The organism is Shewanella sp. 5_MG-2023, assembly GCF_030547465.1.
Taxonomy (GTDB): Bacteria; Pseudomonadota; Gammaproteobacteria; order Enterobacterales; family Shewanellaceae; genus Shewanella.
Genome location: NZ_JAUORC010000036.1, coordinates 1 through 45,433, shown reverse-complemented (window position 1 = coordinate 45,433; position 45,433 = coordinate 1). Strand labels below are relative to the sequence as shown.

Annotated in this window: 37 protein-coding genes and 1 riboswitch; of the genes, 21 read left to right on the top strand and 16 right to left on the bottom strand. The window is 41.6% G+C overall.

The window, feature by feature from the left end; genetic code table 11:
* Positions 1-564: 564 nt before the first annotated feature.
* From Q4557_RS17950 to tesB, 3 genes are all read right to left on the bottom strand, one after another.
* Positions 565-1,797, bottom strand: coding sequence for an MFS transporter (locus tag Q4557_RS17950; RefSeq protein WP_241901100.1), 1,233 nt, complete (start codon positions 1,795-1,797; stop codon positions 565-567).
* A gap of 161 nt (positions 1,798-1,958) precedes the next feature.
* Positions 1,959-2,354 (bottom strand): YbaY family lipoprotein, encoded by a 396-nt coding sequence (locus tag Q4557_RS17945; RefSeq protein ID WP_076540422.1) that lies wholly within the window; start codon positions 2,352-2,354, stop codon positions 1,959-1,961.
* Positions 2,355-2,357: 3 nt separating this feature from the next.
* Complete coding sequence (tesB, locus tag Q4557_RS17940) at positions 2,358-3,221, bottom strand: acyl-CoA thioesterase II (RefSeq protein WP_102477013.1); 864 nt, start codon at positions 3,219-3,221, stop codon at positions 2,358-2,360.
* 234 nt (positions 3,222-3,455) lie between these two features.
* Here tesB and Q4557_RS17935 point away from each other — a divergent pair, with 234 nt between their 5' ends.
* Entirely contained in the window at positions 3,456-4,337 is an 882-nt protein-coding gene (locus tag Q4557_RS17935; protein ID WP_102439476.1) for a 1,4-dihydroxy-2-naphthoate polyprenyltransferase, read from the top strand.
* A gap of 93 nt (positions 4,338-4,430) precedes the next feature.
* Here the strand turns inward: Q4557_RS17935 and gndA are convergent, their stop codons facing one another.
* Positions 4,431-5,960, bottom strand: a complete 1,530-nt coding sequence (gene gndA, locus Q4557_RS17930) for an NADP-dependent phosphogluconate dehydrogenase (RefSeq protein ID WP_303414432.1) — start codon at positions 5,958-5,960, stop codon at positions 4,431-4,433.
* A 527-nt stretch (positions 5,961-6,487) separates the two neighbouring features.
* Here gndA and Q4557_RS17925 point away from each other — a divergent pair.
* Entirely contained in the window at positions 6,488-7,486 is a 999-nt protein-coding gene (locus Q4557_RS17925; RefSeq protein WP_303414430.1) for a LysR family transcriptional regulator, read from the top strand.
* Positions 7,487-7,701: 215 nt separating this feature from the next.
* Here the strand turns inward: Q4557_RS17925 and Q4557_RS17920 are convergent, their stop codons facing one another.
* Positions 7,702-8,178 (bottom strand): hypothetical protein, encoded by a 477-nt coding sequence (locus Q4557_RS17920; RefSeq protein ID WP_102477010.1) that lies wholly within the window; start codon positions 8,176-8,178, stop codon positions 7,702-7,704.
* Between the two features lie 283 nt (positions 8,179-8,461).
* Entirely contained in the window at positions 8,462-10,381 is a 1,920-nt protein-coding gene (locus tag Q4557_RS17915) for a propionyl-CoA synthetase (protein ID WP_102436308.1), read from the bottom strand.
* A gap of 428 nt (positions 10,382-10,809) precedes the next feature.
* Between Q4557_RS17915 and Q4557_RS17910 the strand changes: the two genes are divergently transcribed.
* The 9 genes from Q4557_RS17910 (at position 10,810) to Q4557_RS17870 (ending at position 20,763) form a co-directional block, all read left to right on the top strand.
* Positions 10,810-11,208: a MerR family DNA-binding transcriptional regulator gene (locus Q4557_RS17910; protein WP_102436306.1), complete on the top strand. Its 399-nt coding sequence runs from the start codon at positions 10,810-10,812 to the stop codon at positions 11,206-11,208.
* A 127-nt stretch (positions 11,209-11,335) separates the two neighbouring features.
* Positions 11,336-12,505 carry an isovaleryl-CoA dehydrogenase gene (locus Q4557_RS17905; RefSeq protein ID WP_102477009.1) on the top strand — a complete coding sequence of 390 codons (1,170 nt, stop codon included), beginning with the start codon at positions 11,336-11,338 and terminating at the stop codon, positions 12,503-12,505.
* A 199-nt stretch (positions 12,506-12,704) separates the two neighbouring features.
* Positions 12,705-14,312, top strand: coding sequence for a carboxyl transferase domain-containing protein (locus tag Q4557_RS17900; protein WP_102436302.1), 1,608 nt, complete (start codon positions 12,705-12,707; stop codon positions 14,310-14,312).
* Between the two features lie 39 nt (positions 14,313-14,351).
* Positions 14,352-15,188, top strand: coding sequence for an enoyl-CoA hydratase-related protein (locus Q4557_RS17895; RefSeq protein ID WP_102436300.1), 837 nt, complete (start codon positions 14,352-14,354; stop codon positions 15,186-15,188).
* Positions 15,188-17,233, top strand: coding sequence for an acetyl/propionyl/methylcrotonyl-CoA carboxylase subunit alpha (locus Q4557_RS17890; RefSeq protein WP_303414418.1), 2,046 nt, complete (start codon positions 15,188-15,190; stop codon positions 17,231-17,233). Before Q4557_RS17895 ends, Q4557_RS17890 begins: the two co-directional genes overlap by 1 nt.
* Positions 17,234-18,136, top strand: a complete 903-nt coding sequence (locus Q4557_RS17885) for a hydroxymethylglutaryl-CoA lyase (protein ID WP_303414415.1) — start codon at positions 17,234-17,236, stop codon at positions 18,134-18,136.
* 81 nt (positions 18,137-18,217) lie between these two features.
* Positions 18,218-18,934 (top strand): CoA transferase subunit A, encoded by a 717-nt coding sequence (locus Q4557_RS17880; RefSeq protein ID WP_102436294.1) that lies wholly within the window; start codon positions 18,218-18,220, stop codon positions 18,932-18,934.
* 11 nt (positions 18,935-18,945) lie between these two features.
* Complete coding sequence (locus Q4557_RS17875) at positions 18,946-19,602, top strand: 3-oxoacid CoA-transferase subunit B (RefSeq protein ID WP_102436292.1); 657 nt, start codon at positions 18,946-18,948, stop codon at positions 19,600-19,602.
* Positions 19,603-20,256: 654 nt separating this feature from the next.
* A complete protein-coding gene (locus Q4557_RS17870; protein WP_133126596.1) occupies positions 20,257-20,763 on the top strand; it encodes a hypothetical protein in 507 nt (168 codons plus the stop codon).
* Between the two features lie 450 nt (positions 20,764-21,213).
* On the opposite strand, the gene Q4557_RS17865 is transcribed toward Q4557_RS17870, so the two are convergent.
* The 5 genes from Q4557_RS17865 to Q4557_RS17845 all read right to left on the bottom strand — a co-directional run bounded on the left by Q4557_RS17865 (position 21,214) and on the right by Q4557_RS17845 (position 25,360).
* Positions 21,214-21,765 carry a hypothetical protein gene (locus tag Q4557_RS17865; protein WP_102440646.1) on the bottom strand — a complete coding sequence of 184 codons (552 nt, stop codon included), beginning with the start codon at positions 21,763-21,765 and terminating at the stop codon, positions 21,214-21,216.
* 466 nt (positions 21,766-22,231) lie between these two features.
* A complete protein-coding gene (locus tag Q4557_RS17860; RefSeq protein WP_303414409.1) occupies positions 22,232-22,738 on the bottom strand; it encodes a hypothetical protein in 507 nt (168 codons plus the stop codon).
* Between the two features lie 642 nt (positions 22,739-23,380).
* Entirely contained in the window at positions 23,381-23,725 is a 345-nt protein-coding gene (locus Q4557_RS17855; protein WP_102477004.1) for an FKBP-type peptidyl-prolyl cis-trans isomerase, read from the bottom strand.
* Between the two features lie 565 nt (positions 23,726-24,290).
* On the bottom strand, positions 24,291-24,692 hold the full coding sequence (locus Q4557_RS17850; RefSeq protein ID WP_102440648.1) for a hypothetical protein: 402 nt from the start codon (positions 24,690-24,692) through the stop codon (positions 24,291-24,293).
* Between the two features lie 152 nt (positions 24,693-24,844).
* A complete protein-coding gene (locus Q4557_RS17845; RefSeq protein WP_102440649.1) occupies positions 24,845-25,360 on the bottom strand; it encodes a DUF1097 domain-containing protein in 516 nt (171 codons plus the stop codon).
* A gap of 415 nt (positions 25,361-25,775) precedes the next feature.
* On the opposite strand from Q4557_RS17845, the gene Q4557_RS17840 reads away from it, so the two are divergent.
* The gene (locus Q4557_RS17840; protein WP_303414403.1) at positions 25,776-27,113 is read left to right on the top strand and encodes a coproporphyrinogen III oxidase family protein; all 1,338 of its coding nucleotides are present in this window, start codon (positions 25,776-25,778) and stop codon (positions 27,111-27,113) included.
* 458 nt (positions 27,114-27,571) lie between these two features.
* Positions 27,572-29,362, top strand: coding sequence for an acyl-CoA dehydrogenase C-terminal domain-containing protein (locus Q4557_RS17835; RefSeq protein ID WP_303414401.1), 1,791 nt, complete (start codon positions 27,572-27,574; stop codon positions 29,360-29,362).
* Positions 29,363-29,467: 105 nt separating this feature from the next.
* Here Q4557_RS17835 and Q4557_RS17830 read toward each other — a convergent pair whose 3' ends face one another.
* On the bottom strand, positions 29,468-30,046 hold the full coding sequence (locus Q4557_RS17830; protein WP_076540377.1) for a thymidine kinase: 579 nt from the start codon (positions 30,044-30,046) through the stop codon (positions 29,468-29,470).
* Positions 30,047-30,350: 304 nt separating this feature from the next.
* Here Q4557_RS17830 and Q4557_RS17825 point away from each other — a divergent pair, with 304 nt between their 5' ends.
* Positions 30,351-32,492: a M3 family metallopeptidase gene (locus tag Q4557_RS17825; RefSeq protein ID WP_102440652.1), complete on the top strand. Its 2,142-nt coding sequence runs from the start codon at positions 30,351-30,353 to the stop codon at positions 32,490-32,492.
* Positions 32,493-32,949: 457 nt separating this feature from the next.
* Here Q4557_RS17825 and Q4557_RS17820 read toward each other — a convergent pair whose 3' ends face one another.
* The 3 genes from Q4557_RS17820 to Q4557_RS17810 form a co-directional block, all read right to left on the bottom strand.
* Positions 32,950-34,506 (bottom strand): Na+/H+ antiporter NhaC family protein, encoded by a 1,557-nt coding sequence (locus Q4557_RS17820; protein ID WP_303414396.1) that lies wholly within the window; start codon positions 34,504-34,506, stop codon positions 32,950-32,952.
* 77 nt (positions 34,507-34,583) lie between these two features.
* A riboswitch (Lysine riboswitch) is annotated at positions 34,584-34,804 on the bottom strand.
* Between the two features lie 410 nt (positions 34,805-35,214).
* Positions 35,215-36,138 carry an electron transfer flavoprotein subunit alpha/FixB family protein gene (locus Q4557_RS17815; protein WP_102440654.1) on the bottom strand — a complete coding sequence of 308 codons (924 nt, stop codon included), beginning with the start codon at positions 36,136-36,138 and terminating at the stop codon, positions 35,215-35,217.
* Positions 36,139-36,140: 2 nt separating this feature from the next.
* Positions 36,141-36,890 (bottom strand): electron transfer flavoprotein subunit beta/FixA family protein, encoded by a 750-nt coding sequence (locus Q4557_RS17810; protein WP_102440655.1) that lies wholly within the window; start codon positions 36,888-36,890, stop codon positions 36,141-36,143.
* A gap of 453 nt (positions 36,891-37,343) precedes the next feature.
* Here Q4557_RS17810 and Q4557_RS17805 point away from each other — a divergent pair, with 453 nt between their 5' ends.
* The 6 genes from Q4557_RS17805 to Q4557_RS17780 all read left to right on the top strand — a co-directional run bounded on the left by Q4557_RS17805 (position 37,344) and on the right by Q4557_RS17780 (position 43,096).
* Entirely contained in the window at positions 37,344-37,748 is a 405-nt protein-coding gene (locus tag Q4557_RS17805) for an H-NS family nucleoid-associated regulatory protein (RefSeq protein WP_076540367.1), read from the top strand.
* A 135-nt stretch (positions 37,749-37,883) separates the two neighbouring features.
* Positions 37,884-38,279 carry an Rcs stress response system protein RcsF gene (gene rcsF / locus Q4557_RS17800; RefSeq protein ID WP_303414390.1) on the top strand — a complete coding sequence of 132 codons (396 nt, stop codon included), beginning with the start codon at positions 37,884-37,886 and terminating at the stop codon, positions 38,277-38,279.
* A 270-nt stretch (positions 38,280-38,549) separates the two neighbouring features.
* A complete protein-coding gene (tsaA, locus tag Q4557_RS17795) occupies positions 38,550-39,296 on the top strand; it encodes a tRNA (N6-threonylcarbamoyladenosine(37)-N6)-methyltransferase TrmO (RefSeq protein WP_102477014.1) in 747 nt (248 codons plus the stop codon).
* Position 39,297: 1 nt separating this feature from the next.
* Positions 39,298-39,942 (top strand): DapH/DapD/GlmU-related protein, encoded by a 645-nt coding sequence (locus tag Q4557_RS17790; RefSeq protein WP_102440662.1) that lies wholly within the window; start codon positions 39,298-39,300, stop codon positions 39,940-39,942.
* A 138-nt stretch (positions 39,943-40,080) separates the two neighbouring features.
* Entirely contained in the window at positions 40,081-41,796 is a 1,716-nt protein-coding gene (locus Q4557_RS17785; RefSeq protein WP_102531073.1) for a proline--tRNA ligase, read from the top strand.
* Positions 41,797-41,968: 172 nt separating this feature from the next.
* The gene (locus tag Q4557_RS17780) at positions 41,969-43,096 is read left to right on the top strand and encodes a patatin-like phospholipase family protein (RefSeq protein ID WP_102440658.1); all 1,128 of its coding nucleotides are present in this window, start codon (positions 41,969-41,971) and stop codon (positions 43,094-43,096) included.
* Positions 43,097-43,250: 154 nt separating this feature from the next.
* On the opposite strand, the gene Q4557_RS17775 is transcribed toward Q4557_RS17780, so the two are convergent.
* Positions 43,251-43,787: a YfaZ family outer membrane protein gene (locus Q4557_RS17775; protein ID WP_303414387.1), complete on the bottom strand. Its 537-nt coding sequence runs from the start codon at positions 43,785-43,787 to the stop codon at positions 43,251-43,253.
* Positions 43,788-44,115: 328 nt separating this feature from the next.
* On the opposite strand from Q4557_RS17775, the gene Q4557_RS17770 reads away from it, so the two are divergent.
* Positions 44,116-44,604, top strand: coding sequence for a glutathione peroxidase (locus tag Q4557_RS17770; RefSeq protein WP_102440660.1), 489 nt, complete (start codon positions 44,116-44,118; stop codon positions 44,602-44,604).
* Positions 44,605-45,433: the final 829 nt, after the last annotated feature.

The following is a 45,433-nucleotide window of genomic DNA, read 5'->3' as shown; positions in this document are numbered from 1 at the left end:
CTAGAGGCCTAGGACACCGCCCTTTCACGGCGGTAACAGGGGTTCGAATCCCCTAGGGGATACCACCTTCTTTTTTCTAAAAGAACATAAACCACTTAAATGTGGTTTTTTTGTGCCTAAAATTAGGCGAGTTGGTAGCGTGTTAAAAAAGCTCCAATGACGAATATGAGTAAATTTCCCAAAAGAACTCATCGCTAATATCTCATCGATATCTGTAACCTAATTCAAACAGCTCTTATCCATCATATATCCTATTACGGATATACTCGATCACACCAATTACAGCAACCAAGCGAAAACACTATAAAATCCTCCAATTGATAACTTCAAATCCGCCTTAGAGAGCTTTCAAACTAGATCGATTCAAACCAATACTAAGCACTGCCTACTCACAACCTGCTATTCAATTCATCAATTAGTGACTTTATTAAATTCATTAACTAAATCGCTATTCAACTCTGTGCTTATAAAGTCTTATTTAACTGTAAATTTGAGACAAAAAAAGAAGCCATTAAGGCTTCTTCTATAAACAATGACGAAATTATTTTCCCAAGAGGACTGACATTATACAGCAGCTTTACTTAGGCTTTGATAATGCGACAACCTGAATATAGCCAGCGACAGTAATACCAATAAGCCAACTGAACCCACAACAACACCTTGCCATTCAGCTTGAACCCAAAACATCATCAAGTAAGGCCCTCCAAGAGCTGCGCCGAGATAATAACTACAAAGGTATAGTGATGTTGCTTTAGCCCTGTGAGAGGACGCCCTGATGGCCACAAATGAGTTACAACAGCTATGGGTTAAAAAGAATCCACTTGCTGTTAATAAAAAGCCTATAACGATAGCAAATAAATTATCAACTAAGGTCAGTAAAGTACCCAAGAACATCACAACTAATGCGCCGCGATATAAAAATTCCACCCCAAATTTAACCACCCACTTTGCAGATAAGTACGAAGTAAAAGTGCCACTGAGATAGCATAAGAAAATTAATGTCGCACCGAAACGACTAAACCCATACGGCTCAGCCATGAGGTGTAATTGAATAAAACTAAACTGGTTTACCATCATCATAAACGCTATGCCACCAATGACATACACTAAGCGCATTTGATGATCCGTTAAGTGATAAACAAAGCCGCCAATATCTTGTTTTATCTTCAAAAAGGTACTTTGCTTATCTAATTGTGGGGCATTTTTTTGCTCACATCGAGGTAATAGATAAGTCACCAAGGCGATACCCGTTAAGGTCACCAAAAAATTCACCATCATTGCTGACTGCCAATCAAAGTATTGTGACAATAACCCACCCATCAGGCGTCCGCCAATACCACCAAGACTATTGGACATAATGTAAATACCTGCAGCTTTTAGCATAAAGCTCGCTGGCAGTTGCTCTTTAAAATAAGCCATCGCAATGGCTGGTACGGCAGCTAACAAAACCCCTTGCAGTAACCTCACCATCAACAAAGAGTCAAAGTCTTGTACAAAAATCAGTAAGATATTAGAGGCTGCGAGTAACCACATACTCACCATGATCGGCATTAACCGCCCGACTCTATCGGAAATAACCGCATACAACAGTAATGAAAATGCCAGTGAAAAACTGGTAAAAGATAGAATCAATGTAGCTCTAGCACCTGAAACCTCAAAGTGTTCAGCAATGGATGGCAACATCCCCTGCATGGCATATAGGTTTATATAAACCACGACAGATGCTAAGCACAAAGCCCAAATTAAGCGTATTTCAGATTTTGGCCGACAGGTTTTAGTCCTTGTAGATGCAGACAATTCAGGCACAACTTAAGCCTTAAATAAAAATTGATGAAGAATTTGATTATTACCCGAAAACCAACATAAGCAATGGCGGAAATATTAAGATGTGACTTATGCCCTAAAATGATTCTTAGGGCATTATATTTATAGGTTGAGTGAGTTAAACCTAACGAAAACTAATGAGGGACTTTTTTCATCACAACTTCAGTGGTGAACTTGTCGTTGTGGATGACTTGAAACTTTTCATAGGTTTGAAAAATTACCTGCTCATTGTAGGTAATCATTGCCACCACCCCATAATCCACCGCATCATCAATACCTTCAGCAGGTAAAGTAAACTTAAACGGCACTGGAGCTCTGGCAATATCGAAGGTCTTTTGTGAAATGATTGAACCTGGGGTATTAAAGTCAATAATGGCAATATTGATTTTACAGCCTTGAGGCAAGGCTATTTTTTCTAAGTAGCCCGCATAGCCATTAATAACCACTGGCGGCTCAGGTTGAACGGTGACACAAGCACTTAGCATTAATGTTAATAACGAAAATATCGCCATTTTAAATGAAAATTTCATAAATTATCCTTTTGTCATTCTAAGTAGGCCTTCTTGGGTTGCTGATGCAACTAAACGGCCTTGTTGATCAAAAAACTGCCCCTTTACAAAACCGCGACCACCGCTAGCATTGCTGCTTTCAACACTGTAAAGCAACCAATCAGAAAAGTTAAACGGTCTATGGAACCACATCGCATGATCAATAGTCGCCATCCTAACGCCAGGCGTTAAAAATGAAACCCCATGAGGCTGAGCTGCGGTGACTAAAAAATTAAAATCAGAGGCATAAGCCAATAAATATTCTTGTACATTATGATCCGTTGGGATTTTACCACTGGCACGCATCCAGATATATCGTTTGGGCTCAGTGGAATCAGGCGCGATGGGGTGCGAAGGGTTAACTAAACGCATCTCAATCGGTGAGTCAGTCATAAACTTTTCAAGTATTCTTGCTGGGATCTTATCTCGCATACTCACAGCAAGTTCTTGCTGATTAAGTATGCCTTCAGGCCCGGGGACATTAGGCATTTCAGCTTGATGTTCAAAGCCTTCCTCTGGAGCTTGAAAAGAACAGGTCATATAAAAAATTGGCCTACCCTTCTGAATCGCTTTTACGCGTCTTGCACTGAAGCTGCCGCCATCACGCATATTTTCAACATCATAGACAATCGGTAACTTTTCATCACCGGCTCGTAAAAAGTAAGAATGTAAAGAGTGCACATGGCGATCTTCACTGACGGTTTGCTTAGCAGCGCTCAGCGCTTGCCCCATCACCTGGCCACCAAAAACATGACCAAAACCCAAGTCTTGGCTTTGACCGCGAAACAGCCCTAATTCAATTCGCTCTAGAGACAACAAAGACAAAAGGTCATTTAATACTTGGCTCATAATATTCCTAGCAGTTTATTTACTTATCACTAATATCATAGGTTAACTTAATAACCTTGGTTACTGGAAAATTTAATCGTAAATTGAGTCGCATATAAAATTAAATCTACCTAGAAGAAAAAATAGCATAACTTTTTCATCATTTGCGAGATCATAACCCCGTACAAAATCTCAAAAAATTGCTATGCTATTAGTCCATTCTAATTTAAATCAACACCCTGAAGCCTTAATTATATGCAATCTTGGATTTTAGCTATTAGACCACGTACTTTACCGGCTGCGATTGGTCCATTATTAATTGGTAATATTTTAGCACTACATTTAGAACTTTTTAGTTTTACAATTGCTTGTATCTCGATGCTGTGTGCTATTTTATTGCAAATAGCCGTAAACCTAGCCAACGATTATTTTGACTACAAAAACGGTATTGATACCGATGAGCGTGTTGGTCCAGTTCGAGTTACCCAAAGTGGCATGATATCTCCCAACAGTGTTCGAAATGCGATGATTTTGTGTCTTATTCTCGCACTTATCGTCGGCTCAGCACTGATTTTACACGGTGGTTGGCCTATCGCTATTTTAGCTGTAGCCTCATTATTAGGTGCCGTCTGTTACAGTGGCGGCCCGTATCCATTAGCTTCTCACGGTTTAGGTGAAATCGCCGCATTTGTTTTTTTTGGACTAGTGGCCGTAGTAGGTAGTTATTACTTACAGGCTGGGGAAACCAGTATCAGCGCTTGGTTACTTGGCAGCGCCATTGGTATGTTCAATGCCGCGATTATGCTCGTCAATAATACCCGTGATATCCAAACTGATACCAAAGCTGGCAAAAACACCTTAGCGGTTCGTATCGGCCAAGCTCAGGCAAGAGTGCTTTATCAAGCCTTAGTGTATTTACCCTTTGGGCTCATCATTGGCGGTTTTCTGATGGGCTACCTTGCTGGTTTACCGGTTTTACTCGCCGGGCTTTCCATCGTTTATGCCCGTCAGTTAAGTGGCGAGTTCAGTAACACCAGTGGTGAAGCACTCAATCCAATTCTAGGCAGAACCGCAAAACTCACAATGATTTTTAGCTTGTTATTTAGCATAGGTTTAGTGTTTAGTTTGCCGCAATAATAAAATATCACCAATAAAAAGGGCTTCTACTATTTAGTAGAAGCCCTTTTTTAATCTATTGATTTACAATAAGTCTTAAACTGCTTTTGCAATTTAAACTTTAGATAAGGTGCGCGCTTTAGCACTCCAATCTAAATGATACTTTTCACCCGCTGGCTTGTCAGTGCGTTCAAACGTATGAGCACCAAAGAAATCGCGCTGACCTTGAAGTAAGTTAGCAGGCAAAGTTTCACATCGGTAACTATCATAATAAGCAATTGCCGAGCTAATACATGGCGCTGGCGTGCCTTGCATCACTGATGCGGCAACCGTTTTACGCCAATTCATATGTTTAGCCGATAAGCTAGCACTGAAGGTATCAGCCATTAATAAGTTCGGCAGCTCAGCATTATCTTGGTAAGCCTTGGTAATTTCTTGCAAGAAAGTGGCACGAATAATACAGCCTGCACGCCAAATTTTGGCTATTTCAGCAAAATCTAAAGTCCAGTTTTGCTCTTTCGCGGCCATTGCCATTAGCTGGAACCCTTGTGCATAGCAGCACACTTTGGCGCAATATAGTGCATCTTCTAAGTTAGCAATAAATGCTGCTTTTTCTGCATCAGAAAGGGTTACAACCGCAGGGCCAGCAAGTTTGCTGTTAAGCTGTACTCGTAAATCTTTTTGAGTACTTACCGCGCGGGCATAAACAGCTTCGGCAATCGTAGGCGCAGGGCAACCAATTTGTAAACTGCTTACCGCAGTCCAAAGGCCTGTGCCTTTTTGACCCGCTTTATCATGGATCATCTCAACTAATGGCTTGCCTGTTAGTGGATCGTCTTGCTGCAATACTTCTGCACTTATCCCCATCAGATAGCTATTCAAGCTGCCATTATTCCAGCCATTGAAAATATCACCAATTTCATGGGCACTTAAGCCTAATCCGTCATGAAGCAATTGAAATGCTTCGCAAATTAACTGCATGTCCGCATATTCAATGCCGTTATGTACCATTTTCACATAGTGACCAGAACCGGCAGGACCTATGTATGTTGTACAAGGCTCGCCTTCAACAACTGGGTTACCAGGCTCAAAACGTTCAATGGGTAAACCTGTAGCAGGATCGACTTTAGCTGCTATGGCATTCCAGACAGGTGCTACATACTGCCATGCAGCTTTATCGCCACTAGGCATTAAAGAAGGGCCAAATCGAGCGCCAACTTCACCGCCAGAGACTGCAGAGCTAAAGAAAACAAACTGACCTTTATAACGTGCTTCACGTTCTACAGTATCAGTCCATAAACTATTACCGGTATCAACGACAATGTCATCTGACTCAATGCCCGCTTCAATTAATGATTTACACACTCCATCAACAGGTCCACCAGCAGGAACTGACAGCACAATAACACGTGGCTTAGTTAGAGATGACAGCATTTCGGTAAGATTATTACAAGCCAGAATTCGGGGGGCTGAATTGGCTTTTCTTTCCGCTTGTTCTTGATTAATGGCAGCATTAACTTTGACAGTATCTAAATCAAAAGCAGCAACCTGGTAGCCATTATCAACGATGTTTAACGCGAGATTCTTGCCCATAACACCAAGGCCAATAACGCCGATGTCTGAACTGAATGGTAGGGTATTCATTTATTATTTTCCAAAGGTCGCAGAGATTAATCGCGTATAGCGAATCCATTTGGACGGTGATTATACTGATTTGTGTAACTAAATTACAGTCATAATACGTGCATACACTTTTGCCAAAAGCGGCATATTAGATCACCAACAAGACTCTGAAAAAAATTATTCATATAAGACAACACCTTAATCTAGATTTTTAACTTTAGATAAGGAAGTTATGCTTTGTTTATCCGAGTAAAAGTTATTTTGCATTTCCTTTTACTGGCATTAAAAACACATATCAATCATTAAACCTGTTCACTTAACCAGCAATCCTAAATTGTATAGGTAAAGTGTACTTTCTCTAAATCCACCAGTTTTAACCAATTAAGCTAATGATTTAAAATTAGATTTTACCCCTCTGCCAATTAACACTTCTTGAATAAATTCCATTAAAAAATGTGATTAGGTTAATAAATACTACAATTAACCTGCAACCTATACCCCGAAATTGGTATATTCAAAAAATTCACATCTGCTACGGAAACTAATCAATGATTAACGCGACCACTCAAGACAAGCTTCAGCATCTTGATTACATGACATTATTAGTATTTTTAAGGCTATATGAATTTAAAAGTGGCAAGCTCACTGCTGAAGCTTTTAATGTTCCTCAATCAAAGATAAGCCGCTGTTTATCACGCTTGCGAGATGCATTTGATGACCCCTTATTTGTCAAAAAAGTAGCCGGTCTTGAAATTAGCGATAAAGCACAACGGCTCTACCCCATCATTAAAAAAATCGAGATAAACCACCTCGACTTAGCCCAAGAAATTGATAAAAATAATGACAAACTTGATAACAAAGTTGTTATCCATGCTCCATCGGGCTTCACCAATGGCCTACTAAGAAATCTCTATCAATGTAGTTGCATGAGCGCCTGTGTGAAATCAGCGGTACTGCAAGACAATGGTCCCAATGATGAAGAAATGCTGCTAAATAGCCAATGTGATGTGGTGATAAGTTGCCAAGCATCTAGCCATGTAGGGATTCATAATCAGAAAATATGTGAAGTGCGAGATACCTTCATTGTCGCAAGAGATGAGCACCCAATTTGGAATGAGATATACAAACCTATTCTTGATAGAGTGCTGAACTACCCGGTTATTTTGACCGAAGTGTTACACTTTAATAGTGACATTGAAGCCACACCACTGAAACAGTTTGCCGATAGCCGTAAACGCGAGCTCGACGTTGCAGCCAAAACTAATAATCTTAATGAAATTAGTGACTTCCTCATTGGCACTGATGCCATCACGTTAGTGGTATCACAAGGCGCGGTTGATCACTTAACTCAAAATGAAGCAATTAGGGCGCAAATGATACCGAAAACAGAGCGCGCCGAACTGATGCGTAATAAGCCTAATATGAACCTGTATATGCAAACCCGAAAATCAGAGCGCAAGTTAACTGATTGCGTTAAACATAAAATTGCACAACTGGTTACTCAGGGCGCCAATGGCAGCGATGAAGCCTGTCTATTTGAAAAATAAACACCAGCGACATAAACGCCGAGCAATGCTCACAACATTTAGGTGAGCAAACAATGCAAAGGCTATTACTGAGTTCAATAAATAATTTGATGCCATTGCATCAAAAATAATAACCACAAGGTTTTTCAGTAAACTTATTCATAAAAAGCAGACTATTTGATTAAAAATAGTCTGCTTTTTTGTATCTATCCTTAAGGCCTTATCAGCTTGTTACTTCACTTAATCTCTGTAATGTTAATACTGCCTTTGCCATAGGCTGGGTGGCCTTTTTGCTGCTCTTCAGGTAATCGATTAATGCAATAATTGATATAGAAAATATTAAATACCACGGTGAAAAACTTGTTCATTTTGAAATCAATTCCAAAATTCACATGGGCATAGTCTTGTAATGCAGAACGGGCCCTAAATGACCAAAACACGTACAAAAAGAAAGCGCCAAAAAGTAACAAACTACCTACTCCACTCAATAACCCCATTGCACTGTGTGACAGCACACCACCAAAGCCAAAGCAAACCGCGATAGCGATAATAAAGTCGTCATCAGCGGTGCGAATTGATGTAATTGCATCCATTTTGGGATACTTAGCAAATAACCAAATTATCGGGTAAATACCACCAGTAAAAATGGTTAACCAAAATAGTCTGCTGGTTTTAGTATTAATCTTTTCTGGCAGTTCTTTAATGTTGTTCATAAAACTTGATCAAACCTTTGTCATATTTACTGGTTAACAGTCATCTTTCTCAATTTCAGCCACGAGTAACTGAATTCGAGAATACATCTAGTTTAACGATAGATAGAATACCCTTGCCGATTATAAAATAAAAAACATCTCAGTTTGATTAAATAACACTATAAATCAGCACTTAACTCTCAGTTTAGACCAAATTTAGTCCTTAATATCTTTATATTCGATAAAAAGGCGTTATCCATAAAAAAACGAGCCATCAGGCTCGTTTGTTAACATGACACACAAACTAAACCGTGAGTTCCTTGGCCAACGCATCAGCATAGCCCATCTTAGTTAATGCCGTGCGAATAATATCTAGCGTCATCGGATCTTCAATAGTGGCAGGCATAGTATATTCGTTATTGTCAGCAATCTTACGCATGGTGGCGCGCAAGATTTTACCCGAGCGGGTTTTAGGCAGTTTTTGCACCGCGCTGACTAATCGAAAAGACGCCACTGGGCCAATTTCATGTCTCACCAATGCTAGTAACTCTTGATATAAAACTTCATCAGATAACTCGACGCCATTTTTAAGTACCACTAGCCCTAACGGTACCTGACCTTTGAGTTTATCTTGCACCCCAATAACCGCCGCTTCTGCAACCGCTGAATGTTGGCACAATACCTCTTCAAAGCGCCCAGTAGATAATCGGTGCCCAGCAACGTTAATAATGTCATCTATGCGGCTCATAATATACAGGTAGCCATCTTCATCAATATAGCCCGCATCGCCCGTTAAATAATAACCTTGATACATAGATAAATAGCTCTCCACATAGCGTTTATCGTTGTTCCATAAGGTGGTTAAGTTACCCGGTGGCAACGGCAGTTTAATCACCACATTACCACTTTCATTGGCGCTAACTTGCTCGCCCATGGCATCGAGTACTTCGACCTGATAACCGGGTACTGGTCTTGCGGGCGATCCCGCTTTAATCTCGATAGGATCTATCCCCATCAAATTCGCCGCAACTGGCCAACCGGTTTCAGTTTGCCACCAGTGATCGATAACAGGTTTGGCCAATTTATCTTGGGCCCAATTGAGCGTGTCGGGATCGCAGCGTTCACCCGCAAGAAATACTTGCCCTAAACACGATAAATCAACACCTTTAACTAATGCTCCGTCAGGATCTTCGCGTTTAATGGCTCGAATGGCCGTCGGCGCGGTAAAAAAGCTTTTTACATTATATTGTTCGATGATCCGCCAAAAAGCCCCCGCATCGGGGGTACCAATGGGCTTACCTTCATACATCAATGTTGTTGCGCCAACTAATAATGGCCCGTAAACAATATAAGAATGACCCACAACCCAGCCCACATCTGATGCAGCCCAAAACACATCGCCAGCGCCGATATTATATATGTGCTTCATAGACCAGATTAGCGCCACCCCATGGCCACCATTATCTCTCACCACGCCTTTGGGTTGGCCTGTTGTACCTGAGGTATAAAGCACATACAGCGGATGGGTCGCTTCAACGGCGACGCAATCCACTGACGATGCATGGCTCACAGCACTTTGCCAGTCAACGTCCCTTGGGCTTTGTAAGTCTGCAGTATATTGAGGTCGATTGAGAATAACGCAATGGTCAACTTGGTGAGACGCTTGAGCTAAGGCATCATCTAATAGCGGTTTGTACTTCACCACGCCTGACGGCTCAATACCACAAGATGCCGATAAAATAAGTTTCGGTTTAGCATCATTAATCCGGGTGGCTAATTCATTGGCTGCAAAGCCGCCAAACACCACAGAGTGAATGGCGCCTATGCGGGCACAGGCCAGCATGGCATAGGCGGTTTCTGGCACCATCGGCATATAAATGACCACTCTATCGCCCTTTTCAATGCCAATGGATTGCATGTAACCGGCTAACCGGCTCACTTGGGATAGTAATTCTTGATAACTAATACTGTACTGATTTTGGGTTACAGGACTTATGTATTCAATGGCAATGCGATCACCGTGGCCAGCTAACACATGACGGTCAACAGCGTTATAGCAGGTATTCATTTCGCCACCAGCAAACCATTGATAAAATGGCGCATTAGCCTCATCTAACACACTATCAAACAGCTTATCCCAGGTAATGGCCTTGGCAGCCTTTCCCCAAAACCCTTGTTTATCCTGTAAAGAATCTTGATGCATTTCAATCCCTAAACCAGCCATAAGCTACTCCCCACTGAACGATTGACCTTTCACGCTAAGTCATACCTTTAAATAACTTACCGTGAGTAATATTGAATTAACTTCATTATGGCGTGGTTAAAAAAGTTTCCCCATTAGACCAAGGGATATAGAAATCTCAGCAATAACACATAAATAAAAACTTCAGTGTTATGATGCTAACTTAATGATAATTATAAGTTAGCACTAAAAATCACCATTAATTATTAACCTAATTAATGGTGTCTTTGCTACAATATTGAATTCACTATTCTGTCACTGCGCCATTCTTGCGCGCGGTAATACCTAGGCCTTGGCAAGCTGTATTTACATTGTTTTTTAACAAAAACAGCCTTGGCAACTGGCGACAAACTTTACCTTTACGTAAACTTCATATATCTTGCATCAAAAGACGTACTTTTGGTGAAACGATGAGCGCAAATTTAAACCCACAATCCACTTATTCAATTAGTGATTTATCAAAGGAATTTGATATCACCACACGTAGTATTCGGTTTTATGAAGACCAAGGCTTAATAAAACCTAAGCGCCGCGGTCAAACACGTATCTATAGTTTAAAAGATCGTGTGCGCTTAAAACTGATATTACGAGGTAAACGTTTAGGTTTTTCGTTAGCGGAAACCCGTCGTTTGTTTGAGCTTTACGATGCAGATAAAAGCAGTACTTCTCAACTACAAACAATGCTCGATTTAGTAGAAGAGAAAAAAGCTTCTTTACAGCAGCAAATGGACGATATCAAGGTGGTACTTATGGAACTGAACTCTGCTGAGCAGCAATGTAAGTCAGCCCTAGAGGAAAGTGTTAAATAGCGACTCATCATCGACAGCAAAAGATCCGTTTAACTGAATAATAACAGCAACAATATAAAAATTATAAGCCTAAGGAACAAGATAGTTTCACGGCGCAAATAGCTAATATTCAACAGGACACAAGACAATGACATCACTCTATACAAGCCTTAATTTCGGCCTGGGCGAAGACGTGGACATGCTTCGCGATGCCGTACATGATTTTGCCAGCAACGAGATTGCGCCCATCGCGGCGCAAGTTGATCAAGATAATGCTTTTCCTAACCACATGTGGCCAGTTCTAGGAGAGATGGGACTCCTTGGCGTCACCGTGCCTGAAGAGTATGGCGGCGCGAATATGGGCTACCTTGCCCATGTCGTCGCCATGGAAGAAATCTCCCGCGCCTCTGCTTCTATTGGCTTAAGTTACGGCGCCCACTCAAACCTTTGCGTTAATCAAATTAACCGTAATGGCAGCGCTGAGCAAAAAGCCAAGTACTTACCCAAATTAGTTAGCGGTGAACATATCGGCGCACTGGCCATGAGTGAACCTAATGCGGGCTCAGACGTGGTGTCAATGAAGTTAAGCGCCCGTAAACAAGGCGACCGTTACATTCTTAATGGTAACAAAATGTGGATCACCAATGGTCCTGATGCTGACACCTTAGTGATTTATGCCAAAACTGATGCAGACAAAGGCCCACATGGCATCACTGCATTTATTGTTGAAAAAACCTTTAAAGGATTCAGCACCGCACAAAAACTCGATAAACTAGGCATGCGCGGCTCCAATACCTGTGAATTGGTATTTGAGAATTGTGAAGTCCCTGAAGAAAATATCTTAGGCGGCCTTAACAATGGCGTAAAAGTACTGATGAGCGGCCTTGATTACGAACGCGTGGTGTTATCAGGTGGGCCGTTAGGCATCATGAATGCCTGTATGGATATTGTCATGCCTTATATTCACGAGCGGGAACAATTTGGTAAATCCATTGGTCAATTCCAATTAGTCCAAGGCAAGCTTGCCGATATGTACACCGGCATGAACGCTGCTAAATCCTACATCTATAACGTGGCCAAATCTTGTGACCGCGGCGAAACCACCCGTAAAGATGCTGCTGGCGCAATTTTATATAGCGCCGAGCTTGCCACAAAAATGTCACTGGATGCGATTCAGTTACTAGGTGGCAATGGTTACGTCAATGAATATGCCACAGGGCGTTTATTACGTGATGCCAAGTTATATGAAATTGGTGCGGGAACCTCAGAAATTCGCCGCATGTTGATTGGACGTGAGCTGTTTAATGAATCCAAATAGCTGTTAAATTTGGATAGCTAATCCAAATAACTTCTAGAATTTAGCTAGTTAGCAGCACACTAAAAAATACAATCAACACCAAATTATTCAAAAGTTAACGTCAATAGCAAAGTGTTTAGTGCGTAGCGTGGTTGAGACCCCATCCCCCTTTAGACTCAGCCATGCTAACGCCTCACTTGACTCATTAAGGATATGAATTGTGACGCAATTGAGCAGCCGTATTAACGCCCGTAGTGACGAGTTTAAAGCCAAGCATGATGACATGGTGGCATTAGTTGATGATCTAAAAATCAAACTCACCCAAATTGAACAAGGTGGCGGTCCCGTCGCCCTTGAACGTCATCTATCCAGAGGTAAATTACTGCCCCGTCATCGAGTCGAAAAACTGCTCGATCCCGGCTCACCCTTTTTAGAAATATCCCAATTCGCCGCCTATGAAGTTTATGATGAAGCTGTGCCCGCAGCCGGTGTGATTGCCGGTATTGGCCGTGTAAGCGGTGTTGAATGTATGATTATCGCCAATGACGCCACCGTTAAAGGCGGTACTTACTACCCTATTACGGTGAAAAAGCATTTACGGGCCCAAGACATTGCCAGTCGCTGTCATTTACCTTGTATCTACCTAGTGGATTCAGGCGGGGCAAACTTACCAAGACAAGATGAAGTGTTTCCCGATCGCGATCATTTCGGGCGTATTTTTTACAACCAAGCGCAAATGTCAGCTAAAGGCATTCCGCAAGTGGCTGTGGTCATGGGTTTGTGTACAGCAGGTGGCGCCTATGTTCCCGCCATGGCAGATGAGTCGATTATCGTAAAAGAGCAAGGCACTATTTTTTTAGCCGGCCCGCCATTAGTTAAAGCCGCTACCGGCGAAGAAGTAACCGCCGAAGAATTAGGCGGCGCTGAAGTACATACTAAGATTTCTGGTGTTGCCGACCATTTAGCCCAAAATGATGACCACGCACTTGAGCTTGCCCGTAAAGCCATTTCACGCTTAAACCATCAAAAGCAAATTACAGCCCAGCTAAGTCCATCAAAGCCACCTAAATTCGATATCAGTGAATTGTACGGCATTGTCGGTACCGACCTTAAAAAGCCCTTTGATGTTAAAGAGGTTATTGCCCGGGTTGTTGATGACTCAGATTTTGATGAATTTAAAGCCAATTACGGTAACACGCTGGTTTGCGGCTTTGCCCGTATTCATGGCTACCCCGTCGGCATTGTGGCTAACAACGGCATTTTATTTTCTGAATCTGCCCAAAAAGGCGCGCACTTTATTGAATTGTGTTGCCAACGCAAAATCCCATTACTGTTCCTGCAAAACATCACTGGTTTTATGGTAGGTAAAAAGTACGAACATGAGGGTATTGCTAAGCACGGCGCTAAAATGGTTACCGCAGTATCTTGTGCCAATGTGCCTAAATTTACCGTCATCATTGGTGGCAGTTATGGCGCGGGTAACTACGGCATGTGTGGCCGTGCATTTGAGCCCACCATGATGTGGATGTGGCCCAATGCCCGTATCTCAGTCATGGGCGGCGAACAAGCTGCAGGTGTATTAGCCACAGTTCGCCGTGACGGTTTAGCCCGTAAAGGCCAAGACTGGTCTGATGAAGACGAGCAAGCCTTTAGAAAACCGATTGTTGAGCAATATGACAAAGAAGGTCATCCCTACCATGCCAGTGCACGCCTGTGGGATGACGGCATTATCGACCCTGCTCAAACGCGTGATGTAGTGGGTTTAGCGTTATCGGCGGCGTTAAATGCGCCTATTGAAGATACCAAGTTTGGTGTGTTCCGCATGTAATTGCGGTTATTCATTCAATATCAATAGGAGCATGCAAACATGGCAATAGCCAACCCATATCAATACATTCAATGCCAGCTTAACCAAGGCGTTGGTGAATTAATTTTAGACCGCGTTGAAAAACATAATGCCTTTGATGAAGTGATGATTAATGAAATGATCACCGCCATCGAAGCCTTTGCCGAAAACGACCAATGCCAGCAATTAATATTGCGCGCCAACGGTAAAAACTTCAGTGCTGGCGCTGACCTTAACTGGATGCGCAAGCAAGCCAAAATGGACTTTGAGCAAAACCTCAATGACGCCCATGAACTGGCTAAATTAATGCACGTGCTAGATAAGTTTCCTAAGCCGACTATCGCCTTAGTCAATGGCGCAGCCTTTGGCGGCGCACTGGGATTAATTTGCTGCTGCGATATTGCCATTGCCAATGAGCGCGCAAGCTTTTGCCTCAGTGAAGTCAAACTCGGTTTAATCCCTGCGGTTATCAGCCCTTATGTGGTGCGAGCCATGGGCAACCGCCAAGCACGACGTTATATGCTCACCGCCGAGCGCTTCAGTGCCACTGTAGCCTTAACTCATCAAATAATTCATGAAGTTAATGATGATTTAGACGCAGCAGCCCAGCCGTTTATCGAGGCCTTTAACGCTAACAGTCCCCAAGGCATGGCATGGGTTAAAACCTTAGTGTCCCACCTTGAAGATGGCGTGATAAATGACGCCACCCTTGCCCATACTAGCGAGCAGATTGCCCGCATACGTGTATCAGACGAAGGCCAAGAAGGCCTCAATGCATTCTTTGAAAAACGTTCACCATCATGGCGTGCTCAATCGACTAAAAGCAGCGCTAAGACTGATGCACAAGGAGCCCAATAATGTTTACTAAGATTTTAATTGCCAATCGTGGTGAAATTGCCTGTCGCATCATCAACACCGCCCGCGCCATGGGCGTTCGTACTGTAGCGCTTTATTCTGATGCCGATAAAGATGCCCGCCATGTCACCATGGCCGATGAATCTTTCCACATTGGTGGCAGCGCTCCGGCTGATTCATACCTAAAAGCTGATTTGATCATTGAAATTGCGAAAAAGTCAGCCGCTGAAGCGATTCACCCCGGTTATGGTTTCTTGTCTGAAAACGCTGACTTTGCTCGCAACTGTGAGCAAAACGGCATTGTATTTATCGGCCCAGGCAGTGATGCCATTGATGCTATGGGCAGTAAAAGCGCCGCCAAAATGATTATGGGCGCAGCCAATGTGCCATTAGTGCCCGGTTATCATGGTGATGACCAATCAGATGAAACCCTACTGGCTGAAGCTGAAAATGTTGGTTACCCCATGCTGATTAAAGCGGCCTATGGCGGTGGTGGCAAAGGCATGAAGATTGTTGAAAGCCAAGCTGAAGTGCTAGCAGCGATTAACTCAGCTCGTCGAGAAGCGGCATCATCGTTTGGTAATGACAAATTATTAATGGAACGCTACTTACGCCAGCCACGTCATGTGGAGCTACAAGTGTTTGCCGATACTTTCGGTAATACCATCTATTTATCAGATCGTGATTGCTCCATCCAGCGTCGCCATCAAAAAGTGGTCGAAGAAGCGCCAGCCCCAGGGCTGTCAGATGCACTGCGTAAGCAAATGGGTGAAGCGGCAGTAGCCGCAGCTAAAGCCATTGATTATGTGGGCGCAGGCACGGTTGAGTTTCTATTAGATACTGATGGCAGTTTCTACTTCATGGAAATGAACACCCGTCTACAGGTTGAGCACCCAGTTACAGAAATGGTCACCGGGCAAGACTTAGTAAAATGGCAACTAATGGTCGCTAGTGGCAGTGAGTTGCCCCTTACCCAAGCTGAAGTGCGTATTCATGGCCACGCCTTTGAAGCTCGTATTTATGCTGAAGATCCCCGCAATGAATTTTTACCCGCGTCAGGCAAGTTAACCTTCTTGCGCGAGCCGGATCAAAACCGTCATGTACGCATTGATTCAGGCATTCGCGAAAATGATGTCATTAGTAACTTTTACGACCCAATGATTTCAAAACTGATTGTCTGGGACGAATCTCGCCCCCGCGCACTGCAGCGCTTAACCCACGCATTAAGCTCGTATCAAATCAGCGGCCTTAAACACAATATCGAGTTCCTCGCTAATATTGCTGAGCATAAAGCCTTTTCAGACGCCAATTTTTGTACCGACTTTATCGAGCGCTATTCCGACAGTTTAATTGGCAATGTTACTGATGAGTCAGACAACGCACTGGCATTAGCGGGGCTTTATCAAGTATTAGCTCGCCAGCAAGCGGCAAAATCCACCGCCACCAACAGCCACGACCCTTACTCACCGTGGGGACAAGTTAGTGGCTTTAGACTCAATAGCGCCAGCGTGCATCATGTTGCCCTACTCAGCGACAGCAGTGACGAGCAGCAATTGCACAATCTCGTCATCACCGATTTAGGCGATGCACTGCATCTTAACCTTAACGGCCAAGCATTATCGCTTGCAGGCACCATTAAAGATGACATGCTGCAGGCTGAAATTAATGGCCATAAAAGCAACATTCCCGTCAGCCATCAAGGTGATGACTTTACCTTGTTCTTACCGAGCGGCAGCTATCACTTTAAAGCGATATTAGCCCAAATAGCTGAAGACACCATTGATAGCGCCGACAAATTAAAAGCGCCAATGAATGGCACTGTGGTCACTCACTTAGTTGAGGTGGGCGATAGCGTCACTGAAGGCCAAGGCTTATTAGTGATGGAAGCGATGAAAATGGAATACACCATTGAAGCGCCATTTGATGGTGTGGTCAGTGAATTTTACTTTCAAAGCGGCGAGCTCGTCACCGATGGTGCCCAACTGCTAAATGTCGAGCCAACAACACTTGATGTCACAGCGCCTGAATCTGCTGACTCGGAGGTATAAATGTTACCGAGCAATCTCCCGACTCAGGTCAGTATTTTTGAAGTTGGTGCCCGTGACGGACTGCAAAATGAAACCACGGTCTCTATTGAAAACAAAATTACTCTTATTGAGCAGTTAGCCGCTGCCGGTGTTAATCGTATTGAAGCGGCCAGCTTTGTTTCACCTAAGTGGGTGCCACAAATGGCCGACTCAGCTGATATTTTACGGCAAATAAAGCGTAAACAAGGCGTGGTCTACTCTGCCCTCACCCCAAATTTAAAAGGGCTGGAACTTGCCCTTGACGCTGGCGCAGATGAAGTGGCCATCTTTGGCGCCGCATCAGAAAGCTTCAGCCAACGCAATATTAACTGCTCGATTGACGAGTCAATCGCCCGCTTTGAGCCAGTCATGGCGCTCGCTAAAGCGCGAAAAATTAAGGTACGCGGTTATGTTTCCTGTGTACTGGGCTGCCCCTATGAAGGCGAGATAAAGAGCACAGAAGTGGCCCGCGTGTCTGAAATACTTTACAAAATGGGCTGTTACGAGATCTCCCTCGGAGACACCATTGGTGTTGGCACGCCACTAAAAGCCCGTAAGATGGTTGAAACCGTCGCTAATTTAGTGCCTGTCGATAAACTGGCGCTACACTTTCATGACACCTACGGCCAAGCATTAGCCAACATTCAAGCCTGTTTAACCACAGGCGTAAGCGTAATTGACTCATCGGTCGCAGGCCTTGGCGGCTGCCCTTATGCCAAAGGCGCATCGGGTAATCTCGCCACTGAAGATTTAGTTTATATGCTCCATGGCATGGGCATAGAAACTGGCATTGATTTACACAAACTTGCCCAAGCAGGCAATCAAATCAGCCAAGTATTGGGCCGCACCACAGGTTCAAAAGTCGCCCAAGCGCTAACGGTATAGGCCATTGTTTAAAGTCAGTGCTTAATAGCGCACATTAAAACGATATAAATTTGCTAACCGCAAACTGAAAAGGACAAGATTATGGCAGGACTCAACAAAGTCGTTCACAGTTACCAAGAAGCCCTAAACGGCCTCAATAACGACATGACAATTATGGTCGGTGGCTTTGGCCTGTGTGGTATCCCTGAAGGCCTGATTAATCATATGGTGACCACAGGCGTAACTGGGCTTACCGCAATTTCAAACAACGCTGGGGTTGATGATTTTGGTTTGGGCTTATTGTTAAAGCAGCGCCAAATTGCCACCATGATTGCCTCATACGTGGGTGAAAACGCCACTTTTGAACAGCAAATGCTATCAGGTGAGTTAAATGTCATCTTAACCCCACAAGGCACCTTGGCTGAAAAAATTCGTGCTGGCGGAGCGGGTATCCCAGCCTTTTTCACTGCAACTGGTTACGGCACGCCAATCGCTGATGGTAAAGAAACCCGTGAAATTAAAGGCCGTAATTATGTGCTTGAAGAGTCACTAACCGCCGATTTCGCCTTAGTTCGTGCTTGGAAAGCCGATACCATGGGTAACCTTATTTTCCGTAAAACAGCGGCTAACTTTAATCCTATGATGGCTACCGCAGGCAAAATTACCGTGGTAGAAGCAGAAGAAATTGTCCAGCCGGGCGAGCTAGACCCAAACCATATTCATACCCCTGGTATTTATGTTGATCGGGTGATTCAAGCAAGTTTTGAGAAACGTATTGAGCAGCGCACCGTTAAACCTCAACCTGACAACCAAGCATAAGGAGCAAGATCATGGCTTTATCAAGAGAACAACTTGCTCAACGTGTAGCGCAAGAAATGCAAGACGGCTTTTACGTTAACTTAGGTATCGGTATTCCGACCTTAGTGGCTAACTACATTCCTGCAGGCATGAGCGTGATGCTGCAATCTGAAAACGGCCTATTAGGTATGGGCGAGTTCCCAACTGAAGACACCATTGACGCCGACCTCATCAACGCAGGTAAGCAAACAGTCACCGCAGTTGATGGCGCATCATTTTTCTCATCGGCTGAAAGCTTTGCCATGATCCGTGGCGGCCATGTCGATTTAACCGTGCTCGGCGCTTTTGAAGTTGATGTAAACGGCTCAATCGCCTCTTGGATGATCCCAGGTAAATTGATTAAAGGCATGGGCGGCGCCATGGATTTAGTGGCAGGCGCTGACAATATTATTGTCACCATGATGCATGCTGACAAAAAAGGTAACTCTAAGTTATTACCTTTATGCGAACTGCCATTAACCGGTTATGGCTGCATTAAACGTGTCATGACAGATTTAGCCTTTATGGAAATCAAAGACGGCGCATTTCACTTATTAGAACGTGCCCCAGGTGTCAGTGTTGAAGAGATCCAATCTAAAACTGCAGGTAAGTTGGTTGTGCCAGAGCATGTACCAGAAATGGTGTTTTAACTTCTAGCCAAAAGTTAATTTATTGGCTTTTTTAAGATCAAAAGCGGACTCATTGAAGTTCGCTTTTTTTGTTTGGAGGGTCTTTAGTGGATAGGGTTATTTACTGTTTTTAACAACAAAGACAACAGCAAAATCAAGGTCGTGGCGCTTCGCCCACCCCAGACGAAAGGGAAACAACAGCATTTCCCTTCTCGACATCCCTTGCCGCTCCAACGAAGTTATTCTGAGAAACGAATAAGCTGCGGCCTTATTCGAAAATAACTAACGCTTACGATGGGGCGTCCCTTCCCCTCGAAAGCTAGCCAGACATCCATGTCTGGACTTACGTCATTTTCTTCAACGACCACAGCAACTTCAAATGGAGATTATTGAATCTAGCAATTTCCTGTCTTTAGTATATGTTCATGACTTAAATAAGCACTTAAATGATTGGTTTCCATGATGAAGAGTTATCTATATCATGTAACCCATTGTTAAATAATTGAAAGTAATATTTTCAATTCTAATCTAAAAAATATAATTAACTATAAATAGAAAGCTTCATTTACATACACTGATTTAAGCTGTATTCAATTTAGCTCTATATTAGGCAATGTAAAAATGATTTTAAAATCAACCTTTACAAGTTTACCCAAAAATAAAAAGAGTAATTATATGAGCCCAGAAGAAATAGAACTCTATAAGGATGCTGTCAAAATTGGATTCCCTGCATTTGCCGGGTTAATTGCAGGATTTATACCTTACTTGTTGGAAAGGAGTAAGGTAAAACAGGAAGAAAAGAGCAATAATCAAAATTTTAGAAGAGCCAAAATAAATGAGTTAATAGATTGCTTTTCTAGTTTTTCAGGGAAATTATACGGGTACACTTCACACCTTCTATCGATAGGTATGTACCCTGAAAAAAGCCAAGTTGAAACTCTGAAAACCTCTGGATTTGATATGCTTTCTCAAGAGTCGAATCTTTCTAAAGCTAAAGCAATAGCTGGTTTACTAGGTAACTCTGAAATTGTAAATAAAGTGAATGAGTTTGACACACAAGCAACTGAAACAATTAATACACTAAATAATAGTAAGGCACTGAAAGAGCAAAAACTGGAATCAATAAGGCTATTGAGAATTAAGGAAACTGAGTTCATTTTAGTTTTAAAAAACCTTTTGTGATTAAAAAGTCACAAGATTTAGCAGGGATAGAATTCATGGGATTCCGTCAGGCTCAGAGTAAACTTAATAATTAATACCAATTGAACCTGCTGATTCAATGATCTCCGTTGGAAGTGTCTGAGGGCGTTTAGCTAATTTACGTGATGGAGGCAGGTCATTCTCGTGCATCCCTGCACTACATGACATTCAGGCATTCTGCCTATCGACGCCGACATAGCCTTAGATTGAGCCATGGTCGCTCATTGACATCCATGTCATCGTGACATTTGTATATCCTTATACTTTAGATACGAATCTGAGGCGCAAGAATCTTTATATATGAATCAGCGAAAAGGGAAATGCTGTTGTTTCCCTTTCGTCTGGTGTGGGCGAAGCACCACGACTTTAAATCTTAGTCACTGTAGGTAATATTTGAAAAGTAGACGATATAGAAACAGCAAGATTCTTAAACTATGACAAACTATCCGCATTCTTAAAAATATTACATATTTCAGAGGAGCTACTTCCCTCGCCATCGCTACTATCAAATGACAATACAGCTTGAACACCGCCGAGAAGCGCAAAATACTCATGTTCAACACCTTTAAAAGGTTTAATAAACCTAAATACAGAGCAGTGACCAGTAACATAAATATCTTCAATATAATGGTCAGAATATAACTTTTCTATTAGCTCTTTTTTGTCAACAGATAGCTTATCAATTCTAATAATGCCACCCTCATATACTAATAAACTAGTATAAACGAAATACTTTATGCTGGGCTCCCCTCTAGCTATTACATAGTAATCACTCAGTTCAAATGACTGATTACCACCACTTTCATCTGAAAGTAATACAACCTTATTATCTTCTTTATAATCGCTGCTATAAAAAATATAACCGTAAAGTATTAAATCTCTATACAAGTAAGTCAGAACATTTAAAGCAATAATGATAACTAAAAATATGGATAATTTAACTGTCCTTTTTCTTCCATTCCATTTAACTTTATTGGTAGCCATTTTGCTCACTTTGAAGAAGTACTTAACCCCACTTTATAAATAAATGGGGTCAGAGTAAACTTTCTTTATCCAACCAACAATTGAACCTGTTGATTCAATATTCTCCGTTGGAAGTTGCTGAGGGCGTTGAAGAAAATAGCGTGAGCCAGACATGGATGTCTGGCTAGCTTTCGTTTGGCCATGGATGGCCTATCGAAAGCGTCAGCTATTTTCAAATAAGACCGAAGGTGACAACTTCGCCGGAGCGGCATGGGTGATCCAAGAGGGGGATTGCTGTTGTTTCCCCTCTTGGTCGGGTGTGCTTTGACTTTAGCAACCGACAGGTTGTAATCAATTCAATCAAAAATTCAGCCACTAAAAAAGGAAAAATAAACATTGGAGTCACTGATAAATTAAACTAGATAATCCCCATTGAAAGTGTCTGAATGCGTTAAGCTAATTTACGTGATGTAGACAAGCCATTGCATTAATCATAAATCGCTTGCCGATATGTTGAATCAAAGCCAACTAATAATTTTTCGACATAAAGTAGATTAATCTCATTTGGCTTGAAATTTTTCCCCGCCGATATTTTGTCTCTGTACTTAATAAGAGCTTCTTTATCTCGCATCAAAAATGCGATATTCGCATTCACAAAGTCATTCCACATTAAAGGGAAATCATCCAAATTTTCCTCAAGATCGATGACAGAGTTTGCATAAACAATTGCAGCTTCATATTCACCATTAAATGCTTTCATTTGCGCTAGATGCCACCTTAAAGAACTTTTATTGGATTGATTAGCAATTATATATAACTCTAAAAGTTCAGCAGCTTCTTTAAAGCAAAACATCTTCTCAAGTGGACGAAAACCGTTATTCTCAGTTTGATCGAACTCTTCATATGTAAAAGCTAACTCATTTTGAATTTTGCTTTTTAGCAAAATTTCACATTCATCAGCAAGTAAATCACTAGAGGTAATCAGCACTAACATGATAATTAATCTTTTAAGCATAAGTTTGAACCATATCCTTTGCTTCATAAACTTAACAATCTGATAAGACTATAGAATATTCACATTAGAGTAAACTAATTAGAAAATCTCCAATTTCACCTGCTGATTCAATATTCTCCGTTGGAAGTTGCTGAGGGCGTTGAAGAAAATAGCGTGAGTCAGACATGGATGTCTGGCTAGCTTTCGTTTGGCCATATATGGCCTATCGAAAGCGTCAGCTATTTTCGAATAAGTCCGAAGGTGACAACTTCGTCGGAGTGGCATGGGATGGTTCTTAGAAAGAGTAAGAGGGGGATTGCTGTTGTTTCCCCTCTTGGTCGGGTGTGGGTGGATAACCCACGACTTTGACTTTAGCAACCGACAGGTTGTAATCAAACCAAACCAATCAAAACTCATCCACTAAAAAGGAATACCAATGTATTTCCCAATTCAGCCAATGTGGGTGGATAGCCCACGACTTTAGCAACCGTCAGGTTGTAATCCAATCAAAGTAAACTTAATTAAAAAAGCAGTTAGCCCTGCTGATAGGTTAGCCATAAACAACAATGGCAACATTACTGTTGCCATTCATCATTCACTACAATGCTGATGATTAATCTCAGCAGTTATAAAGTACTAATATTAATCATCACGGGTTAGCACTTCTAATAATTCAATTTCAAAGAATAGATCAGAATTAGGCGGGATTTTATCGCCAATTTTGCGCTCGCCATAACCAAGGTGAGCAGGGACTGACAGTTTACGTGTTCCGCCGACCTTCATTGGGTTGTCGCCAATAATACCTTGATACCAACCTTGGATAACCCGTTTAGCGGTGATCACCACTTGAAATGCTTCTGAGCTATCAAATACGCTGCCATCGGCTAATTTACCGGTATATTTACAGGTGATTAATGCACCTTTTTCTGCGGCTTTGCCTTCACCAACCGTGATGTCGGTAATATTAAGTTCTGCAAGGGAGGTCATACGAATGCCTTTTCTATAAAATAATGTCGCTATGATAACAGCAAATTGACTCAATTCAGATGCTAAAAATAACTCATAGTCAGTATTTTGCAGCGTTTTTCATCGCTAAATGCTGTTGTAAACATGCTTAGATACTGCCAAACGTTTTTAGCCTATCTTCATTGTCGCTGGGGTAATGACCGCCATTGTTAAATAAGTGGGATCAAGAAAAATGGTTCTTAGAAAAGTAAGAAGCGGATTGCTGTTGTTTCCCCTCTTCGTCGGGTGTGGGTGGATAACCCACGACGTTGACTTTAGCAACCGACAGCTTGTAATCCTGCCACTAACTCTCAATCACCAATCACCAATCACCAATCACCAGCTATCAAGTTACATCCAACCAAACAAACCATCAAACAAACCATCAAACCATCAAACCATCAAACCATCAAAAATCAGCCACAAAAAAGGGAATACCTTGGTATTCCCTACTTCACTAACTCACTAGCTAAAGCTTTGATTACAACTTTAACCAAAACGATGGCAACAAATCTCAACTTAGCCATTCAATCGGCAGATTGAAAACCTAGAAGTGATATCTCACCCCAGCAATGGCTTCTAATTTCACTTTAACATCATCAAGTATATACAAGGTCGGTTGTGCTTCAGCAAAAAAGGTAAAACGCTCCACTTTAGCGTGAGCACCAAACACCGCTCTAGCACCTAACTGAATATCATCTTTATGTGAGTCAGCAATTTTACCCCCAAGGCCCCAATAAAAATTTGGGTTATCTTGGAAATTAAAGGTTCTATCCATAGTAAAAGATAACTCGTCAAATCCAACACCAATCTTGTAATCATCAATTTTGACATTGATACCTGAATCACTACCCACCATTAAACCCACTTGTGGTGCGGCGTTAACTGATGAACTGCTAAAAAGACTGAATAAAGCGATGAGGGTTAAAGCCAGTGTTACGGATCTCATGTGATACCTTGCTAGATGCTAAATGGGGCAACATCCTAGCGAGTTAGCACAAGGGAGTAAATCAATTTGTGCTAACTCAATGACAAAAAACACTATGTATTAAAAGTATCAAAAACAAAAAATGCTGCTTTTACAATGGTTTACTAACAGGCTTATAACTCTTTCGCTGCATTATTATTAGCGGCATCAACTGATTTATTTACCGATAAACCTTGAAACTTTTCAGTCAAATTAATCAACTGCCCCGTCAATAAACTCATGCTGTAACCCAGCATAGCGCCAATTAACAATGGCGGTAATATTGCAGCAATATCGCCTCCCATGGCAAAAGTGACACAACAGCCAATAAATGCCCCAGGAATGAATGCCAGCTTTTGATAGCTTGCCTGTAAACACATTGCTGAGGTTGCGATAGCTGTAAAGAGGTAACCAAATGTCGGTGACACAAACAAGCTACTGCCAGCAATAATTAACCAGCCCCAAAATACACCTGATAAATTAGTGCTCATGGCCATGAACATACCTTTTATGCCTGATTCAGCCTGAGCAAAAAAAGTACTACAACTTAAAAAGCCAATCCAAGTAACTAACTGAAATACATCGGCCACACCAGCCCATAATCCCGCCAAAAGCCCTGCTGAAATGGCTATCTGCCAACGATGTTTCATAGTTTTCCCCTTGCACATAGTTTATAAAATAAAATGAAGAGTTCTTTAAAAAATACAATTGCGCATAATGTACGCTATTTGCAGCCTGAGTAAAAGTGATCACACACGTGTTTTAATTAATTGCCCACCTGCCGCAACCACAGCGTTAGCACAATATTCAATATTAGTGATTCAAAATAAACTATTAACCAGAATGAAAATTGGGAACGGTTAACGACTTCGTACAAAAAAACAACAAATAATCAAAATCTTGCAGTCTGCAACTGCTACAAGAAAGTGATAACCATCAAACTTTAGTAACAAATTACCCTCTAATTTGTAGATATTTGTATCTTCATGCTTCAGCCGACATTTATCACCACTGGAGTCCATTAGTCTGGTTATATTAGACATAATGATATCAATGAGGGCTTTAATGAAATCCACTCTCTCAACCTCAAGGTTAGACCTTGCAACCAATAGCCTCGACTGGGTTATGGGTCAAACGATTAAACGCTCTTTAAGCTTGAAAAATGCGGTTGAAGTTGATGTTGACGCCAAAGACTATATCCCTGAAAAACCCATCGAAACCCTCTATATTCACATTCCTTTTTGCCATACTTTATGCCGTTTTTGCTCATTCCATAAAATCAAATTTGTTGAAGGCATTGCCAGAGAGTATTTCAAAGCCCTGAGAAAAGAAATTAGAGAAGTTATTGCCAAAGGCTATACCTTTAACCGGGTTTATATTGGCGGTGGTACTACGACCATTTTAGAAGATGAGTTGATTAAAACCATCGAGATGATTAAATCGATCACCACGGTACGCGAGGTCTCTTGCGAAAGCGATCCAATCTACTTTAAAGAAGGCAATCCACATTTACTTAAAGGCTTAGTGGATAGAATGTCCATTGGGGTGCAAAGCTTTGACGATAAGATTTTAAAAGCCAGTGGCCGTTTTGAAAAGTTTGGCTCGGGATTACAGCAAGCTGAATACGTTAGCCGCGCCATTGAGGTCATCCCCACTGTAAACCTCGATATGATGTATGGCTTTAAGGTGCAAACGCCTGAGTCAATTGCTTGGGATCTTGAGCAAACGATTCGCTTAAGCCCTGATCAAATTACTACTTATCCACTGACTATCGGCATTGGTAAAAACCGTAAAAAAGCAGGTAGCCTTGCAGGTGAGCCTAATGAGCTTTGGCCGCAATTTCTAGCTGTTAAACAAGCGTTAGGTGACAAGTACATAATGGAGTTCCCATGGACATTTAGCCGTAATTTTGGCCAACCAGTTGAAAACAAATATGTGCTCGACGGTGAAGATTGCTTTGGGGTTGGCTCTGGTGCCTTTGGCCGCTTTGGCGAGCAATTCAACATTTCCAGCTTTGATATCCCAACCTATATTGAGCGTATCAATGCCGGCCATAGTGGTACCTGTTATACCAAACCTCTTGAGCAAAAAGCGCTAATACAACATCACTTAATGATGATGATGGGTCATGGTGTATTAGATAATCAACAATTTAAAGCCCATACCGGTAAAACATTGTGGCAGGCATTTCCCTTAGAAATGAGTTACTTGCATGCAGCTGGGGCAATAAAGAAACAAGGCAGTAACTACCGCACTACCACTGAAGGGCAATTTATTGCGCTGAAAATGTTCTCCGGTTTCTTAGCGGGAATGGACTATCTGCGCGAGCAAGCAAGGGAGTTGCCGTTATCACAACAGCAAGACCGCGAATTAACTGAATCAGTACTTACGTGCACTAACTAAATGCTATAACTAGGGCGATAAACGTGGTTTTGAGTTAAACTTTAGCAGCCATTGCCACAATACTGAATCGATGTAGCATTCACAGGGATGTGAGTGCTAGTTTCAAATCAATCACTCAAATCAATCACTCAAATCAATCACTCAAATCAATCACTCAAATCAATCACTCAAATCAATCACTCAAATCAGCTTTAATTCAAAACTAGCTCAATACAACCCATTGACTATATTACCTATTAGCATAATAGAAGCACATCAATCTCACTTTTCAATAGCCATCCACATTCAATAACGACACCTGACGCTATAATTGCCGCTGTGAAGTTAACAAACCGCCGATAAATAATTACTGAGTTTTTGCTCAAAGTTAGTTATGGTTAAACACCTGTTTAATTCTTGAACATCAATTCTGTCACTATGCGAGTAAGCACAGAAATATCATAAGAAAGGATCCTATTATGCCGATTTATCAAGCCCCCCTTAGAGATTATCAATTCATATTATCTGAATTACTTAATATTTATCAGCAACCTAACTTATCAGGTTTTGATGAAATCGACCCTGAGCTTGCTGATGCTATTTTGCAAGGCGTGGCCGATTTCACTACCGAGATTATGTTGCCGCTTAATGCTTCAGGTGATCTTGAAGGTTGTCAGCTTGTGGATGGCAAAGTGATTACCCCAAAAGGATTTAAACAGGCGTATAAACAATACGTTGATGATGGTTGGGCCACATTAACCTGTGATCCTGAATATGGCGGTCAAGGCTTACCCGAAGTTATTGGCACCTTTGCCACCGAAATGAAAACCGCCACCAATATGGCCTTTGCCATGTACCCAGGGTTAACCCATGGTGCTTACTCAGCTATCCACGTTCATGGTAGTGATGCACTGAAACAAAAATACCTTGCCAAGCTGGTCAGTGGTGAGTGGACTGGCACCATGAACTTAACTGAGTCTCATGCTGGCACTGATTTAGCTTTACTGCGCACTAAGGCAACCCCAGCTGCAGATGGCCAATTTGCCATTAGCGGTGAAAAAATATTTATCTCATCTGGTGATCATGATTTAGCGGAAAATATCATTCACTTGGTATTAGCTAAATTACCTGACGCTCCAGAAGGCGTTAAAGGGATCTCATTGTTTGCGGTACCTAAGTTTATGGTTAACGATGACGGCAGTTTGGGTGAAGCTAATAGTTTATCTGCCACCGGTCTTGAACATAAAATGGGTATTCATGGTAACTCCACCTGTGTGATGCATTTTGATAATGCTCTAGGTGAATTAGTCGGCGCACCTCATCAAGGTTTAAAGGCAATGTTCACCATGATGAATCAAGCCCGCTTAGGCGTCGGCATTCAGGGTTTAGGCGTGTCTGATATCGCTTATCAAAACGCATTGGAATATGCTAAAGGTCGCATTCAAGGCCGCGCGTTATCTGGTGCTAAACAACCAGAGCAAGCCGCTGACTCTATTTTAGTTCATGGCGATGTGCGCAGAATGCTGTTGTCGCAAAAAGCATTTAATGAAGGCACCCGCGCCTTAATGGGCCAGCAAGCGCTTTGGCTAGACTCTGCTGAGCGCCATACTGATCCCGCACAAGCAAAACAAGCTTCAATGCTGGCAGCGCTATTTACCCCAATAGTAAAAGGCTTTGTCACCGACCAAGGCTTTAAAGCCTGTGTTGATGCGCAGCAAGTTTATGGCGGCCACGGATATATTAACGAATGGGGCATGGAACAATTTGTCCGCGATATTCGCATTGCGATGATTTATGAAGGCACCAATGGCGTACAAGCATTGGATTTAGTTGGCCGTAAATTACTCTCAGATAAAGGCGCTGCACTGACATTGTGGTCAGGGATGGTTAAACAACTCATCCAAGAAAACAGCGCCAATGCAAACATGCAGCCTTACATTGCCGGCTTAATGGATGCGGCAGGCGATTTAGAAAAAGCCACTGGCTTTATCGTCAAATCTGCCAGCACTAATCCAGATATTATTGGCGCAGCTTCTATGGCCTACATGCAGCTATTTGGCATCACCACGCTGGCGTGGATGTGGACCCGTATTGCCGCCACCTCGTTTGCAGCTATTGAAGCAGGTACTGAAGAAACGGAGTTCTATAAAGGCAAACTTAAAACCGCTCAGTTTTATATGAGCTACTGGGGCAGTCAGACTCGAAGCTTACGCAAGCAAATTGAATCAAGTAGCGCGCATATTGCTAATTTTGATGACGCGGATTTTTAACGCTGCTTTGTAAGTAACTACCAAAAACAAGTCCAAACAAAAACAGCGCCTATAAATCAATATAGGCGCTGTTTTATTTAAGAGTAACTCGTTAACTGCAACGAACTAGTCCCAAAGAAATTCTCTAAAATGCTTACGGCATACCGACTCGTAACTTTCGTTACCGCCAATGGCAACTTGCTCACCATCACGCATAGGCTTACCGTTGCCATCCAGTCTTAACACCATGTTGGCTTTACGGCCGCAATGGCAAATAGTTTTAAGTTCTACCAATTTATCAGCCCAGGCTAATAAGTATTGGCTTCCGGTAAACAATTCACCTTGAAAGTCGGTTTTTAAACCATAGCACAGCACTGGAATATCAAAATTATCAACCACATGGGTTAACTGCTTAACTTGCTCTTTACTTAAAAATTGCGACTCATCAATTAATATGCAGTGCAGCTTTTGTTCAGCAAGTTGCTTTTCAATAAAATAAGCAAGGTTATCACCATCACTAAAAACATGGGCTTCGGTTTCAATACCAATACGAGAAGCCACTTTGCCAATACCATAACGATCATCAATTGACGCTGTCATGACTAAGGTATTCATTCCACGTTCACGGTAGTTGTACGATGATTGCAGTAGCGAAGTTGATTTACCTGCATTCATTGCAGAATAGTAGAAGTAGAGTTGCGCCAAAACGGTGTGTCCTTATGGTTATTTACCGTGGCAGTTTATCATTTTTTCAGCAGCGAAATAAGCGTTAGAATAGATAAACTCATGTCGGTATCACAAAAAATCATCTCTGTGCAGCTGCGCTTTTGAGCTAATCACCTCTCGCAGCAGTAATTACATGTTAAATCCAGTTAACATGTCACATTTATTAAACAGTTAACGTTAAAAAAGCCATCATAGTTCACGCTTTTTGTATTACTTCAGATACGATTAAGAAACAATTGATAGATTGTTTGAACAATAAAATATAATAGGAAGTCTAAACACTATGCATAAAACACTTGTTGCTGCAGCTATTGCTGCCACAATCGTCGTAGGTGGATGCTCAATCTCAAATACTGATACAACCCAAGCTGAAAACGTCACTATGATACAAGCAGATAATCCTTTTTTTGCTCCAAGCAGCTTGCAATATCAAACCCCTAATTTTGCTGACATAAAAAATGAGCACTTCTTACCTGCGCTTGAGCAAGGTATCAATGAGCATTACCAGCAAATCTTGGTTATTGCTAACAATCCAGCGCCTGCAACCTTTGAAAATACAATTGTTGCCATGGAAAAAAGCGGTGAACTATTAGGCCGTACATCGAAGGTTTTTTATAATTTAACCGGTTCAACAAGTAACCCTGAGCTACGTAAAATACAGGGCATTATGGCGCCTAAAATGGCAGCCCATTCTGACAACATTAATTTAAATGCTGCACTTTTTAGCCGCATTGAACAGATTTATAACAGCCGTGAAGGCTTAGAAATTAGCCCTGAAGCAAAACGCTTAATTGAAGTTTATCATCAACGTTTTGTTCTAGCGGGCGCTAAACTAACAGAAGCGCAAAAACAGCAAATTCGTGTATTGAATGAAGAGCAGTCAACCTTGACTAACGAATTCTCACAGCGACTAATGCGCTTAAGTAAAGAAATCGCCGTAGTCGTTGAGGATGAGTCAGAGCTTGCGGGTTTATCAGCAACCGCCATTAAATCAGCAGCCATTGATGCCAGTGCAGCAGGCCATGAAGGTAAATACTTACTTAGCATTACCAACACCACTCGTCAGCCTGTATTAGCCCAACTAGACAACCGTCAGTTACGTCAACAAGTATGGCAAGCATCTGCTAACCGCGGTTTAACGGGTGACAATGAAACCGCTTCTTTAGTGGCTCGTTTAGCGCAACTACGTGCCGAAAAAGCCCAATTACTGGGTTATGACAGTTGGGCAGATTACCGCTTAGCGCCACAAATGGCCAAAACCCCAGATGCGGTTTATAAGATGTTTGGCTCAATGGTGCCTGCTGTAGTTGAAAACACCCAAAAAGAAGCCGCAGACATACAAGCAATGATCACCAAAATGGGCGGCGACTTTACCCTTGAACCATGGGATTGGGCTTATTATGCCGAGCGTGTACGTAAAGAAAAATTTGATTTAGATGAGGCATCAATTAAGCCTTATTTTGAATTTAATCGTGTACTGGAAGATGGCGTGTTTTTCACTCTTAAAGAATTGTATGGCGTGACCTTAACACCAAGACCTGATCTGCCTGTTTATCACCCTGATGTAAAAGCGTATGAAATGTTTGATGAAGATGGCAGCAGTATGGCTATCTTTTATGCTGATTACTTTTCTCGTGAAGGTAAACGTGGCGGCGCTTGGATGAACTCGTTTGTGGGTCAGTCTGAGTTATTAAACAACAAGCCTGTGGTAGTTAATGTGATGAACATTAAGAAAGCCCCTGAAGGTCAGGCAACATTTGTGAGCTACAGTGAAGTCACCACCATGTTCCATGAAATGGGCCATGGTACCCACGGTATGTTCTCAAAAGTTACTTACCCATCACTTGCGGGCACCTCAGTATCACGTGACTTTGTAGAGTTCCCATCGACATTTGAAGAAGACTGGGCAGCGCACCCTAAAGTGCTGGCTAACTATGCTAAGCACTATGAAACAGGCGAAGTCATTCCTGAGGCACTACTAGAAAAATTACTTGAGTCTCGCAGCTTTAATCAAGGGTTTGACACCTTAGAGTATATGGCGGCAGCACTAGTTGATTTAGAGTGGCATTCACTTGCTGCTGATGTGCCATTACAAGATGTGGCGAGCTTTGAAGCAAGCGCCCTGAAAAAACACGGTGTTGACATTAAAGCGGTACCACCTCGTTACCGCTCAAGCTATTTTGCTCACGCTTTCCCGGGCGGCTACTCTGCAAGTTATTACGCTTACATGTGGAGTGAAATCCTTGCAGCTGATGCCTTTGCTTACGTACAAACTCAAGGCGGTCTAAACCGTGAAATTGGGATGAAGTATCGCAAAACCATTCGTGAAGTGGGTAACTCAGTACCACCAATGGATGCGTATAAAGCCTTCAGAGGTCAAGAGCCGACGACTGATGCATTACTTGAGCGTCGTGGTTTAAACTAACGCTATTAGAACCTTGTGGCTTAACATCATTTAAGTTTGGTTAAAGCTAATTTTATTTAGCACTTAAACTTAAATCCTAAAAATGCCGCTCATTTGAGCGGCATTTTTTTATCTCAATTTTCACCTAGATCCGAGTACGCTGATTAGCAGTACCTGTTAATCCCTATAATTGCTAACCCTTGCACACTCACCATTGGCAGAAACAGTCATTCACTCACAGTGCTAATCGCTGCTTCTCTTCGCTAACAATAACTGCTGCATAAACAAAACATGTGAGCTTAAACCTTTGAGGTTCACTCTAGTGATTCGACTTAGATATTTAGCTTATATATACCACTTTATTATGCAGCCTTGATTTTAAAACATAAAAAATGCCGCTCATCTGAGCGGCATTTTCATACAAGTTAGCTATATCTAAAGTTCGCGATAAGCTTAAATCAAACCGAGTTAGCTTACGCTATTTAGTGATCAACTTCAGTCCAATAACGCTTAATACAAATAGCACACTACAGGTGACCAAGCCCATGGCCACTGACGCGGTAAAACCTAATACACCGTAGCCAATAATACTAATGACCGCCACGATTAACGCATAAGGTAATTGCGTCATTACGTGATCGATATGGTGACAACTCGCCCCCGTTGACGACAAGATAGTGGTATCTGAAATCGGTGAACAATGATCGCCAAATACTGCACCAGATAACACGGCTGCAAGCATAGGTAACATCATAGTGCTATCACTGCCCATCGCCATATCAGCTGCAATTGGCAACATGATACCGAAGGTACCCCAGCTGGTGCCGGTTGCAAATGCGGTTAGGCCTGCTAATAAAAATAATACTGCAGGTAGCATCGCAAATGGAATATTGCCTGTGGCTAAACTGGCCATGTATTTACCGGTTTCAAGGTTGCCAATAACCGTTGAAATCGTCCAAGCAAATAACAAAATATAAATGGCAGGTAGCATTGATTTAGCGCCAAGTTTGATGCCAGTGAACACCATAGGCAGAGCAATTTTTTGCTTCACAGTTAATACTAAGGTGACCGCTAACCCCACCAGTGAACCGTAAAATAGTGACGAGCTCACTTCAGTATTTTCAAATGCTCCTAAAATGCTAAAAGGTAAATCATTAGCTGATAATGCATCAGCGCCTGACGCCACCATGAAATAGAAGGTTGCCGCAACTAACACTAATATAGGTAAGAATAAGCCAATGATTTTACCGGTTTCCGCTTCTGGTAAATCGGCTGTGGCACCTGGTGGTAAGCCTTTAGATTCGTCGAACAACTCACCCTTTTGGGCATTTTGTTCATGCTTACGCATTGGGCCAATATCTAAACCAAATAACGCCACACACACCAATAATAATAATGCAAAAATGGCATAAAAGTTCATTGGGATCATTTGCAGGAACACACTTAAATGCCCTGTATCAGCAAAGCCATGAGCCGTTAAAATCCCGCCGATCAGGGCGATAATGTACGCTCCCCAGCTTGAAACAGGCGAGATAACACAAATTGGTGCCGCTGTTGAATCCAATAAGTAGGCTAATTTAGCCCGTGAAATGTGGTAACGGTCGGTGATTGGACGTGCAATAGATCCCACCACAATACTGTTAAAGTAGTCATCAATAAACACTACAACACCAAGGAAGATAGTCATCAACTTGGCATCACGTTTATTGCGAATACGTTGATGAGCCCAATCAGCAAAGGCGCGAGCTGAACCACTTACCGTGATTAATGCCGTGATCATGCCCAAAATCACCAAGAAACCTAAAATTTGTAGGTTCCATGAATTGAGCGCGCCATCATCCCAAACTAGACCCGTGACGGTAATCAGTAAATTTGAGGCTGCAGCGCTAACTGAAAAATCACCGAGTAAAAACACCCCGGTGATAATACCTAAGCCCAATGAAAGTAAGACTCGGCGAGTTAATACTGCGAGCAAAATAGCCACTACTGGTGGCAAAAGCGAGAGAGCCGAATCGGCGTAACTTGTTATCATCATTTCTTATAATTTCTTCGTTGAGTACGAATGGAGAATAACTGATAAGGCAAGTTTACGTTGAATACGTAAACGAAAATCTTTTCAGTAGCACTCCACAGTAATATCAATATCGTTGTCGATATATATTCTTCTACCCTTTCGGATAGAAATTACCATGACAGTGCAGTCCCTTTCGGTAACTGCCCCAATAAATGGTTTTGATAGAATCCATTTACTTCGGCACTAAATCCTTTCCGAATAAGTTATTGGCATCACCCAACTCACCCGTACTGATACTTAATGCACCTCTACTTATGTTAACAACAGAAAGGCTCTGTATATCAACACCCCATCATACAAACATAAGCAGTAGCATCATTGCCAGATAAAACTTGATTATCTTGTGATATATAACATCACAACTAAAACCGCGCACATTGACGCAGCACTAGTGTAACCTTTTATTAGCAAGGGTTCATATTTAACGCAGTGGTAATTTTTGCTCACTGATAGAACAGCACCGCAAATAACAACGCATTAGTATAAATTGGCAGCAACTATCTACGGAACATTAAAAAAGGCTTTTACCTCTCGGTAAAAGCCTTTTAGTGCCGTTTTTTATTAGTGGATATTAACTCACTAAAAAACTAGCGTAAGCCATAATCCTATTATAAAGAGCATTATTTAGGACTCTTATTTAGGGCTCTAATTAAGGGCTCTAATTAAGGACTATAGCAAATTAGTTAGCTCAGGGATCGCTTCAAACAAATCAGCTTCCAGACCATAATCTGCAACCTGGAAAATCGGCGCTTCAGGATCTTTGTTGATTGCCACAATGACTTTAGAGTCTTTCATACCAGCAAGATGCTGAATAGCCCCTGAGATACCTACAGCAATATACAGATCAGGTGCGACAATTTTACCAGTTTGACCTACTTGTAAATCATTCGGTACAAAGCCAGCATCAACAGCTGCGCGCGAAGCACCAACAGCAGCAGTTAATTTATCAGCAAGCGCTTCTAAAATAGCAAAGTTCTCACCACTGCCCATACCGCGGCCGCCGGAAACAATCACCCCAGCACTGCCAAGCTCAGGACGCTCTGATTCAGTTAATGTTTGCGAAACAAATTCTGCCGCTGCTGTGGCAACAAAATCAACCATAACCGCTTCTGCACTGCCGTCATTGGTTGCGGCATCAAAAGCACTGGTTCGTACTGTTAGCACTTTAACCGCATCTAAACTTTGCACTGTCGCTAATGCCGAACCGGCATAAACAGGACGCACGAAGGTATCTGTGCTTACAACTTCAATCACTTCAGAAATTTGCGCCACATCTAATAACGCCGCGACTCGTGGCAGGGTATCTTTACCGACACTGCTAGCCGCAGAAATAATATGTTCGTAATCACCTGCAAGGTTAACCACTAACTGTGAAAGGTTTTCTGCTAGTTGCGCTTGATACACAGCATTATCAGCAACTAATACCTTGCTTACGCCTGTTAATGCTTGCGCTGCGGTAACTGCTGCAGCGCAATCACTACCAGCAACTAACACATGCACATCACCACCAATGGCAACCGCTGCGCTTACTGCTTTAGCGGTATCTAATTTTAAGCTTGCGTTATCATGTTCAGCTAATACTAAAATAGTCATAATTAGATCACCTTCGCTTCATTTTTTAACTTTTCAACTAATTCAGCCACTGAATTCACCATGATGCCAGCTTTACGCTCAGCTGGAGGGGTGACTTTTATAATGGTTTGATGTGCTTTTAAGCTTACGCCTAAATCATCAATTGAAAGTGTCTCTAATGGCTTACGCTTAGCTTTCATAATATTAGGTAATGATGCGTAACGAGGTTCATTTAAACGTAAATCAACCGTAACCACCGCTGGTAATGGCATTTTTATTGTTTGTAAGCCGCCGTCAATCTCACGGGTTACTTCTGCACTGTCTGCCGTTAATGTTAGCTCTGATGCAAACGTTGCTTGAGGCATATTCGTTAATGCAGCTAGCATTTGACCGGTTTGGTTATTGTCGCCATCAATAGATTGCTTACCAAATATCACTAATTCTGCTTGTTCTTTTTCTTGAACCGCTTTTAAAATTTTAGCAATCGATAACGGCACTAACTCGTCATCAGTCAGGACATGAATAGCACGGTCGGCACCAAGCGCCATCGAGGTACGTAATTGTTCTTGAGCATTTTTAGCTCCAATAGTGACCACAACAATTTCCGTAACACTTCCTGCTTCTTTCAATCTTACAGCTTCTTCAACTGCAATTTCACAGAATGGGTTTAACGCCATTTTCAAATTAGCAGTATCAACATTTGTGTTGTCAGCGTTTACTCTGACCTTCACATTTGCATCGACTACGCGCTTTACAGGCACCAATACTTTCATGGGATTTCCTTTTACACCTTCAATGTATGTGGACGGCACATTGGTTTTAACCAATGTAATATGGCTCAACTTTACGGCCTGTTAACGTTAACGTCAACCTAAGTCAAACACTTGTTTATATTTTTTTTGGCTCAATGTGCGTTTAAAAGAACTGACATCTGCACAATTTATATTAAATAAGGTACCTAAAAGGGTAGATTAATTAATTTTTATCTACTTATTGATGATTTTATTTGATCCATTCAGATTTAGTTTCTATTATTAATGACTATTCAAGTAAACTTATTTTGCTACTATTAAATATTGTGCTTTATTGACATGTTTAATGGTCAATTAAATTGACACTCCAATGCTAAATAATTAAGCAATGTAGCGATTTTGATAGGTATTCTTTAATCTCTAAAGCATTACTTGAAAACTTATTATTTAATAACCATTAGGATGCACATTGATATGAGTGACTTTTTAGAAATACTAACCCATGGTCGTCGTTTTAAAGCTGCAGTTAAAGAGTTGTCTGTAGAAGATTTACGTGAGCTTTCAGTAAAGCTTGAAAAAATCATTACAGAAAGAGAAGAAGACGAAAAAGCAGAACAAGAAGCCAATGCAGAAAGAAATGCACGCATTGCTGAAATTCTAGCGCAAATTGAAAACAGTGGTTTATCAATTGAAGACTTAGGTGAAGTATCAATTAAGCCTGCACCAAAAAAACGTGCGCCGCGCCCTGCTAAATACCAAATTGAAGTTGATGGCGAATTAATCCAGTGGACGGGTCAAGGCCGTATGCCAACTGTGTTCAAAAACCAAGTTGATAATGGCAAAACAATGGAAGACTTCTTAATTCCTGGTATGGAATAACACTTGCTGTTTTGACATCCTTCATATAGAAAAAGCTTACTTTGGTAAGCTTTTTTCTTATCTGTATTCTATTCCCACCTGCTAGCAAGCATTGTAAACTATACTACATTCACCTCTTTTGAATTAGGCTTTACTATGAACGTTTCTCGTCCTGTTTTTTCTTTAGCTATAAGCTCAGCAATATTATTATCTGGTTGTGCTAGTGAATACACTTTTAATAGTAACCTAGACGCTAAGGCAATTGATGATTATTTCAAACCTGGAAATGTGGTTCTATATAAAGAGAACCAACGCCCTAAAGGGTCATTTGAGGTGTTAGGCCTAGTTGAAGGTGAATCATGCCAACAAACTGCTGATGGGGTTCCTGCAAGCATTGCAGATGCGAGAACCGATGCACGAAAACAGGCGGTCGAGCTAGGTGCCAATGGGCTAATGATCAAAAAATGCCTATTAACAGAACAACAGGTCGACAGCTGCTACAGCCAAGCAATTTGTGTCGGCCAAGCAATTAAAACCGCTACTGAGCAGTAGATACTTGTTAATAATTTAGTATTAGAGCAACCGACTATTAATGGCTAATGGTCAAAGAAATTAAACCATCAGGCTAGGTGTCTAAGTCATTTTATTTATGCTGTTATCCGAAGCATTTTAAAGACATTAACACCCGCTTTGCTTAAAACCTTACATTGGCTAATGGCTCTTTAGTATTAAATTAACAAAGCATTGAACATTTATTCGGTTCAATGCTTGATTATGCCCCCTCTTAATTTATTAGTAACAACACTTGACGGTTTCTTAGACATGAAAACAGATCCTAACGCGCAAAACTTTAGCTCTCAAATAGAGGCCGTCGGGTATTGTCGTACCCCTTACAAACAAAAGTTTGGTATCCCAAGACAACCAGGGTTGGTAAATATTAAAGGTGTTATTGAATTAGCCCCTCAAGTCAATAACCTTGATGCGGTTAGAGGTATTGAACAATATTCACACTTATGGCTGCTTTTTTGTTTTCATGAAAACCTACAGCAAGGTTGGAAAAATACCGTCAGACCACCAAGATTAGGTGGCAATGAAAAGTTAGGCGTATTTGCCACCCGCTCTACATTCAGACCTAATGGTATTGGCCAGTCAGTGGTTAAATTGCATAAGGTTATTCAGAAAAATGGCAAAGTTTGTCTTGAAATATCCGGCATGGATTTATTAGATGGTACCCCCATTATTGATATAAAACCTTATATTCCATTTTCTGACTCAATAGAAAGTGCGACAGGTGGCATCGCTCAAGATGCGCCAAAATTAATTGATGTACAATTTTCAAGCTTGGCAAAAGCGCAAATTGACGCCCACTCATCTAAGCTCAATAACAGTGATTTAATTCAACTTATTACTGACGTGTTAGCTCAAGACCCTCGACCTGCTTATAAAAAAGCCAAAGCAGATCCAAAATTATATCAAGTGGCCTTATATGATATTGATATTTTTTGGACCGTCACTGAGCAGCAGATTAATGTTATTGAAATTAAACCCACCAGCGTTGGTCAAAACTAATATGAAGTCTGATTTGAACAGCACCCTTGATACAAACAAAAGTCCTGATTATCAAACTCAGCATAAAAAACGTTTATCTTGGATGCCGTGGTTGTATTTTTCCTTAAAAGACAAACAATTTACCTGGGCTAAACCCTGGCAAGATGAAGTTCAGCAACAATTTGAGCAGCTTGAAACCATTAAGTTTGGTCAGCAGTGTTTTATCGCCCCCGAAGCCAATGTGTTTGCAGAGCCTGGGCGCAATATAACTATGGGAAATCAATGCATGATTGCCGCCGAGGTGTTTTTACATGGGCCGATAACCCTAGGCAATGAAGTGGCCATTAATCATGGCTGCTCTTTTGATGGCGGTCGCTGCGGCATCACCATTGGTGATAAAACCCGTATCGCCAATAACGTCACGATTTATGCTTTTAACCATGGCATGTCAGCAGAGCAAGATATCTATCAACAACCCAGTCAATCAAAGGGTATTGTCATTGGCCGTGATGTATGGATTGGCGCCCAAGCTGGCATTGTTGATGGGGTTACTATTGGCAACCAAGCCATTGTTGGTATGGGTAGTATTGTGACCAAAGATGTTCCCGAATTTGCGATTGTTGCCGGTAACCCTGCCAAAATCATTGGCGACCGACGCGATAAATAGTTGCTTTAATTTATCGCCCATATCATTTTGCCATAGCCCTATGGCTATCTTTGTCAGGTATCGCTTAATTATCTGGTGACTTCATCGTTACAGGTGATAAAATGTCGCACATTAATAGCTACTAAGTGGACATTGGGAATGCGAGTTAGCAAGTACCTGCTTTCAACACAAAAAGAAACACCTGCAAATGCAGAAGTCATCAGCCATCAATTGATGTTACGTGCCGGCTTTATCCGTCGTAATGCATCAGGCCTTTATTCATGGTTACCGAGTGGTTTACGTGTATTACGTAAAGTCGAAGCCATTGTTCGTGAAGAAATGAACAAAGTCGGTTCTATTGAAATTTTGATGCCCCTAGTACAGCCGGCCGATCTTTGGGTTGAAACAGGACGTTGGGAAAAATTTGGTCCTGAATTGCTCCGCTTCCAAGACCGTCATAACCGCGACTTCGTTTTAGGCCCAACCCATGAAGAAGTGATTACTGATTTAGTCCGTAAAGAAGTGAGCTCTTATAAGCAATTACCACTGACATTATATCAAGTACAAACAAAATTCCGTGATGAAGTCCGTCCTCGTTTTGGCGTGATGCGTGCACGTGAATTTTTGATGAAAGATGCCTATTCTTTCCATTTAACCCAAGAGTGCATGGATAAGACTTATGCAGACATGCATCAAGCATACTGCAACATCTTTAATCGTATGGGTCTTGCTTTCCGTCCTGTTATTGCTGACACGGGTTCAATTGGTGGTAGTACCTCACATGAGTTCCATGTTCTTGCTAACAGTGGTGAAGACTTGATCGCTTATTCAACTGAAAGTGATTATGCCGCAAACATTGAAAAAGCAGAAACTGCAGCACCAACTGGCACATTAGCCGCACCAACACAGGAAATGACTGTCGTTGATACGCCAAATGCCAAAACCATTGCTGAATTAGTTGAGCAGTTTGAACTTGAAATAACTAAAACAGTTAAAACCCTGATTGTTAAGGGCGCAACTGAAGATGCACCATTGGTAGCATTAGTTATTCGTGGCGATCATGAGTTAAACGAATTAAAAGCTGAGAAGCATGAGCTCGTTGCCTCACCACTTGAGTTTGCCACTGATGCTGAAATGGTTGCAGCTGTAGGCGCAGGTCCAGGTTCAATCGGCCCTGTAGGCCTTGAAATGCCTATTATCATTGACCGTGACGTCGCGCTAATGAGCGACTTTGCTGCTGGTGCTAACCAAGAAGGTAAGCATTACTTTGGCATCAACTGGGAGCGCGATTTACCAATGGCACAAGCGATGGATATTCGTAACGTGGTTGAAGGTGAAGCAAGCCCAGATGGTAAAGGTGTTTATGCGTTTGCACGTGGTATTGAAGTCGGTCATATCTTCCAACTTGGTACTAACTACTCAGAAGCAATGGGCGCAACCGTACTTGATGAAAACGGTAAGTCAAAAGTGATGCAAATGGGTTGTTATGGCGCTGGTGTTAGCCGTATCGTTGCCGCTGCAATCGAGCAAAACCATGATGACCGCGGTATGAAGTTACCTGAGTCACTTGCGCCGTTCACAGTGGGTATTTTACCGATGAACATGCATAAGTCTCATCGCGTAAAAGACATGGCTGAGCAGCTTTACGCTGACTTAAGCGCCCAAGGCATCGAAATCTTATTAGATGACCGTAAAGAGCGCCCAGGTGTGATGTTCAATGACATGGAGCTAATTGGCTTGCCTCATGTGATTGTTATTGGCGATCGTAATATCGATGCTGGCGTGTTTGAATATAAAAACCGCCGCACTGGTGAAAAACAAGATATCCCGTTTGATCAGATTGTCGACTTTATCAAGTCAGCAATTAATGGCTAATCATTCGCTTTAAAACTATGCCGTAAAAAACGCACCTTTTAAGGTGCGTTTTTTTTGGTTTTCATTTCATATTTTACATGTAACTACTGTCGATTATGTTATTTTGATTGGTATAACCAGTTATTGCTATACATACTGATATCATCAGCTTATCAAACAGAGGAGAGCATAGTTGTCAGATTCAATTGCACTGGTATTAGGTGGCGGTGGCGCACGGGCTGCGTATCAGATTGGCGTGTTAAAAGCGCTAGTTCAGCTTTATCCGCGTAATCATCATATCCCGTTTGATATTCTAAGTGGTAGCTCAGCAGGTGCAATTAACGCAACGTCATTAGCTACCCATGCCTCTTGTTTCCATTTAGGGGTTCGCAAACTTGATTGGGTTTGGCGGCACTTTGAAACCCATAAAGTCTACAGTTCATCGTTTTGGAATGTATTAAAACACTTATCAAAAATGGCCTTAAAAGGGCTACAAAGTGATAAGGTCAATACCGAAGCGGGCAGCCTGCTTGATAATCAGCCATTACGAAAACTACTGAATCAATTAATCGATTTTCAGCGTATTGAACGCAACATCGGTAGTGGCGCGTTAAAGGCCATTAGCTTAGATGCATCAAGTTACAATGACTCATATTCCTACAGTTTCTATCAAGCTAGCCATCATATTAACGACTGGCAACGGGCAAGAAGACAAGGTACCCGCACCACATTAACCACAGATCATTTGATGGCGACCTCAGCTATCCCATTGGTTTTTCCATCGGTAAAATTAAAACAAGCCTATTTTGGTGATGGCTCAGTACACCAATTGTCGCCGTTATCCAGCCCGATACATCTAGGAGCCAGAAAAATTATGGTGATCAATCTAGATAGCCCTCATAAACAAAGGCACAGTGATATAGATGCTCACCCAAAAACAGCAACCATTGCAGGTCATTTACTGGATACCATTTTCTCAGACACTTTAAACAGTGATTTAGAACGCTTAGAGCGGATAAACAGCACCTTAGACCTTATTCCACCCGCCGATGCTAAGCTGGTTAATTTGCGTAAAATTGACACCTTAGTCATTAAGCCCAGTGAAGATTTAAGTGTTATTGCCGCGCGCTACTTTCAAGACTTACCTCTCGCCATCAGAATATTATTGAAATTTATTGGCATTAATCGTCAATCAGACTCAAGTATCGCGTCATACTTATTATTTGAAAAATCCTACACCAGTGCCTTAATTGATCTCGGTTATAAAGACGCTATGAACCAAATGGATACCATCAAAACCTTTTTTGAACTGGAAACCTAAATAGGCTTCTTGGCTAAATGATTAGTGCAGCACGACTCACTTTGAGATGAACTCACTGCCAAATACGCTGCTATTACAAATAATAAAAAGCAAGTTGCCACGCAACTTGCTTTTTTTGGTGGAGAGTGTTTCCACAGGTGCCGCTTAATAAGTATTAGAAGCGTGAAGTGCCACCAATATAGAAACCATCTTCAAAAGCACGATCTGAACGACCATCATACTGGAAGGTCATATTTCTATAACCGAAAAAAACCGCCATATTAGGGTTAAAGTCATACTGCACTTTTCCACCTAATTCGGTGTAACCATCGACATCCGAAAAAGACAATACTGACGGCGCATAATAAGCATCAGCATGCAGCGATATTTTATTGCCTAGCGCATAGCCATAGTGTCCACCGACGGCAATGACACTGCCATTAGGACTATTATCAAACCAAACACTGGATAACTTAGGGCCAATTTCAATTGAATGCGGACCAGTTTGATGGGTCATATGCATGGCAAACTGCGCCAAGTTACCCTTTTTATCTGAATACACATAACCGGCTTCAAGATTAACATTAGGGTTAATATTGGTCTTAATGTCAGCAGATACCACGTGCTCACTGAGCCCTAAAGAAAACTCAGTAGCATTAACATTGACGCAAAACACACTCGCTGCAATAACAGCCATCATTTTTTTATTCATTTATAACCTCAAACCTAAGTGCTTATGGGCCAAGATTATACTGAGCTAATTAATTAGTCTTTATAAAAAGGCCTAACACGAGCGCCTAGATGGATTAACACACAATTAAACCACAACCAAGTTACAATAAATAAGAGTTAGCAATACCTGTAAGTTAATATATCAAGTCGCGGTTGAGTATAACTTAATCGGTAAAATTAACTGCTCTCGTTGATGGCAAGCCCAGATCAGCTTATGCGTTTATTAAATCCGTATTTTAAATTGTGCGCAATCCAATTTGCAGTTATGATAAAACTTAAAAGTATTATTATCGTTTTAGGAGTTGACCATGAGCCAAACATTTTATCAGCAAAGCGCAGTAGACATTCAAGGTAACACTGTATCCATGGATCAATTTAAAGATCATGTGGTATTGGTTGTTAACACCGCTAGCGAATGCGGCTTCACCCATCAATATAAACCCCTTGAGCACCTGTATCAGTTATATAAAGAGCAAGGTTTAGTGATATTAGGGTTTCCATGTAACCAGTTTGGCTCCCAAGAAAAAGGCGACGAAGCTACCATTAGCAAATTCTGTGAACTGAATTTCGGGGTTAGTTTTCCATTATTTAGTAAGGTGGACGTTAATGGCGCCAATGCCGCACCTATCTATCAGTTTCTTAAGTCTTCAGCTAAAGGGTTGCTGGGCAGTGAGTCAATTAAGTGGAACTTCACTAAATTCTTAATAGACAAAGAAGGCAAGGTGTTAAAGCGTTATGCACCGACCATGAAACCTGAAAATTTAGTAGAACAAATTGAGTATCTACTGAAAAAGTAATAGTTACCGCATTAAATCGACACTTAATGTATTTTTAATCTACTGATTTAATTGCATAAAAAAATTATTGATAAAAAATATAAAAAAATTGATGTTTTTTTGAACTATTTCACTTTGAGATGCTCATAGTATATAGACAGTGTTTTCACTTTCATCATCTCCCTGGGACTTCTAGCGCGGTCCCTTTGATCTCAAAGTGGATCAATAGGCAATCGTTTGATTGCCTTTTTTTATGGAGCTAATTTTTGATGAGACTGGTTTGTTAAAGCAAAGTTTATAAAGCACCCCTTAATCCTGACGATGTTCGCCATAAAAGAACAATAAAGGTTACCACAAAAACCCAATAAAAACAGATACATAAAAATGTATCGCTTTCGATCATTCTAAATACTTAAAAAATAATAAATTTTATTGAACCATTTGCAGCTTAGCCTCTCTTAGTAATGTAGCTAGTCAGTAATAGGCTAACCCCTCATCAAGGTTATTTCGATACTGAGCTTTTATAGATTTAATCTCCCCAATTATTTCGCTACTCGAATTTGGTAACTCTTTTTCATCATCACTCCCAATTGGGACATTGCTAACACGCTAGCGCACCGTTAACAGTGACCCGCATAGAAATACTTCTGGCAATCCACTGGGTTGCCATTTTTTTTGCGCCAAGTTTATCTCAGCTTGAATATGACCTGAGATTAAACACCAATTCAAACTGCTGATTTAAAACTAAATTGCAGTAATAAAATCCAATCAAGCCAGCTAGCCAAAAAAACTTTAAAATAATTTACCGCGGTAATGAACTTTTTTGAAATGAGCCACTCTGAGTAACTGT

Coding starts and splice junctions, on each gene's coding strand:
- Q4557_RS17775 (WP_303414387.1), bottom strand. CDS start 43,787: ATGAATAAAAAAATGATGGCTGTTATTGCAGCGAGTGTGTTTTGCGTC.
- Q4557_RS17865 (WP_102440646.1), bottom strand. CDS start 21,765: ATGGCTACCAATAAAGTTAAATGGAATGGAAGAAAAAGGACAGTTAAA.
- Q4557_RS17885 (WP_303414415.1), top strand. CDS start 17,234: ATGTTACCGAGCAATCTCCCGACTCAGGTCAGTATTTTTGAAGTTGGT.
- Q4557_RS17935 (WP_102439476.1), top strand. CDS start 3,456: ATGCAATCTTGGATTTTAGCTATTAGACCACGTACTTTACCGGCTGCG.
- Q4557_RS17895 (WP_102436300.1), top strand. CDS start 14,352: ATGGCAATAGCCAACCCATATCAATACATTCAATGCCAGCTTAACCAA.
- Q4557_RS17820 (WP_303414396.1), bottom strand. CDS start 34,506: ATGATGATAACAAGTTACGCCGATTCGGCTCTCTCGCTTTTGCCACCA.
- tsaA (WP_102477014.1), top strand. CDS start 38,550: ATGAAAACAGATCCTAACGCGCAAAACTTTAGCTCTCAAATAGAGGCC.
- Q4557_RS17850 (WP_102440648.1), bottom strand. CDS start 24,692: ATGAGATCCGTAACACTGGCTTTAACCCTCATCGCTTTATTCAGTCTT.
- Q4557_RS17855 (WP_102477004.1), bottom strand. CDS start 23,725: ATGACCTCCCTTGCAGAACTTAATATTACCGACATCACGGTTGGTGAA.
- Q4557_RS17880 (WP_102436294.1), top strand. CDS start 18,218: ATGGCAGGACTCAACAAAGTCGTTCACAGTTACCAAGAAGCCCTAAAC.
- Q4557_RS17810 (WP_102440655.1), bottom strand. CDS start 36,890: ATGAAAGTATTGGTGCCTGTAAAGCGCGTAGTCGATGCAAATGTGAAG.
- Q4557_RS17785 (WP_102531073.1), top strand. CDS start 40,081: ATGCGAGTTAGCAAGTACCTGCTTTCAACACAAAAAGAAACACCTGCA.
- Q4557_RS17910 (WP_102436306.1), top strand. CDS start 10,810: ATGAGCGCAAATTTAAACCCACAATCCACTTATTCAATTAGTGATTTA.
- rcsF (WP_303414390.1), top strand. CDS start 37,884: ATGAACGTTTCTCGTCCTGTTTTTTCTTTAGCTATAAGCTCAGCAATA.
- Q4557_RS17825 (WP_102440652.1), top strand. CDS start 30,351: ATGCATAAAACACTTGTTGCTGCAGCTATTGCTGCCACAATCGTCGTA.
- gndA (WP_303414432.1), bottom strand. CDS start 5,960: ATGAATACCCTACCATTCAGTTCAGACATCGGCGTTATTGGCCTTGGT.
- tesB (WP_102477013.1), bottom strand. CDS start 3,221: ATGAGCCAAGTATTAAATGACCTTTTGTCTTTGTTGTCTCTAGAGCGA.
- Q4557_RS17840 (WP_303414403.1), top strand. CDS start 25,776: ATGAAATCCACTCTCTCAACCTCAAGGTTAGACCTTGCAACCAATAGC.
- Q4557_RS17920 (WP_102477010.1), bottom strand. CDS start 8,178: ATGAACAACATTAAAGAACTGCCAGAAAAGATTAATACTAAAACCAGC.
- Q4557_RS17805 (WP_076540367.1), top strand. CDS start 37,344: ATGAGTGACTTTTTAGAAATACTAACCCATGGTCGTCGTTTTAAAGCT.
- Q4557_RS17860 (WP_303414409.1), bottom strand. CDS start 22,738: ATGTTAGTGCTGATTACCTCTAGTGATTTACTTGCTGATGAATGTGAA.
- Q4557_RS17925 (WP_303414430.1), top strand. CDS start 6,488: ATGATTAACGCGACCACTCAAGACAAGCTTCAGCATCTTGATTACATG.
- Q4557_RS17815 (WP_102440654.1), bottom strand. CDS start 36,138: ATGACTATTTTAGTATTAGCTGAACATGATAACGCAAGCTTAAAATTA.
- Q4557_RS17790 (WP_102440662.1), top strand. CDS start 39,298: ATGAAGTCTGATTTGAACAGCACCCTTGATACAAACAAAAGTCCTGAT.
- Q4557_RS17835 (WP_303414401.1), top strand. CDS start 27,572: ATGCCGATTTATCAAGCCCCCCTTAGAGATTATCAATTCATATTATCT.
- Q4557_RS17845 (WP_102440649.1), bottom strand. CDS start 25,360: ATGAAACATCGTTGGCAGATAGCCATTTCAGCAGGGCTTTTGGCGGGA.
- Q4557_RS17770 (WP_102440660.1), top strand. CDS start 44,116: ATGAGCCAAACATTTTATCAGCAAAGCGCAGTAGACATTCAAGGTAAC.
- Q4557_RS17875 (WP_102436292.1), top strand. CDS start 18,946: ATGGCTTTATCAAGAGAACAACTTGCTCAACGTGTAGCGCAAGAAATG.
- Q4557_RS17905 (WP_102477009.1), top strand. CDS start 11,336: ATGACATCACTCTATACAAGCCTTAATTTCGGCCTGGGCGAAGACGTG.
- Q4557_RS17870 (WP_133126596.1), top strand. CDS start 20,257: ATGAGCCCAGAAGAAATAGAACTCTATAAGGATGCTGTCAAAATTGGA.
- Q4557_RS17890 (WP_303414418.1), top strand. CDS start 15,188: ATGTTTACTAAGATTTTAATTGCCAATCGTGGTGAAATTGCCTGTCGC.
- Q4557_RS17915 (WP_102436308.1), bottom strand. CDS start 10,381: ATGGCTGGTTTAGGGATTGAAATGCATCAAGATTCTTTACAGGATAAA.
- Q4557_RS17945 (WP_076540422.1), bottom strand. CDS start 2,354: ATGAAATTTTCATTTAAAATGGCGATATTTTCGTTATTAACATTAATG.